Source organism: Geodermatophilus sp. SYSU D00703, assembly GCF_054050155.1.
Genome location: NZ_JBJGYU010000013.1, coordinates 1 through 55529, shown reverse-complemented (window position 1 = coordinate 55529; position 55529 = coordinate 1). Strand labels below are relative to the sequence as shown.

The following is a 55529-nucleotide window of genomic DNA, read 5'->3' as shown; positions in this document are numbered from 1 at the left end:
CTCCAGCAGCGCTGCCTGCAGTTCGTCCGCTGGGGCGCGGAGATGCGCTACTCCTACACCCGCGCGCTGTACGACACCTACGTCGCCCCCGACCTCGAGGGCACCCAGGCCTGACCGGCCGATCTCAGGACCGGGGTGCCGGCACCCGGCACCCCGGTCCGCGCGGTCGAGAGCGACCGCCCCCCGATCCCCCCGCACCGGCTCCGGAGCCGGTTCTCCCCGCACGTCCTCGACCGGAGGCCCCCGTGAGCCAGCCCGCGAGCCCCGTGACCACCACTCCTCCGCCCGCGTCGGACCGCTGGGTGCACGTCGCCGAGATGAAGGACCTGGCCCGCCGCAAGCGCAAGCAGGTGAGCGTCGGCGGTTGCCCCATCGCGCTGTTCCTCGTCGACGACGAGGTCTTCGCCATGGACGACGTCTGCGTCCACAAGGAGCGGTTCCTCACCAAGGGCACCGTCCTCAACGGCCAGGTCATCTGCCCGGGCCACCAGTGGCGCTTCGACCCGCGCACCGGCGCGGCCGAGGACCAGGACGGCCGCCAGGCCACCTACGCCGTACAGGTCACCGACGAGGGCGCCGTCCTCGTCGACCCCCAGCCCGTCACCCCCCGGCGCGAGAGCGCGCCCGACGCGTCCGCCTGAGGTGCACGCCATGACTGCCGAACAGACCCTGGTCATCGTCGGCGCAGGCCACGTCGCCGCCTCCGCCGCCAAGGCGCTGCGCCGCCGCGGCTTCGCCGGCCCCGTCGTCGTGCTCGGCGACGAGCCGGTCGGCCCGTACCAGCGCCCCCACCTGTCCAAGGAGCGGCTCGCCTCCGGGAGCGACGCCGGCCTGTGGCTGCTCGACCCCGCCTGGTGCGCGGAGAACGACGTCACGCTCCGGACCAGCACCCCCGTCGAGCGGATCTCCGCCGCCACCGGCGAGGTGCTGCTCGCCGATGGCGGCAGCGTCCCCGCCGGCTCCGTCCTGCTCGCCACCGGCGGCCGCCCGCGGCGCATCCCCGGCGTCGACGGCGACCGGGTGCACCACATCCGCACGCTGGCCGACAGCGACCGGCTGCGCGAGCGGCTCACCGCCGGACGCCGGGTCGGCGTCCTCGGCGGCGGCTTCCTCGGCACCGAGGTGGCCGCGGCGGCCCGCACCCGCGGCGCCGACGTCGTGGTCTTCGACCGCGACCCGGTGCTGCTGGCCCGCGCCATGGGCCTCGACATCGGCGCCGCGGTCACCGACCTGCACCGGCGGCGCGGGGTCGACCTCCGGCTGGGCGAGCCGATCTCCGCCGTCCGGCCCCGGGCCACCGGCGTCGACGTGCACTCCGCGCAGGGCATCGAGACCGTCGACGACCTGGTCGTCTGCATCGGGATCGAGCCCAACATCGACGTCGCCGTCCGCTCCGGCCTGGTCGTGAGCAACGGGGTGGAGGTCGACGCGCAGGGGCGCACCTCGGTCCCGACCGTCTTCGCCGCCGGTGACGTCGCGGCCCACGACCACCCCCGCTACGGGCGGGTGCGGGTCGAGCACGTCGACGTCGCCCAGCAGCAGGCCGCGGCGATCGCCAAGACCGTCGCCGGCAAGCCCGCCACGTTCGCCGACCCGCACTGGTTCTGGACCGACCAGTACGACGTGAACGTCCAGGGCCTGGGCCTGGGCGGTGTGCGGTCGGGCGACGTGCAGGTGACCCGCGGGGACCTGTCAGCCCTCGACGGCACCGTCGTCTGGCTGCGCGACGGGCTGCTCGTCGCCGCCGCCACCGTCGAGCGAGGCGAGGACATCTCGGTCGCCCGGGAGCTCATCGACCTGGAGATCCCGGTCGACGCCGCCCGGCTCGGCGACGAGTCGACCGAGCTCGAGGAGCTCCTGGAGTTCGAGGAGGCGGGGGTCTGATGACCGCTCGCAGAGTGTGCAACCTGCTGGACGGGGCCTGGGTCGAGTCGACCACCGGCCGGGTCCGGGAGCGCCGCGACCCCGCTGACGACCGTGAGGTGGTCAGCACCTTCCCCGAGTCCGACGCCAAGGACGCCGACGCCGCGGTGTCGGCGGTCGCGGCCGGCTGGCGCACCTGGGGCGACACCGCGCCCGAGCAGCGCGCCCGGGTGCTGGAGAACGCCGCCGCCGTCCTGGAGGGGCAGCGCGACTCGCTGGTCGAGGAGCTGGTCCGCGAGGAGGGCAAGACCCGCGCCGAGGCCACGATGGAGGTCAGCCGGACGCCGGCCAACCTGCGCTTCTACGCGGGCGAGGCGCTGCGCACGGCCGGCCTGACGCTGCCCACCGGCGACGGCAGCCTGGTGTTCACCTGGCGCGGGCCCGTCGGCGTGGTCGCCGCGATCACCCCGTGGAACTTCCCGCTCAACATCCCCTCCCGGAAGCTCGGTCCGGCGCTGGCCGCGGGCAACGGCGTCGTCTTCAAGCCCAGTGAGGTCACCCCGCTGCTCGGCCAGCGGCTGGTCGACGCCCTGCTCGAGGGCGGCCTGCCGGCCGGGGCGATCGCGGTCCTGCACGGCGGGGCCGAGGTGTCGAAGGCGCTGGTCGCCGACGAGCGGCTGGACGCGATCACCTTCACCGGCTCGACCGCGGTGGGGGAGTCGATCCACCGGGTGGTGCGGGCCGGCCAGCGCACGCAGCTGGAGATGGGCGGCAAGAACCCCGTCGTCGTCCTGGAGGACGCCGACCTCGACCGGGCCGCGACGCTGATCGCCAAGGGCGCGTTCGGCCTCTCGGGCCAGGCGTGCACCGGCACCAGCCGGGTGATCGTCCACGACGCCGTCCACGACGCCCTGCTGGAGAAGGTGGCCGCGAAGGCGGCCGGGCTCCGGCTGGGCCCCGGCCTGGCGCCGGGGGTCGACGTCGGCCCGCAGGCCACCGCCCGGCAGAAGGAGTCGGTCGTCGGCGCGATCCGGCGGGCGGTGGACGACGGCGCCCGGCTGGTCGTCGGCGGCCCCGGTGACCCGGCCGACGACGACCCCGCGCTCGCCCACGGGCACTTCGTGCGGCCCACGGTCTTCGCCGACGTCGACCCGGCCTCGGCGCTGGCGACCGAGGAGGTCTTCGGCCCCGTCCTGGCCTTCCTGCGGGTGGGGTCGATGGACGAGGCTGTCCGCGTGGCCGACGCCACGCGGTACGGGCTCTCGGCGGCCATCGTGACCGCCGACATCGGGCGGGCCCTGCGCTTCGCCCGCGAGGTCCCGGCCGGCCTCGTGAAGGTCAACCAGCCGACCACCGGCCAGGCGATGAACGCCCCGTTCGGGGGCCTCAAGGACAGCAGCACCCAGACCTCGAAGGAGCAGGCAGGAGCAGCGATGATGGCCTTCTACACGGTCGACAAGACCGTCTACCTGAGCGCATGACCGGCCCCGAGACCGCGCGGGGCGCGGTCACCGACGAGGAACTGTCCGCCGCCGGCAGCGAGTGCGAGTTCGTGCGCATCTGCCGCGCGGGCCAGGTGCCCAACGGCTACGTGCGCCGTTTCTACGCCGACACCGAGCACGGCCAGCTGGAGCTGGCCATCGCCCGGCTCGACGGCAAGGCGTACGCCACGTCCAACTACTGCACCCACCTCGACTGCCTGCTCAGCTCCGGCAAGCTGCAGGACGACGGCATCCGCTGCTCGTGCCACAACAGCGTGTTCGACCTCGAGAGCGGCGCACCGATCCAGCCGCCCGCCACCGAGCCGATCCGCACCTACCCGGTGCGCGAGGAGGACGGCCAGGTGCTGGTCGGCATCTCCGAGCGCGACGTGCTCGAGGGCGGGCCGCGCCGGCGCAAGCCGCCAGCGGTCGACTGATGCGCGCCTGGTCGCCGGCCGAGGAGGCCGGCCGTGGCCCCACGATCGCCGCGGGCGGCATGGTGACCAGCAGCTCCCCGATCGTCAGCCAGCTCGGCGCCGCCGTGCTGGCCGACGGCGGGAACGCCGTCGACGCCGCGCTGGCCATGACCGCGATGTCGTGGCTGGCGCTGCCCGGCCAGTGCGGCATCGGCGGTGACGCCTTCGCCGTCGTGCGCGAGCCGGACGGCCGGGTGTGGACGGTGAACGGCAGCGGCTACGGGCCGGACGGCGCTTCGGCCGAGGGCTACCTCGACCAGGGGCTCACCACGCTGCCGATGACCGGCGCCCGCGCCGTGGCCACGCCCGGCGCACTGGCCGCACTGGAGACGCTGCACGCGCGCAGCGGCACCCGTGAGCTCGCCGAGCTCTGGGCGCCGGTCGCCGCGGCTGCCCGGGCCGGGGTGCCCTGCACGGTCAAGAACCGGGCCGACATCGCCGAGCACGCCGGCGCCCTGTCGGCCGACCCCGGCCTGCGCCGCTGGCTGATGCCGGACGGCCGGGTGCCCGCCGTCGGCGACCGGCTGCCCGCGCCGGAGCTCGCCGACAGCATCGAGCGGCTGGCCCGCCGGCCCCTGGCGCTGTACGAGGGTGACCTCGCCGAGCAGGCGGTGGCCCTGCTCCGCGCCGGCGGTGCCCCGTTCTCCGGCGACGAGTGGGCCGCCGGCCGCGAGGCCCCGCCCGCCGACGCGATCAGCGCGCCCTACGGCGACCTGGTCGTGCACCAGACCCCGCCGCCGTCGCCGGGCTGGATGGTGCTGCAGCAGGCCGGGCTGCTCGACGGGCGGCTGACCGGGCTGCCCACCTGCGGCGCCGACGCGGTCCACCTGCTCGCGCTCGCGGCGCGGCGGGCGTTCCGCGACCGCTACGAGCGCTGCGGCTCCGACACCGACGCCTGGCGTGCCCTGCTGACCGCCGCCACGCTCGAGCGGGCCCGCGGCGAGCTGGCCGGCGAGCCGCTGGTCGCCGGCGGGGTCGGGATGGCCGGGGACACCACCAGCTGCGTCGCGGTCGACGCCGAGGGCCGGGCGGTCAGCGCCATCTCCTCGCTGGCCTTCACCTTCGGCGCCCGGATCTCGATCCCGGGCACGGGCATCGCCCTGAACAACCGGCTCGGCCGCGGCGCCTACCTGGTGCCCGGCCACCCCAACGCGCTCGCGCCGCGGCGCAAGCCGCTGCACACGCTCAACGCGTGGGTGCTCACCGACCGCGCCGGCCGGCTGCGGCACGCCGGCAACACCCCTGGCGGTGACGGCCAGGTCCAGTGGAACACGCAGGTCATCTCGCACCTGGTCGACGGCGGCCTGGACCCGCAGACCGCGGTCGCCGCGCCGCGCTTCACCGTCCACCCCGGCAGCGACGCGGACGCCGTCGGCAGCCCCGAGACGCTGCAGGTGGAGAGCCGGCTCGGCAGCGACGTCATCGGCGAGCTGGCCGCCAGCGGGCACGACGTCCGCGACGTCGGCCCCTGGGGTGGCGGCGGCAGCGCCCTGGTCGTCTCGGTGGACGCCGAGCGGGGCGTGCTCGCCGGCGGTGCCGACCCGCGGCAGGACGGGGTGGCACTCGGTGTCTGAGCAGAGGACCGCCGTCCCGCCGCAGGGCGCCTACGTGCCGGCCGTCGTCCACGCCGGCCTGGTGTGGACGGCGGGCATGACGCCGCGGCGCGACGGGCAGCTCGTCGTCCGCGGCGTCGTCGGCCGCGACGTGGACCTGGCCACCGCGCGCGAGGCCGCCGGCCTGGCCGCGGGCAACACGCTCACCGCGGTCGCCGAGGCGCTCGGCGGCCTCGACGCCGTCGCCCGGTGCGTGAAGATGACCGTCTTCATCGCCGCGGTCGACGGCTTCACCGAGCACGCCGCCGTGGCCGACGGCGCCTCGGCGGTGCTGCGGGAGCGGCTGGGGGAGCGGGGCGTCGTGGCCCGCAGCGCGATCGGCGTCCGGACGCTGCCGTCGGGCGCGCCGGTCGAGGTCGAGCTCGTCGCCGCCGTCGGCTGACCCGACCACGACAGCGAGATCCCGTGATCTCGCACGCCACGGGGCCGTGGACGTGCGAGATCACGGGATCTCGACGGGTCACACCAGCGCGGAGTCGTTCGCCACGTGGTCGGCGAAGGCCTGCAGCGCCGCCGCCCCGACCGCCTTGTCCTGCTCGCCGTTGCCGCCGCTGACACCGACGGCGCCGACGATCTGGCCCTCGTACACGATCGGGAACCCACCCACGAAGATGGCGAACTTGCCCGGGAGCATGTGCGAGATGCCGAAGGCCTCGTTGCCCGGCAGGGCGGGGCCGTTCGGCGGCTCGTTGAACAGGTGCGTGGCGCGCTCGTGGCCGGCGGCGGTGAAGGCCTTGGCGATGGAGATCTCCACGCCGGTCAGCCGGGCGCCGGGCAGCCGGTGCAGGGCGATGACGTTGCCGCCGTCGTCGCACACGCAGATCGTCTGCTTGACGCCGATCTCCTCCGCCTTGGCCCGGGCGGCCGCCAGCATCGGCAGTGCGTCGTCGAGGGTGATCCGGAAGACCTGGTGCACGGGGCTCTCCTCCTCCGGCCGAGGCCGGGTCGTCGGCTGCCGTTCCTCGCCCGGGCGAGGACGGCGGATGCGGTCAGCCTCCGGGCTGGACGAGGGGCCGGGCAATGGTGAGACTGCCGTACGACTCGGGGATAGGGTTGTGCACTCTGACCGAAGGAGCGCGCCATGCCGCACGCCCACTCCGACGACGCGCTGACACTCGCGCGGCTGCTCCAGGAGCCCGCGCTGCGACGTGCCCGCATCCACGCCGGGCGGGCCGGGGCGGTCACCCGGGTGGAGTGGGTCGCGCCCTGGGCGGTGACCGGGTCGCAGGAGGAGTCCCTGACCGGGGTGCTCGTGCACGCGCACGCCTCCGAGCTGGCCCGCGACGGGGTGTCGGTCGCCGACGCCGCGGCCGCGCTGGCGCAGCGGGGCGCCGCGGCGCTGCTCGTCGACGGCCACCAGCCCGACGCCGCCGACGCCGACGCCGCCGGCCGGCTGCCGCTGGCCACGATGCCCGACACCGTCGCCTTCGCCGTCCTCAACCGGTTGGTCGCCGACCTGACCCTGGCGCGGGAGACGCACGTGCTGCGCTACGGGCTCACCGTGCACCGGGCGCTGGCCGAGCTGCTCTACCGCGGAGCCGAGCTGCCGGCGCTGTGCAGCCAGATGTCGCGGATGTCGCAGCGGCCGGTCGCGGTGTTCGACAAGCAGGGCGCCCTGGCGGCGCTGGAGCAGCGGCAGCCCCGCGTCGTCGAGCCCGCCGACCTGGTGGCGGCGTTCACCGAGCAGGCCGAGGCGCTGGGCACGGTGGGGGAGCCCGACGAGCTGCACCCGCGGTTCGCCGAGATCACGCTGGCCGGCCGGCACCTGTCCTGCGTGCTCACGCCCATCGTGCTCGGCGGCCGGCACGACGGCTGGGTGCTCCTGCTCGAGGAGAGCGACGACCCGCACCCGCACGACCTGGCCGAGCACCGCGTCCTCGTCGAGCAGGCCGCCCCGATCATCGGCACCGAGATGCTCCGGCTGCGCAGCGTGCAGCGGGCCAAGGAGCAGGCCCGCGGCGACTTCGTGCACGGGTTGCTGCACGGCCGCTTCGCGACGGTCGAGGACATCAGCGCCCGCGCGGCGCACTACGCCTTCCCCGTCCGGTCGTGGTTCGGCGTCGTCGTCGCCTCGGGCCTGCCCACGCCCGCGGACGCCGACTCGCCGGCCCGGCTGCAGTCGATCGCCACCCAGGCCGCCCGGCTGCTGCCCGAGCAGGAGCGGCACACGCAGGCGGCGATGGTCGGCGACGTGCTCGTGGTGGTCCGGGAGGCCGCCCGCCGCGGCACGATGGGCACCCCCGACAACGCCCTCGCCGCGGTGAGCGAGTACGCCACGGCCCTGCACCGCTACCTCAGCCGCCGCAAGGACCAGGGGAGCCGGCCGGTCCGTGTCGCCTACGGCCGCCCGGTGGTCGGCGCGCTCGCGATCCCCGAGAGCTACCGCGAGGCCCGCATGGCGCACGGGCTGCAGAACCGTCTGCAGCTGGCCGAGGTGTGCGGCTTCCAGGAGCTGCGGGTGCACGCCGTCCTGGAGGACGTCGCGGCCAGCCAGGTCGGGGCGCGTTTCGCCTCCGACGTCCTCTCGCCGCTGCGCGACCCCGGCGCCGCCGACCTGGAGGACGCCGTCCTGGCCTACGTGGCCTCCGGCGGCAACGTGAACGCGGCCGCGCGGGACCTGCACATCCACCGCAACACGATGCTCTACAAGCTCGACCGGGCCTCGCGGCTGCTCGGCATGGACCTGCGCCAGGCCGAGAACCAGTTCACCGTCTGGCTGGCGCACACCCTCGACATGCTGGCGAGCACCGGGCGCGAGGTGGACCGGCTGGTCAGCCCGGTCTGACGGCCGCTGAGTTCGCGGGCGGTGCGGTGTCTGTACGGATGTGACCCCGCTGCCTGCCCTCTCTGCCGCCGCCGTGGACGAGGCGGTCTCCGCCGAACGGCTCCGCCTCGCCGACACCGTCGCCGAGCTGACCGACCGGCAGTGGTCCACGCCGTCGCTGTGCGCCGCCTGGACCGTGCGCGACGTCGTCGCCCACCTCACCGTCACGACGCGGATCACCGTGCCGCAGGTGCTGCGTGCAGCGGTGCGGGCGCGCTTGAGCTTCGACCGGATGGAGATCCAGCTCGCGGCGGCGCGCGCCGCGGCGTACGGCACCGCCGAGCTGGTCGCCCAGCTGCGGGAGAGCGCCGCCTCCTCCCGGCGCATGCCCGGCAGCGGGCCGATGGACCCGCTCATGGACCTCGTCGTCCACGCCCAGGACATCGCCCGGCCCCTGGACCGGCGCCACGTCACCCCGCCGGAGGTGGTGGCCGCCTGCCTCGCCTACGTCGCCAGGAACCGGTTCATGGGCGGGCCGCGGCGACTCGCGGGCGTGCGGCTGGTCTCGACCGACACCGGGTGGACCCTGGGCGAGGGCGCCGAGCTGCGCGGGCCCGACGTCGACCTGCTCCTGGTGGCGGCGGGGCGACCCGCCGGCCTCGTCGGCCTCGACGGCCCCGGCACCGCGGTGGTGGCCGAGCGCCTGGGCTGAACCGGGGCGCCCGTGTGCACCCTGCACAAACCGAGAGGTGAGCGCTGGGCATCGTGCCGGTGAACAGGGGTTGCCGGGCCGCTAGCTTTCGGCGGACGACCACCGCTCCCGGTGATCGCGTCCCATCCGCTGTTCGGCCCGGTCGTCCCGTCCGTCGTGCACCGCGGGCGACTGAGCCCCGTGCACGAACTCGGAGGCCTTCGTTGACTGCGGCGCACTGGGTGTACCTGGCAGGTGTGGCATCGCTGATCGTGGTGATGCTGCTGCGGAAGAACGTGATCGTCCCCGCGGTCATCGCCACGTTCGTGACGACGTGGCTGTACACCGGGGACTTCCTCAACGGCCTCGGCTCGGTGTTCAGCGCGAGCATGGTGGCGACCACCGAACTGCTGAACATCTTCCTCGTGCTCACGGTCGTGACCGCGCTCCTGGGCGCGCTGCGCGCGATCGGCGCCGACCGGCGGATGATCGCGCCGCTGGCCAGGCTCATGAAGAACGGCCCGATCTCCTACATCACCCTCTTCGTCGCCACCTACCTGCTCTCGCTGGTGTTCTGGCCGACGCCGACCCTCGCACTCCTCGCGGCGATCCTGCTGCCCGCGGCGATCGCGGCCGGGCTCTCCCCGCTGGGCGCCGCGATGGCGATCGCCATCGCGGGGCAGGGGATGGCGCTCGCCTCCGACTACGTCATCGGCGTCGCCCCGAGCCTGTCCGCCAGTGGTGCCGGTGTCCCCGCCGGCGCGATCGCCGACCGGGCGCTGGTGCTGAGCTGGGTCGTCGGCGTCGTGGCCATCACCATGACCTACTTCCTGCACGTCCGGAACGGCTCGCTCGCCGCCCTCCTGCCCGGCTCCCGCGGGCGGGCCACGCGTCGCGACGCCGTCGCCCTGCTGCCGGCGCGGGAGGTGGACCCGAGCGAGGTCCCGGTGATCGTGGGCACGGCCCTCACCACCAAGGGCGAGCCGCTGCGCGTGCGGACCACCTCGGCCACGGACACGGCGTCCGGCGACGGCTCGGGGCCGGGGAGCGGTGGCGGCAACGGCTCCGGTCCCGCCGGCAGCACCGGCAACGGGCACGGCCCCGCCCTCGGCAACGGACACGGGCCCGCGCTCGGCACCGGACACGGCCCCGTCGTCGGGAACGGCTCCGTCGTCGGGAGCGGTCACGTCCCCGCTGACGACGCCGGCGCCCTCGACCCACCCGTGCGGGCGCGGCGGGCCCGGGGGTTCGCGATCGCCGTCCCCCTGGCGTTCGCCGCCCTGGTCGTCTACATGCTGCTCGGCAAGGTCACCGACCTGGTCCCCGAGGTGGAGGCCGGCTGGGGCGCCGCGCTGGTCGGCGGCCTGGCCCTGGTCCTCATGCTGGCGGTGACGATCTCCTCGGGCAGCAACGGCCTGGAACGGGCGGGGGAGCACTTCGTCGACGGCCTCGTGTTCGCCTTCAAGGCCATGGGCGTGGTGATCCCCGTGGCCGGTTTCGTGCTCGTCGGCATCTCCGACTTCGCCGGGCGGATCATGCTCCTGCCCGAGGACGCCGAGGCGCCGGGCTTCCTGTTCGACGCCATCTCCAGCGGGGAGCGGTTCATCCCGGACAACCCCGTGGTCGTCATGTTCGCGATGCTGCTGGCCGGCATGCTGATCGGCCTCGACGGCTCCGGCTGGGCGGGCCTGCCGTTCACCGGGTCCATGGCCGACGCGTTCGCCTCCTCGACCGGCGGGGACACCGCGACCCTCGCGGCCATCGCGCAGAACGCCGCGGGCTGGACCGGTGGCGGCACGCTGCTCATCTGGTCCTCGCTGATCGCCGTCGCCGGTCTCACGGGGGTCCCGGTCACCACGCTCGCCCGCAAGCTGTTCGTGCCGGTCGTCACGGGGCTGGTCCTCAGCGTCGTGGTGGCGGCGGTGATCTGGTGAGCCGGGCGACCGTCCGGGGCCTCGCCGGGGACGTCCGTGCCGGCCTCGCGTCGCCGGCGGAGGTGCTCGACGACGCGCTGGCCCGCATGCACGCCGTGGACCCGGTCGTCCGCGCCTTCGTGTCGGTCGACGAGGAGCGGGTGCGGGCGGAGGTCGCGGAGCTGACCCGGGAGGCGGCGCAGGGCCGGTTCCGGGGGCCGCTGCACGGCGTGCCGGTCGCGGTCAAGGACCTCATCGACGTGCGCGGTCACCCGACCCGGTGCGGCTCCCTGGTGACCGACGACCGGCCGGCCGGTGACGACGCCCCGGCGGTGCGGCGGCTGCGGGCGGCGGGCGCGCTCGTCCTCGGCAAGACGGCCACCCACGAGTTCGCGCACGGGGTCACCACGCCGCCGACCCGGAACCCGTGGGACGTCTCGCGCATCCCCGGCGGCTCGAGCGGTGGCTCGGCCGCGGCGGTGGCCTCGGGGCAGGTCCCGGCCGCGCTGGGCAGTGACACCGGGGGGTCCATCCGGGTCCCCGCGGCCCTCTGCGGGGTCTCCGGGCTCCGCCCCCGGCCGGCGGACGTGCCGGTGGCGGGCTGCGTCCCGTTCTCCCCGAAGCTGGACACCTGCGGACCGATCGCCGGGGACGCCGAGGACCTCGCCCTCCTCTTCGCCGTGCTGGCGGGGACCCCTTGCCCGGTCGACGCGCCGGTCGAGGGCCTGCGCCTCGGCACGGTCGCGGACGAGGCGCTGGGGGACGTCGACGCCGAGGTCCTCGCCGCGGTCGAGGCCGCGGTGGCCGTGCTGCAGGCCGACGGCGCCGTCCCCGTCCCGGTGACCGTCCCGCCCTTCGCCGCGTGGAGCGCGGCCCGCACCGTGTACGTGCTGGCGGACTTCCTCGACGTGCACCGGTCCGCGGGCTGGTACCCGGGGCGCCGGGAACGCTACGGCGAGGAGGTGGCCAGCTACCTGAGCCTGGCCGAGCGGATCACGCCGCGGGAGAGGGCCGCCGCCGTCCGCGACCTGGGCCGCCTGGAGCCGGCACTGCGGTCCGGCCTCGAGGACGTCGACGTGCTGGTCCTGCCCACGACGGCGATCCCGGCGCCGACCGTCGAGGAGACCGCCTTCCGGGCCGGCGACACCGGGCGCGCACCGGTGGTGGGGACGCTCATGCGGCTGTGCGGGCCGTTCAGCTGGTGCGGGCTGGCCGCCGTCAGCGTCCCGTGCGGGTTCACCGCGGGCGGCCTGCCGATCGGGCTGCAGGTGGTCGGCCGCGACGTCCCGACGGTGCTCGGCGTGGCCGCCCGGTACCAGGCGCGCACCGACCACCACCTGAGGGTCCCGCCGGTGGGTCCCCGTGTCGTGGGGGCGGTCGGCGGCTGACCGGCGCGGTCAGCGGCCGCCGTCCTCGACCAGGCCGGCCAGGCGGTCCAGGGACAGCCGCCAGCCGGTCTCGTTGTCGGCCGGCGGGACGCCGTCGGGCAGCCCGTCGTGCACCGCGACGAGGTCGGTGCCGCCGTCGGCGTCGGCGAGGGTGATCGTGATCGTCATCTCGCCGCGCAGGGCGGGGTCGTCGGTCTCGAACTCGTCGACCTCCACGACCAGCTCGTCGGGCACCAGCCGGGCGAACCGGCCGCGGTAGGTGTCGGTGTGCGCGGTCGTCTTCCCGGCCGGCCCGGGCTCGTCGTAGGTCAGCGAGATGCGGAACGTGCCGTCCTCGGCGCCGGTGAACTCGTGCACCTGCGCGGTCATCCCGGGCGGGACCTTCCAGCGGGCGACGGCGTCGCCGTCGACGAGGGCGCGGTAGACCGCCGCGCGCGGTGCCCGGATGTGCCGGGCGACCCGGGTCGAGCTCACGGCGGTCAGCCTCCCGCCGCCGGCGGCACGGCGCCGTCCGGGGACACGCCGTCCCACAGCTCGTCGAAGGCGATGCTGTCGTAGAAGGCCGTGCCGTCGACCACCGCGCCGTCGCGCAGGGTGAGGAACCAGGCGTAGGTGTTGCGGTAGGGAGTCCCGGCCGTGGTGGTGCCCTCGCCGTCCCACACGACGACGACCGTGTCCCCGTCGGCGTGGATCCGGCGGACGCGGACCGGGCGGAAGGGCGCATCCGGCCGGAAGCGGGCGGCGAAGGGACGCAGCACCTCGTCGGTGAACTCCCGGGCGCTGCCGTACGTCCCTGCCGCCTTGGACCGGCCGACGATCTCCCACGTCATCCCCTCGGTGAACAGGCGCGACACGTGCCCGTCCCCGCGCGACCACGCCGCGAAGGCCTCGGCCACGACCTCCCGGTTGCTCCCCACCCGGCGGACCTCCTCGACAGCGCTGAGCGAACGGCCGGCGACCGCACCGCCATCCTCCTGCGCGGTGGCCCCGCACGGGGTCCCCCCGGACGTCTCAGGGACGGGGGTTGGTCCGCGTCCAGCCGCGCTCGTCCCGCCGGGCACCCAGGGCCGCCCGGCAGCGGCGGCACACCGCCTGCACTTCCTCCGCGTGCCGGCCCGACTCGGGCTGGACGTCGGCCCAGCTGACGTGCGGGAAGCGGCCCAGCCGGGACCTGCTCAGCGACAGCCCGCAGACGGTCTCGTTGCGCCCGCGCTCCCACGCGTGGACCTCCCCGGCCGGATAGCGGATGCCGTCGTCGGGGTCGGTCCACCGGCCCGCCGCCGCGACCGCCGCGTTGCGCACTCCCATGAGCGTGCCCATACCCGTCGTGCCGCTCCGATCCCCGGACGGGCCAGGAGCGGTGGGAGCTGTGATCCCCGTCACAGGAGTCACCCGCTTGCGGTGGCCGGCGCGGGGCATGGCAGAGGGCGGTCCCCGGGTCCGGACGGTCGACCCCGGGCCGGCCGGCATCGGCCTGGTCGCCGGCCGGGAGCGGATCCAGTACGGAACGCGGGTGGCTGCCTCGGCGCCGCTCTCAAAGAACGGAAGGCAGTTCTCAGTCATGGCCGAGTCGGAGCAGACCCCCCGGAGCGAGACCGCCCGCGACACCGCCGTGGACGCCGGCAGGGGCGACGACCGCGCGACGCAGGGCCGGAGCGATCGGGTGGGGTCGCGGGCGAGGCCGGCCGGCCGGGCCCCCAGGGTCCGGCCGGGACCCGGTGAGCGCGGCGAGCCGGGCCCCCGGGGTCCGGCCGGTCCTCCCGGTGAGCGCGGCGAGCAGGGAGAGCAGGGCCCGCCCGGGCTTCGCGGCGAGGCCGGCTCGCCGGGCCCGGCCGGTGAGCAGGGCCCGCCCGGTGAGCAGGGCCCACCCGGTGCCCAGGGACCGCAGGGGGAGCCGGGCCCGCCCGGTGAGCAGGGGCCGCAGGGGGAGCCGGGCGAACGCGGCGTGCCCGGCCCGCCCGGCGTGCCCGGCCCGCAGGGCGTGCAGGGTCCGCCCGGCGTGCAAGGTCCGCCCGGCGTGCCGGGGCCGCAGGGCCCGGCCGGTCCGCCGGGGTTCTACCCGCCCACCCCCGCTGAGCTCGCCACCAAGGTCAAGCGGGCGGCACTGGACGTCACCCTGCGCGCCCTGGTCGACCCGCGGGTCGGCGTTCGCTACCTCGCGACGCTCACCTCGCGGGTGGTGAAGCTGCAGGGTGGGCTGTTCCTGCGCGCGATCGTCGACACCGACGCCGCGACCCCGGCCCAGCCGTCGCCCGGCCGGTCCGACGCTCTCTCCACCGCCTAGCGGGACCGCCTCAGCCGGTGGCGAGCTCCGGATCCGGACGGCCGGCAGGGCGGTCGGGCAGCTCCCGGCCGGCGAAGCTGAGCGCCAGCCCGAGCACGGCCACACCCGCGCACCCGGCGAACAACCAGCCCAGGCCGTCGGGGTAGGCCGCCGCGACGCCGGCCGCCCCGACCGAGGCGCCGACGAAGCGCATCATGTTGAACAGCCCGAGCCCGGCGCCCTTCTGGCCGGCGGGGGAGCGGGTGGCCCCTGACAGCGACGGCGTCTGCACCAGCGCGACCCCGAGCCCGGCGACCACGAGGACGGCCGCGACCGGCAGCACCGCCGTCGACGCCGTCCCCAGGAGCACGCCGAGGGTGACCGAGACGCCGAGCAGCACGGCCAGGCCGCTGCGCAGCACCGGTCGCGGCCCGATCCAGTCGGCCAGCAGGCCGACCAGCGGCGCCGACGCGGCCCAGACGACGGGCAGGAGGAAGACCAGCAGGCCGGTGGCGGTGCCGGACAGCCCCGCGACGCCGGTCAGGTGCAGCGGCACCGCGACGAGCACGGAGAACAGCGTCACCTGCTGCACGAAGACGCCGGTGGCGCTGCGCAGCCAGCGGATCTCCACCAGCAGCCGCGGGTCGATGAACGGCCGGCGGCGGCGCAGCCCCGAGACGACGAAGCCGGCCAGCGCCAGGACGCCGAGCGCCAGCGCGCCCAGCGCCACCCACAGCGGCACGCCGTCCTGCGGCGCCACGGTCACGGCGGCCATCAGCGCGGCCACCCCGAGGGTCAGCGAGCCGACGCCGAGCGCGTCGATCGGGGCGCGCTGCCCGGCGTCCCGGGGGACGACGCAGGCGGCGAGGATCAGGACGCCGACGGTGACCGGCACCAGCAGCCAGAAGATCCACCGCCAGCCGAGGGCGTCGGCGAGCAGGCCGCCGATCGGCGGCCCGACGGCCTGGCCGATGCCGTTGGCCGCGCCCCACGCGCCCATGACGCGGTTGCGGCGGCTGGCCGGCCAGCACCGGGCGAGCGTGCCCATGACCGCGGTCGGGACCGCGGCGCACCCGAGCCCCTGCAGGCCGCGGCTGACCACCAGCCACGGCAGGGAGGGGGCGAGCGCGGCGCCGACCGTGCCGACCAGCAGGATCGACAGCGCCAGGACCAGCGTGCGGCGCCGGCCCAGCCGGTCGCTGATCCAGCCGGTGACCGGCATGGCGACGGCCAGCACGAGCACCGACGCCGAGGCGACGAGGACACCCTGGGTGACCGGTGCCCCGAGGTCGGTGGTGATCTGCCGCAGCGGGACGTTGACGATGTTGTTGCTGACCGTGCCGAGGAAGGTGGCGCCCAGCAGCGCGGCGAGCAGCCACCCGGCCCGCGGGAGCGTGCCCTCGGCGACCTCGGCCGCTGCGTACCGTCGGTCCTGGGTCGCGCTACCGGTCACAGACGTCCTCCACGTTCACCCGTGGGGAACAGCCTGCCAACCTGCACACGACGTCACCACGGCACGGTGCACATTCGGAGGTGGGGCGAGTGTGCACATCGTTCATGGACGGCGCCGGGCCCGTCGGGGAGCTTTTCCCACCATCACATTGGGCTCACCCCTAGGGGCGTCGATGCATCTCACAGCAGCGCACTGGGTCTTCCTGGCGGGGGTCGTCGTCATCCTCGCCACGATGATCATGCGCAAGAACATCGTGGTACCCGCCGTGGTCGCCACGTTCCTGACCGCGCTGGTGTACACGGGGAGTCTCGCAACCGGTCTCTCGTCGGTCTTCAACGCCAGCCTGGTCGCGGCGACGAGCCTGTTCAGCATCTTCCTGATCATCGCCATGGTCACCGCGATGCTGCGGTCCCTGGAGGGGCTGGGCGCCGACCGGAAGATGGTCGCGCCGTTCCGGAAGGTCATGCGCAACGGCCACCTGGCCTTCTGGACGCTGGTGATCGTCACGTACTTCATCTCGCTGTTCTTCTGGCCGACCCCGGCGGTGCCGCTCATCGGCGCCGTCCTCGTGCCGGTGGCGATCCGGGCCGGCCTGCGCCCGCTGGCGGCCGGCTTCACCGTCGCCGTCGCCGGTCAGGGCATGGCGCTCTCGTCCGACTACGTCATCCGCGTGGCGCCGGGCCTGTCGGCCACCGCGGCCAACGCGGACCCGAACGTCGTCGCCGACCGGGCGTTCGTCCTCTCGCTGATCGTCGGTGGGATCGCGCTGGCCATCGGCTACGCCATGGAGCTGCGCAAGATGCGCCGGCCCAGCGACGAGTGGCTCGAGGACTGGGAGGTCGCCGCCGACCGCAAGTCGGCCGTGGCCGACGCCGAGGAGATCATCGACGAGGACCCGCAGGCGCGGGACGGCGGCGTCGCGGCCGGCGGGGGCGCTGATGGCGGCAGGGGTCGCGGCGGCCCCGGTGGGGGCGGTACGCCCGTCCCGGTCGAGGAGCGGGAGCTGGTCGGCGCGGGGGGTCACTCGGCGGTCCCGCTCAACCCGGCCGGGGAGCCGCGGATCGTCGGGCACGGCGTCGCGCTGCGGGGTACCCCCGCCGGCGAGCCCGTCCCGGCCGAGGCGCACACCGTGCAGCCGGTCGACAAGCCCGGGGCCTCGCGGTTCTTCGCGGTCTTCGTCCCCGTGGCCTACCTGGCGCTGATCGTCTACCTGGTGGTCGCCAGCGTCTCGGACTCGGTGCCGGACCTGCAGGGCGGTGACGCGGCCGCGCTCGTCGGCGGCATCGCGCTGCTGACCGTGTTCGGCGCGGCGTTCGCCCGCGACAAGAACACGTTCATGGAGACCTCGGCCGAGCACATCGTCGACGGCCTGGTGTTCGCCTTCAAGGCCATGGGCGTCGTCCTGCCGATCGCCGGGTTCTTCTTCCTCGGCAACGGCGAGTTCTCCGCCCAGATCATGAGCCTGGGCGAGGGCGCCACGGGGCCGGCGTTCCTGTACGACCTGGTCGTCGCCGGGCAGGACCAGCTCCCGGCCAGCGGGATGGTCACCGCCTTCGGCATCCTGCTCGTCGGCCTCATCGCCGGTCTGGAGGGCTCGGGCTTCTCCGGCCTGCCGCTCACCGGGTCACTGGCCGGCTCGCTGGCCGAGGGCGCCGGTGTCAGCAGCCCGACGCTCGCGGCCATCGGCCAGATGGGCAACATCTGGTCCGGCGGCGGCACGCTGGTCGCCTGGTCCTCGCTGCTCGCGGTCGCGGGCTTCGTCCGGGTCCCCGCGGTGGAACTGGCCCGCCGGTGCTTCCTGCCGGTCATGGCCGGCCTGGTGGTCGCGACCGTCCTCGGGGTGCTGGTCTTCGGATAGCGGCCCGGACCCACGGCAGCCCCGGACCCGAGCTCGGGTCCGGGGCTGCCGTGGGGCTGCCGTGGGTCTGCGCGTCAGACCTCCAGGTGGCGCGGGGAGGTGCTGAAGACCTGCTGCCACACCTGCTGCGCGGTGTGCACCAGCAGGACGGCGGCGACGACCGGGCCGACGACCTTCCAGACCACGGAGGCGTCGAAGGCGAAGGGCAGCACACCGAGGACGGCGGCGACGACCGCGGTGGTGCGGAGGAGGCGGGCGAGCGGTTGCTGCATGACGTCAGTGTTACTACGGCGTTCCGTTCGGCCGCTCGGGAAGAGGCCTGCTCACGGCGCGGATGAGAGCACTCTCACGGTGAAGTCGGCGACAGTTCGGCCAGCAGGGCCCGGACGCGCGCCCCGATCTCGTCCCGGATCGGCCGGACGGCGTCGACCCCCTTGCCCGCCGGGTCCTCGAGCTGCCAGTCCAGGTAGCGCTTCCCGGGGAAGACGGGGCAGACGTCGCCGCAGCCCATCGTGATGACGACGTCCGAGGCCTCGACCGCGTCCGCGGTGAGGACCTTCGGGCGCTGGCCGGTGATGTCGATGCCGACCTCGGCCATGGCCGCGACGGCGGCGGGGTTGACCTGCTCGGCGGGCAGCGAGCCCGCCGAGCGCACCTCCACCGCGTCGCCGGCCAGGTGTCGCAGCCAGCCGGCGGCCATCTGGGAGCGGCCGGCGTTGTGCACGCAGACGAACAGGACGGACGGCTGGTCGGACACGGAGTACCTCTCGGGAGCGGGTGGTCAGGCCGACGGATCGGCAGAGGTGAGTTCCGCGAACAGGTCGCGGACGCGCCGGTCGAGGTCGTCCCGGATGGCCCGCACCTCGGCGAGCGGCAGTCCGGCCGGGTCGCGGACCGGCCAGTCGACGTAGCGCGTACCCGGGTACACCGGGCAGGCGTCGCCGCACCCCATGGTCACGACCACGTCGGCGGCGCGGACGACGTCGTCGGTGAGCGGCTTGGGGAACGCGTCGACCAGGTCGACGCCGACCTCGGCCATCGCCGTGACGACGGTGTCGTCGATGGAGGACGACGGCTGCGAACCCGCCGACCGCGCGTGCACCCGGCCGCCACCGTGCTGCGCCATGAGGCCGGCGGTCATCTGGGAGCGCCCGGCGTTGTGCACGCAGACGAAGAGGACCTCGCAGACGTCGCGCTCGACGGCGCCCCTGGCCTGTGCGAGCGCGGTGAGCCGGTCGGTCGCGAAGCGCTCGGTCAGCACCGTCAGGTGCGCGCCGACGGTGGCGGTGGCCGCCAGGGCGACGAAGGACTCGTGCACGTAGCGGTCGATCGTCTCCCGGCCGAACACGCCGGTGAACCGACCGGCCAGCCGATCGGCGAGCTGCGTCAGCCTCGCCTCCGCGGAGACCAGGCCGCGCATGCCCTTCAGGTGGGTGGTCATGCGGTCGTCCTCTCGGGTCGGGTGGGGTCGTCGGCGGGGAAGCGGCGGGCCGCCCACAGCGCGACGTGGACCAGCGCGACCAGGACCGGCACCTCGATGAGCGGGCCCACCACCCCCGCGAGCGCCTGGCCGGAGGTGACGCCGAACGTGCCGATGGCCACGGCGATGGCCAGCTCGAAGTTGTTCCCGGCCGCGGTGAAGGCCAGCGTCGCGGTCTTGGCGTAGCCCAGCCGGAGCCGCATCCCGAGCAGGAAGGAGCCGCCGAAGACCGCCGCGAAGTAGGCCATCAGCGGCAGCGCGATGCGAGCGACGTCCCACGGGCGGGAGGTGATGGCCTCGCCCTGCAGCGCGAACAGCACCACGACGGTGAACAGCAGGCCGTACAGCGCGACCGGGCCGATCCGCGGCAGGAAGCTGCCCTCGTACCAGGCGCGGCCCCGGGCGCGCTCGCCGATCGTGCGGGTGAGGAAGCCGGCGAGCAGCGGGACGCCGAGGAAGACCAGGACGCTGAGCACGATCGCCCCGACGCTGAACTCCGCCGACGTGGTCGGCAGGCCGAGCCAGCCGGGCAGCACCTGCAGGTAGAACCAGCCGAGCGCGGCGAAGGCGGCGATCTGGAAGACCGAGTTGAGGGCGACGAGCACGGCGGCGGCCTCGCGGTCGCCGCAGGCCAGGTCGTTCCAGATCAGCACCATCGCGATGCAGCGGGCCAGCCCGACGACGACCAGTCCGGTGCGGTACTCGGGCAGGTCGGGCAGCAGCAACCAGGCCAGGGCGAACATCAGCGCCGGCGCGACGAGCCAGTTGAGCACCAGGCTGGCGGCCATCAGCCGCCGGTCGCCGGTGACCCGGTCGAGCTCGGTGTACCGGACCCTGGCCAGCACCGGGTACATCATCAGGACCAGCCCGACGGCGATCGGCAGGCTGACGTTGCCGACCTCCACCGCCGACAGCGCGTCGTCCAGGCCCGGCAGCCAGTGGCCGAGCAGCAGGCCGGCGGCCATCGCCACGACGATCCAGACCGGCAGGAACCGGTCGAGGGTGGACAACCGCTGCAGGACCGGCGCCTCCGGCGGTGCGACCGTAGTCTCGCGGACGGCGTCGCTCACGCCGGGACCGCCGCGGTGTCGAACAGGCCGGCGACGGCGGCCAGCGCCTCGCGGCGGACGGCGTAGTAGACCCAGACCCCCCGCTTCTCGCGGTCCAGCAGCCCGGCCGTGTGCAGGACCTTGAGGTGGTGGCTGATCGTCGCCTGAGTCAGGTCGAAGGCGTCGTTGAGGTCGCAGACGCAGGCCTCGCCGTCGGTGCTGGACGCGATCAGGCTGACCAGCCGCAACCGCACCGGGTCGGCCAGCGCCTTCAGCAGCGGAACGACCCGCTCGGCCTGCTCGGCGGACATCGCGGTGCCGGTCAGCGGCGTGCAGCACGCGAGGCCGGGGTCGCTCATCGGGGTCTCCTCCGGTCGGGACATCGGCGTCCATCGTAGCGACATCCATCGTATTGACAATCATCGATGTCTGGTGTCACCTGGGGGAGACATCGACAAGCGTCGATGTCCCGACCCCGAGGAGGCTGTCCCATGTCCCGCGTCCAGCTCGCCCTGCGCGTCGCCGACCTCGACGCCGCCGTCGACTTCTACTCCCGCCTGCTCGACGCCACCCCGGCCAAGCGCCGCCCGGGCTACGCCAACTTCGCGATCGCCGAGCCCCCGCTGAAGCTGGTCCTGCTGGAGGGCGCGGCCGGCGAGCCCACCCGCATGGACCACCTCGGCGTCGAGGTCGCCTCGACCGCGGAGGTCTCGGCGGCCACGTCCCGGCTGGCCGGGGCGGGCCTGGCTCCGAGCGTCGAGGGCGAGACGACCTGCTGCTACGCCGTCCAGGACAAGGTCTGGGTGACCGGCCCCGGAGGTGAGCCGTGGGAGGTCTACACGGTCACCGGGGACCACCGGCCCGACCTGGAGGGACGGACGGAGCGGGAGCTCTCCGTCGTCGGCGGCGACGACGACTGCTGCGTCCCGGGCGAGGACGGGAGCTGCGTCGCGACCTGCTGCTGAGGCGCCGCCGGCGGGAGGTCCGTGGCAGGGTCGCGCCGTGGAACTCGACGAGGTCGCCGACGAGCTCTACGAGGTGCCGCCCGACGAGTTCACCGCCCTCCGCAAGCAGCGCCAGGACGACGCGCGGGCCGCCGGGAACCGGACGCTGGCCAAGGAGATCGGCGCCCTCCCCAAGCCGTCGCTGGCCGCCTGGGTGTGCAACCTGCTGGTCCGGGCGCACCGGGCGGAGATCGAGTCCCTCGTCGAGCTCGGCGGCCTGCTGCGCGCGGCGCAGGAGGACCTCGCCGGCGACCAGCTCAGGGCGCTCAACCGCCAGCGCTCCCAGCTGCTCGCCGCCCTCGTCCGGCAGGCCGCCGGGCTCGCCCGAGAACAGGGGCACCGGGTGAGCACCTCGGTCGAGGCCCAGGTGGAGGACACGCTGCGCGCGGCGCTCGCCGACCCGGAGGCGGGCGAGGCGCTGCTGACCGGGCGGCTGCCCACGCCGATGTCCTACAGCGGGATGGGCACCACGGGCGTCCGGCCGGCGCTCCGGCTGGTGCCCCCGCCGCGCGCGGACCGGGCGGAGAAGCCGGCCCGACCCCGCAGAGCCGACGCCGCGGAGCGCCGGCGGCAGCGCGAGGAGGAGGCCCGGCGCCGCGAGGAGGAGGCCCGCCGGGCGGAGGAGGAGCGGCGCCGGCGCGAGCTCGAGCAGGCCCGCCGCGCGGCGGAGGAGGCCACCGCGGTCGCCGCGGAGTCCCGGGCCGCGGCCGAGGAGGAGCGGCGGCGCGTCGACGACCTCGACGCCCGGCGCGCGGACCTCCAGGCACGCGTCCAGGAGCTGGCCGACGAGCTGGCCCGCGCCGAGCGGGAGGCCGCCGAGACCGCCGAGGAGCTCAAGCGGGCCGAGCGGCACCGCCGCACCGCCGAGCGCCAGGCCGGCGAGGCCGCCGCGGCCAGGGACCGGGCGCTGGCCGACCTGGCCGAGCTGGAGGCGCGCGGCTGAGCAGGCCCTTGCCCGGCCCCCGGCCCGGGTCGAGACTGCGCGCACCCCGCCCCGACGACCCTGCACCTGACGACACGGAGGCAGCCGTGAGCGAGACCGAGGGATCCCCGACCGAGGGCACCGCGCCCGACTCCTCCCGGAGCGGCGCGGACGTCGCCGACGCCATCCGGGTGGCCGAGGCGGGCCGTTCCGTGCAGGAGGTGCACGACCGCCCGGGCGAGACGTCCCCGCGCGAGGCCCCGGTCGAGCGTCACGAGGGGGACCCGGAGATGACCGAGGGGCAGGTCGTCCTCGGCGAGGGCACCGCGGGCGGCGACACCGGTTCCGGGCCGGCCGCGCCGGAGGGGGTCTCCGGCGGCGCGCAGTCGGTCCAGGGCGGCCGGGCCTCCGACCGGGTCGCGGCGGATCCGGACGCCTGAGAAAGGACCCCGTCCTCCTCCCCGCTCGCAGGCTCGCGGCAAGCCTCGGGACGGGGCCAGGAGCCATGGGGGACCCCGTCCTCCTCCCCGCTCGCAGGCTCGCGGCAAGCCTCGGGACGGGGCCAGGAGCCATGGGGGACCCCGTCCTCCTCCCCGCTTGCAGGCTCGCGGCGAGCCTCGGGACGGGGCCAGGAGCCATGGGGGACCCCGTCCTCCCGCTGACGGCGCTCAGGCGTCCTGGCTCCACAGCTCGACCCGCACCGTGGGGCGCGCCCGGTCGCGCGGAGCCGGCCGGGCCAGCAGCGCGCTGGTGGCGTCCGGCGTGGTGAGGAACCGCTGCAGCGCCGTCGCGGCCGACGTCGCCCGGCCCGCGCCGGGCACCCCGGCCCACCACATCCCGGTCACCGGCGTGCCCTCGAGCGGCAGCCGCACCAGCCGCCCGGCCCGCAGGTCGGCACGGACGGCGTGCGCGACGGCGAGCACCATCCCGTCGCCGGCCCGGGCGGCGTCCAGGGCGTCGGCCTCGCTGGGCAGCCGCTGCAGGAGGGCCGCCGGCCCCGACCGCTCGGCCCAGCGGTGTTCCTCGGTGCCCGGCTCGATCCCCGCCGGGCCGGCCAGCCAGGCGTGCCGGCGCAGCTCGGCCGCGGCGACCCGGTGGCGGCCGGCCAGGGGGTGCCCCGGCGCGGCGACCAGCACCCGCTGGTAGCGCAGGAACGGCACCGCGTCGAGCGCCTGCCCGGGCGCGGGTACCGGCCGGACGCCGAGCACGATGTCGGCCTCGTCCTCGGCCAGCGCCGCGGCGGTGCGGGCGGCCGGCCCGACCGCGAGGTCGACCTCCGTGCGCGGGACCCGCCGGGTGAAGGCGGCCACGAGCGGCCCGGCCACGTGCTCGGCACACGCGGCGGTCGCCAGCGCGCGCAGCCGCCCGGACGTCGACGCCTGGGCCACCTCCCGCCGGGCGCGGTCGGCCATCCGGACCAGCTCCCGGGCCCGGACGGCCAGCGCCCTCCCGCCGGCGGTCAGCTCGATGCCGCCGCCGGTGCGGTGGAACAGCGGGTCGCCGAGGTCGGTCCGCAGGGCCGCGACCGCCGCGGAGACCGCGGGTTCGCTCACCCCCAGTGCGGCCGCGGCGGCGCGCAGCGACCCGAGCTCCGCGACGAGCGCGAAGGCCCGGAGCTGGGTGAACGTCATGGCCGCCGCCGTCCTAAGGGATCGGTTATCGCGATCTTGACAGCGCTGTGGCACAGGTCACAAGATCCCTCGCCGCCAGGGGTCCCAGCGGGAGGACCCCACGGGAAGGAGTCCCCGTGCAGGTACCGGCCCCGTTCGACTACGTGCGCGCCACCAGCGTCGCCGACGCCCTGGAGCTGCTCGAGCGCCACGGCCCCGAGTCCCGGGTGCTCGCCGGCGGGCACAGCCTGCTGCCGATGATGAAGCTGCGCCTGGCCCGGCCCGAGTGGCTGGTCGACATCAACGACCTCACCGAGCTCGACCACGTCACCCGGGACGGCGACTGGCTGCGGGTGGGCGCGCTCACCCGGCACGCCACGTTGCTGGACTCGGCGCTGGTCGGGGAGCTGTTCCCGATCGTGCACGACGCCGAGCGGGTCATCGCCGACCCCGTCGTCCGCAACCGGGGCACGATCGGCGGCTCGCTCGGCCAGGCCGACCCGGCCGAGGACCTCACCACGGTCTGCGACGTGCTGCGCGCCCAGGTGGTCATCGCAGGGCGGGGCGGCGAGCGGGTCATCGGCATCGAGGACCTCCACCGCGGCCCCTACGAGACCGCCTGCGAGCAGACGGAGCTGATCACCGAGCTCCGGTTCCCGATCCGCCCGCGGGCCGGGAGCGCCTACGAGAAGGTCGAGCGCCGGGTGGGCGACTGGGCGGTGGCCGCCGCGGGCGCCCAGCTGGTGATCGCCGACGACGGCACGATCGCCGACGCCGCCATCGGGCTGACCGCGCTGGGCCTGGAGGGGTGCGCCACCGGCGCCGCCGAGGCGCTGCTCGGCGTCCGCCCCAGCGAGGAGGTGTTCGCCGAGGCCGGCCGCCGCGCCGCCGCGGCCAGCTCCCCGGTCGAGGACCAGCGCGGCCCGGTCGACTACAAGCGCCACCTCGCCGACGAGCTCACCCGCCGGGTGCTGCGCGCGGCCGCCGAACGCGCCGGGGCCGGCGCGCTGACCACCGCCGTCCAGGGAGGCTGACGATGCAGGTCACGATGACGGTCAACGGGGCCGAGGTGACCCGGGACGTCGAACCCCGGCTGCTGCTGGTGCACTTCCTGCGCGAGACGCTCGGGCTCACCGGCACGCACTGGGGCTGCGACACCAGCAACTGCGGCACCTGCGTCGTCCTGGTCGACGGCGTCCCGGTCAAGTCGTGCACCGCGCTGGCCGTCATGACCGCCGGGCACGAGGTGCGCACCGTCGAGGGGCTGGCCGACGGCGCCACGCTCGACCCGGTGCAGCAGGGCTTCATGGAGGAGCACGGCCTCCAGTGCGGCTTCTGCACCCCCGGGATGCTGCTGACCGCCCGCGCGCTGCTCGACCGGGACCCCGATCCCGACGAGGGGACCATCCGCGAGGCCATCTCCGGCCAGATCTGCCGGTGCACCGGCTACGCGACGATCGTCCGTTCCGTGCGCTGGGCCGCGGAGCACGCGGCCGGCGCGTCCGCCCCCGAGGAGCCGAGCGAGGTGCCGGCATGACGACCGTGCAGGAGCGCTCGGCGCTGCCGCAGGAGCGCGAGCCGAACCCGGCGATGACCGCGGCCGACCGGCCCATCGGCTACGGCCGGGTGCAGCGCAAGGAGGACCCCCGCTTCATCCGCGGCCGCGGGCGCTACGTCGACGACATCGTGCTGCCCGGGATGCTGCACGGCGCGATCCTGCGCTCGCCGCTGGCCCACGCCCGGGTCGTCTCGATCGACACCACCGAGGCGCTGGCCCACCCCAAGGTGCACGCGGTCGTCACCGGCCGCGACCTGGAGGGCATGAACCTCGCCTGGGCGCCGACCCTGTCCTCCGACGTCCAGGCGGTGCTGGCCACCGACAAGGTGCGGTTCCAGGGCCAGGAGGTCGCCTTCGTCGTCGCCGAGGACCGCTACGCGGCCCGCGACGCCCTCGAGCTCATCGACGTCGAGTACGAGGAGCTGCCGCCGCTCGTCGACGCCCGCCGGGCGCTGGACCCCGACGCGCCGGTCATCCGGGACGACCTGGCCGGCCGCACCGACAACCACGTCTTCGACTGGGAGGCCGGTGACCGTGCCGCGACCGATGCGGTGTTCGCCTCCGCCGAGGTCGTGGTCAGCCAGGAGGTCGTCTACCCCCGGGTGCACCCCGCGCCGATGGAGACCTGCGGGGCGGTCGCCGACTACGACCCGGTCGACGGCAAGCTCACGCTCTACGAGACCAGCCAGGCGCCGCACGCCCACCGCACGCTGTTCGCGATGGTGGCCGGCATCCCGGAGCACAAGATCCGGGTGGTGTCGCCGGACATCGGCGGCGGCTTCGGCAACAAGGTCGGGATCTACCCCGGCTACATCCTCGCCGTCGTCGGCTCGATCGTGACCGGCCGGCCGGTGAAGTGGGTCGAGGACCGCTCCGAGAACCTCATGAGCACCTCGTTCGCGCGCGACTACATCATGCGCGGCGAGGTCGCCGCGACGCGGGACGGGAGGATCCTCGCCGTCCGCACGAACGTGCTGGCCGACCACGGGGCGTTCAACGCCACCGCCCAGCCGACCAAGTACCCGGCCGGCTTCTTCTCCATCTTCACCGGCAGCTACGACCTGCAGGCCGCGCACTGCTCGGTCACCGGCGTCTACACCAACAAGGCGCCGGGCGGGGTGGCCTACGCCTGCTCGTTCCGCGTCACCGAGGCGGTGTACCTGGTCGAGCGGATGGTCGACGTCCTCGCCGCCGAGCTGGAGATGGACCCGGTGGAGCTGCGGCTGCGCAACTTCATCCGGCCCGAGCAGTTCCCGTACGCGAACAAGACCGGCTGGGTGTACGACTCCGGCGACTACGAGCCGGCCATGCGCATGGCCCTGGAGCTCGCCGGCTACGAGGAGCTGCGCCGCGAGCAGGCGGAGAAGCGGGCCCGCGGCGAGCTCATGGGCATCGGCGTCTCCTTCTTCACCGAGACGGTGGGCGCCGGCCCCCGCAAGCACATGGACATCCTCGGCCTGGGCATGGCCGACGGCGCCGAGGTGCGGGTGCACCCCACCGGCAAGGCCGTCGTCCGGCTGTCGGTGCAGACCCAGGGGCAGGGCCACGAGACGACGTTCGCGCAGATCGTCGCCGAGGAGCTCGGCATCCCGCCGGAGGACATCGAGGTCGTCCACGGCGACACCGACCAGACGCCGTTCGGCCTGGGCACCTACGGCAGCCGCTCGACGCCGGTCAGCGGGGGAGCGGTGGCCCTGGCCGCGCGGAAGGTCCGGGACAAGGCGCGGGCGATCGCCGCGGCCATGCTCGAGGCCCGGCCGGAGGACCTGGAATGGGAGAAGGGCCGCTTCTTCGTGACGGGTGACCCGGGCGTCGGGAAGACGATGACCGAGATCGCGCTCGGCGCGCACGGCACCGTCGAGCTGCCCGACGGCGTCGACGGCAACCTCGACGCCGAGGTCACCTACGACCCGCCCAACCTCACCTTCCCGTTCGGCGCCTACGTCTGCGTGGTGGACGTCGACCCGGGCACCGGCAAGGTGGACGTCCGGACGTTCACCGCCGTGGACGACTGCGGCACCCGGATCAACCCGATGATCGTCGAGGGGCAGATCCACGGCGGGCTCGCCGACGGTGTCGGGATGGCGCTCATGGAGTTCATCGGCTTCGACGAGCAGGGCAACTGCCTCGGCGGGTCGTTCATGGACTACCTGATCCCCACCGCGATGGAGGTGCCGGACTGGGCGACCGGCTACACCGTCACGCCGTCCCCGCACCACCCGATCGGTGCCAAGGGGATCGGGGAGTCGGCGACGGTCGGGTCGCCACCGGCCGTGGTCAACGCCGTCGTCGACGCGCTCGCCCCGTTCGGCGTCCGGCACGTGGACATGCCGTGCACCCCGGCCCGCGTCTGGGCGGCGATGCAGGGCCGGCCGACCCCGCCGATCTGAGAAAGGACCCCGCTGCCCCCCCACCGCTCGCAGGCTCGCGGCGGGCCCCTGCAGCGAGGCCGCGCCCACGAATCCCATTCGCCCCGCGTGAGGAGAGCAATGACCGTCGCTGAGCGGGCGGCCGAGCTGGTCCGCAGCCGGGTGCCGTTCGTGCACGCCACCGTCGTGCGCGCGCAGCGGCCGGCCAGCGCGCACGCCGGGGACACCGCGCTGATCCGCTCCGACGGGGTGATCGACGGCTTCGTCGGCGGCACCTGCGCGGAGTCCTCGGTGCGCGAGTACGGGCTGATGACGCTGTCGACCAACGAGCCGCTGCTGCTGCGGATCGTCTCCGGAGCGCAAGCCGGCCCGGCCGAGGACGGTGCGGTCACCGTCGCCAACCCGTGCCTGTCGGGCGGCTCGGTGGAGATCTTCCTCGAGCCGCGGGTGCCGGCGCCGCGGGTCCTCGTCGTCGGGGACAGCCCGGTCGCCGAGGCGCTCGCGGCCCTCGGCGGTCCGCTCGGGTTCGCCGTCGAGCTGACCTCGGGCGAGGACGCCGCACCGGCGGCGGACGACGCCGCGCTGGTCGTGGCCTCGCACGGCCGCGGGGAGGCGCCGGCGCTGACCGCGGCGCTGCGGCTCGGCGTCCCGTACGTCGGGCTGGTCGCCAGCCGGGTCCGCGGCGCGGCGGTGCTGGCGTCGCTCGACGTGACCGACGAGCAGCGGTCCCGGGTGCGCACCCCGGCCGGGCTCGACCTCGGGGCCCGGACGGCGGCGGAGATCGCGCTGTCGGTCTGGGCGCAGGTGGTCGCCGAGCGGCGCACCGCCGGGCGCAGCGGCCCGCCGCCCGTGGCCCCGGCGGCACCGGCCCGCGCCGTCGACCCCGTGTGCGGGATGAGCGTCGCCGCGGTCGAGGCGACCCCGCACGCGACCGTCGACGGGACGACGACCTGGTTCTTCTGCTGCGACGGTTGCCGCGCCGCCTTCCTCGCCGACCCGGCCCGGTATGCCCCCGCCCCCTGACGCCGCCGCGTCGGGCCTTTGTGGCCACAAAGGCCGCCCGTCGGGCGGCCGGAGTGGCCACGAGGGCCGCGCGGAGGCGCGGGCGGGAGCGGAGGAGGAGGTCCGGGAGCGGGTGCCGGACGTCGCCGCGCTGACCGCGGCCCTCGACGAGGTCGACTACCTCGCCGACCCGGGCCTGGCCACCGCGCTGTTCCTCGGCGTCCGGCTGCCGCAGCCGCTGCTGCTCGAGGGCGAACCGGGGGTCGGCAAGACCGAGGCGGCCAAGGCCCTCGCCCGGGTGCTCGACACCCCGCTCTACCGGCTGCAGTGCTTCGAGGGGATCGACGCGGCCGAGGCGCTCTACGAGTGGAACCACCCGCGCCAGCTGCTCGGCATCCGGCTGGCCGAGGCGTCGGGGGCGCCGCTGGCCGAGGACGACCTGTTCGGGCCGGAGTACCTGCTCCGGCGGCCGCTGCTCCAGGCGATCGAGCACCCCGGGCCCCGGCCGGCGGTGCTGCTGCTCGACGAGATCGACCGTGCCGACGCGGAGTTCGAGGCGTTCACCCTCGAGGTGCTGGCCGAGGCGGCGGTGACCGTGCCGGAGCTGGGCACCGTCCGGGCGGCGCACCCGCCGGTCGTCGTCCTCACGTCGAACCGGACCCGCGACCTGCACGACGCGCTCACCCGGCGCTGCCTCTACCACTGGATCGACTTCCCGTCCCCGGAGCGGGTCGCCGAGATCGTGCGCCGGCGCGTGCCGGGCAGCAGCGAGCCGCTGGCCGTCTCCGCCGCCGCGGCGGTGGGCCGGCTGCGCTCGCTGGACCTGGTCAAGCCCCCGGGCATCGCCGAGGTCGTCGACTGGGTGGCCGCGCTCGACGTGCTGGGGATCTCCCGGCTGGAGCCGGCCGCGGTGGAGGCGACCTGGGGCTCGGTGCTCAAGAACCGCGACGACCAGGAGCTCGCCCGCGGGCGGGGTGCGGCCTGGCTGGCCGGTGCCTGACCTGCCGCCGGTCGCGCCCGGTCCGCTCGCCGTCGGACTGACCACCGCGCTGCACGAGGCTGGGTTGCCCACCACGCCCGAGCGGGCCGCGGGGCTGGCGCGGGCGCTGCAGCTGGTGCCGCCGGTCGACCGCGCCGCGCTGTACTGGACCTGCCGGGTCGCGCTGGTGACCGACCGGGCCCAGCTGCCGCTGTTCGACGCGGTGTTCTCCGCCGTCTTCGAGGGCCGCCTCGACCCCGCCGACTCCCGCGGGGACCCGACCGCGCCGCCGCCCGTGGGGGCCGAGCCGCGGGTGCGGCCGGCCCCGCCCGACCGCCGTCCGCCCGCCGAGGGGCCGACAGGTGCCGGGGTCGCGCTCCCCGGGGACGGCACGGGCGGCGAGCGGGACGTCGTCCTCGCCACAGCCTCGCCCGAGGAGCGGCTGCGGCACACGTCCTTCGCCGAGCTCACGTCCGACGAGCTGGCCGGGGTGCGCGACCTGGTCCGCCGGCTGGTGCTCAGCACCCCCGAGCGGCGCAGCCGGCGCACCCGGCCGACCCGGCGTCGCGCCGACCGGCTAGACCTGCGGCGCACGGTGCGGGCCGCGCAGCGCGCCGGCGGCGACCCGGTGCGGCTGGTGCACGCCGCCCGCCGGACGCAGCCGCGGCGGCTGGTGCTCCTGTGCGACGTCTCCGGGTCGATGGAGCCCTACACCCGCGTCTACCTCTCGCTGCTGCAGGGCGCGGTGGCCGGGGCGCGGGCGGAGGCGTTCGTCTTCTCCACCCGGCTGACCCGGCTCACCCGGCAGCTCGCGGTCCGCGACCCGGACCAGGCGCTGGCCCGGGCCGGTGCCACCGACTCGGACTGGGCCGGCGGCACCCGGCTGGCCGCGGGCATCGGCGACTTCGTGGCCGCGCACGGCCGCCGAGGGATGGCCCGCGGGGCAGTCGTCGTCGTCCTCTCCGACGGCTGGGCCACCGACGACCCCGCCGACGTCGCCGAGGCGATGCGGCGGCTGCGCCGGCTGGTCTCCCGGATCGTCTGGGTGAACCCGCGCAAGGCCGCGCCCGGCTACGCGCCGCTGGTCGGCGGGATGGCCGCGGCGCTGCCCCTGTGCGACGCGTTCGTGAGCGGGCACAGCCTGGCCGCGCTGGAGGAGGTCGTCGCCGCCGTCCGCGACGACCCGCCCCGGTGATCACGGCGCCGTGGCCACGCCGGGTGCCGGCGCAGTGGTCTCAGCGCCATGATCACGGCGGTCAGCCCATCGTCTTCTGGCCGTCGAGGGACTCCCGCAGGATGTCGGCGTGCCCGGCGTGCTGGGCGGTCTCGGCGATGATGTGCAGGAACACCCGACGGGCCGACCGGCGCGCACCGGGCTCGAACCACGGCGCCTCGGGCAGCGGGTGCGAGGCGTCCAGGTCGGGCAGCGTGCGCACCAGCTCGTCGGTGCGGCGGGCCACCTCCTCGTAGCGGGCGAGGACGCCCTCCAGCGTCTCGTCCGGGCCCATCCGGAACTCCTCGGCCCACCTCGCCATCTGCTCGGGGTCGTCCGGGCCGGGCATCGAGTCCGGGCCCTCGAGGACGAACCGCACCCAGCCGGCCTCCTGCGAGGCCACGTGCTTGACCAGGCCGCCCAGGGTGAGCTCGCTGGCCGTCGTCCGCTGCCGGGCCTGCTCGTCGGTGAGGCCCTGCACGGTGAACCGCAGGAAGTGCCGGTGCGCGGCCAGTGCCTCCAGCAGGTCCGCCCGCTCGCCGGTCACGGTGCTCGTCGTGCTGGTCATCGTCGTCCTCCTCGTCGGTGGAACCGGTCGAGGTCCACGCTAGAGAACGCAAGTGCCACATGATGACCTCAATGGCAGGAGGATCGGAGACGTGACCGACCCCGGTGGGCGCACCCTCCGACTGCTCTCGCTGCTGCAGCAGCGCCGGTACTGGGCCGGCGCCGACCTGGCCGACCGGCTGGGCGTCTCGATCCGCACCCTCCGCCGGGACGTCGACCGGCTGCGCGACCTCGGGTACCCGGTCGAGGCCCAGCGCGGGGTGGACGGCGGCTACCAGCTCGCGCCGGGCGCGGCCCTGCCGCCGCTGGTCCTGGACGACGAGGAGGCGGTCGCGCTGACGGTCGGACTGCAGGCCGCGGCGCAGAGCGCGGTCGCGGGGACGGCGGAGTCGTCGGTGCGGGTGCTGGCCAAGGTGGTGCAGGTCATGCCGCCGCGGCTGCGCCGCCGGGTGGAGGCGCTGCGCGCGGTCACCGAGCCGGCGCCGTGGCCCGGCAGCCGGGACGTCGTCGAGCCGCTGACCCTGACCGCCGTCGCCCAAGCCTGCCGCGACACCGAGCGACTGGCCTTCGCGTACACCGCCGCCGACGGGACGGCGACCGAGCGGGAGGTCGACCCGCACCGCCTGGTCGCCCTCGGCCGCCGCTGGTACCTCGTCGCCTACGACCTCACCCGCGGGGACTGGCGCAGCTTCCGCCTCGACCGCATGGACCGGCCGCGGTCCACCGGCGCGCGGTTCGCCCCGCGGCGGCTCCCGGCCGAGGACGCCGTGGCCTTCGTCCGGGCCGGGCTCGGGGCGCCGACCGGGACGCGGACGGTGGAGGCGGTGGTCGAGGCGCCGGCGGGGCGGGTGCGGCAGCGCCTCGGCCGGTGGGCCACCGTCGAGGCGGACGGCGCCGAGCGCAGCCGCGTGCGGATGGAGACCGACTCGATGGACTGGCCGGCGTTCGCCCTCGGCTCGCTCGGCGCCGAGTTCACCGTGCTCTCCCCGCCGGAGTTCGTCGACGTGCTGCGCGACTGGGCGGACCGCTTCACGCGGGCCGGAACCGTCGTACCCCCGGCCTAGCGTGCGGGTCATCAGGAGAGGTACCCGCTCTCGGAGGTCACGATGACCCGCACCGTCACCAGCATCGACACCCTCGACCTGGAGATCGCCGTCGCCTACATCGCGCTCGGCGTGGCCCGCAGCGCATGGGCGCACTGCCCGTCCGGGGAGAACGACCGGCGCGTGGCCGAGGCGGTGGCCGCGGTCGACGCGCTGCTCGACGAGCGCCTCGACGCCGCGGCCTGAGCGCATGGCCCTGCACTGCCGGGCGGCCCGCCATAGCGTCGGGCCATGACCCAGAGCGCCCCCCGCATCGCCCTCGTCACCGGCTCGGACTCCGGCATCGGGAAGGCGACCGCCGTCGCCCTCGCGGAGACCGGCTGCGACGTCGGGATCACCTGGCACCGCGACCGCGAGGGAGCCGAGTCCACCGCCGACGAGGTCCGCGCGCTCGGCCGGCGGGCCGAGGTCCGGCAGCTGGACCTGACCCGCCTGCCGGAGGCCGCAGACGTGGTCGACGACCTGGCCGAGGCGCTGGGCGGGGTCGACGTCCTGGTCAACGACGCCGGCACCGGCCACATGAGCACGATCCTCGACACCGGCTTCGCCACCTGGCGGGAGGTGCTGGCCACCGACCTCGACGGCGCGTTCCTGTGCCTGCAGAAGGCGGCGCGGCGCATGGTGGCCGCCGGCCGCGGCGGCCGGATCGTCAACGTCACCAGCGTCCACGAGCACCAGCCCCGCGTGGGTGCGGCGGCCTACTGCGCGGCCAAGGGCGGCCTGGGGCTGCTCACCCGCGTCGCCGCGATCGAGCTGGCCGAGCACGGCATCACGGTGAACGCCGTCGCTCCCGGCGAGATCGCCACGCCGATGACCGGCCAGGAGGACGAGGACCCGACCGCGCCGGGGCACGAGCGGCCCGGCGTCCCGCTGCGCCGTCCCGGGGACGCCCGTGAGGTGGCCGCGGTCGTGGCGTTCCTCGCCTCCCCGGCGGCCGCCTACGTCACCGGCGCGTCCTGGCCGGTGGACGGCGGCATGCTGCAGATGGGCCCGATGGCGGGGTCCCACCTCGAGTCCGACGACTGGCGCCGCCCGTGATCGGTCGCGGGCCACATCTCGATTGCGTTGCGGTGCCGCGCGGGGTCTCGGAGCCGACCTGGGCGCAGCGGTAGACGTGGGCGGACTCGACGGCCGAACCGAGGATGGTGCCCGCCATGCGATCCGCCCGACTCCGCACCAGCGCGCTCCTCGCAGCGATGACCGTGGCCCTCGCCGCCTGTGGCGGTGGCGGGGACGAGGGGACCGGAGGCGGCTCCGGTGGAGGGGGCGAGGCCCCCCGCATCGCCGCCGTCTTCTCCGGCACCACGACCGACGCCGACTACACCTTCCTCGGGCTCGAGGCCCTCCAGGCCGCCGAGGAGCAGCACGGTGCGGAGACCACCTACTCCGAGAGCGTCCAGGTGCCCGACGCCGAGCGGGTGCTGCGGGAGTACGTGGCCGACGGCTACACCGTCATCTGGACCCACGGCAGCCAGTTCTACGACGCCACCGTCGCGGTCGCCCAGGAGGCGCCGGACGTCGTGTTCATCGCCGAGCAGGACACCCAGCCGGCCGAGGTCCCGGACAACGTGTGGGTGCTCGACCGCAACTTCCACCTGGCCTTCTACCCACTGGGCGTGCTCGCCTCGGCGGCGAGCCAGAGCGGCCGGATCGCGTACCTGGGCGGGGTGACCCTGCCCTTCTCCTACTCGGAGGTGCACGCCGTCGAGCAGGCGCTCGCCGACACCGGCTCCTCGGCGACGCTCACCCCGGTCTGGACGGGCGACTTCAACGACCCCACCCGCGCCCAGCAGTTCACCAGCCAGTTGCTCGCCGACGGCAACGACGTCGTCCTCACCTCGCTCAACCTCGGCGCGGTCGGCGCCTTCGAGGGCGTGGCCGACGCGCCGGCCGGCGTGCTGATGACGGCGAAGTACACCGACAAGTCCAACCTCGCGCCGGAGCACTACCTGACCTCGGTGCTCTACGACTTCTCCGTGGTGGTCGACGAGATCCTCACCTCCGTGGCGGACGGCGACACCGGCGGCTACCTCGGGATGAGCTACGAGCAGGGCATCTCCCTGCAGGCCCCGACCAACGTCGACCAGGCCGTCGTCGACCAGGTGGACCAGGTGGTCGAGCAGCTGCGGTCCGGCGAGGTCGAGGTCGAGCGCGACGTCACGCCGGTCGAGTGAGCACGACGGCCGTCCCCCAGCCGGCCCCGGGGCCCGACCCGGGGCCGGCCCGGCCGCTGACCATGGCCGGGGTCAGCAAGTCCTTCGGGCCGGTGCGCGCTCTGGATGACGCCGACTTCGAGCTGGCCGCCGCCGAGGTGCACGGGCTGGTCGGGGGCAACGGCGCCGGCAAGACGACGCTGATGAACGTCCTCTACGGCCTCTACCGGCCCGATGCCGGCGAGATCCGGGTGGACGGCCGCGAGGTGCACGTCCGCTCGCCCCGGGACGCGATCGAGCTCGGGATCGGCATGGTGCACCAGCACCTGCTGCAGGTGTCGACCTACTCGGTGGTCGAGAACGTCGTGCTGGGCACCAGCGGGTCCTCGGGCGGCCTGCGCAACGCCGCGCGGCGGATCACCGAGCTCTCCGACCGGTTCGGCCTCGCCGTCGACCCGCGCGCCCGGACCGACCGGCTCTCGGTGGGCGCCCGGCAGCGGGTCGAGATCCTCAAGGTGCTCTACCGCGGCGCGCGGATCCTCGTCCTCGACGAGCCGACGACGAACCTCACCCCGCAGGAGGTCGACGGACTGTTCGCCTCGCTGCGCGGCATCGTCGCCGAGGGCACCAGCGTCGTGTTCATCTCGCACAAGGTCCGCGAGGTCCTGGCGATCTGCGACCGCATCTCGGTCATGCGCGACGGCCGCCGGATCACCACCGTGGAGCGGGCGGCGACCGACGCGACCGGGCTCGCCTCGCTCATGGTGGGGGAGCTGGCCGCCGAGCCGACCTCGGAGGTCGCCGCCGCGCTCGGCGTCGGCGCGGTCGGCGAGACGGCGCCGGAGGAGCCGACCGCGCCCGGGGAGGCGGCGGCGGAGGTGGAGACCGCGGCGGGGGAGGGGACCGCGCCCACGGTCCGGTCCGCGGCCGCGGGGATCGCGTCCCGGGAGGCCCGGCTGGCCGTCGCGGGCCTGGTGGTGCACAACGACCACGGCGTCCCGGCCCTGCACGGGCTGGACCTGGCCGTGGCGGCCGGCGAGGTCCTCGGGGTCGCCGGAGTGGCGGGCAACGGCCAGGTGGAGCTCGCCGAGGCGCTGGCCGGAGTGCGGGAGGTGCGGGCGGGCAGCGTCCGCGTCGACGGATCCGAGCTGGCCGGGCAGCAGACCCGCCGCTGGCTGTCGGCCGGCGTCGCCTACGTGCCCGAGGACCGGCACCGCGACGGCATCCTCGGCGCGGCCTCGGTGACCGAGAACCTGCTCCTCGGCGCGCAGCACGACGCCGCGTACCACCGGGCCGGCCTGCTGGACTGGCGGCGGGTCCGCGAGCACGCCCGCGCGACGATCGACCGCTACACGATCAAGACGCCGGGGCCCGACGCGCCGGCCGGCAACCTGTCCGGCGGCAACATCCAGCGCCTGGTGCTGGCCCGCGCCTTCGACCGGGAGCCGTCGGTCCTGGTGCTGCAGAACCCCACCCGCGGCCTCGACCTGCGGTCCACCCGGTTCGTCTACGACCGCGTGCACGAGGCCCGCGACCGCGGATGCGCGGTCGTCCTCGTGTCCGAGGACCTCGACGAGCTGAGCCTGCTGGCCGACCGGGTGGTCGTGCTCTACTCCGGCACGTTCGTCGGGGAGCGCGGTCGCGGCCACTACGACGTCTACGAGCTCGGCCGGCTGATGGCCGGCGTCCGGGAGTCCGCATGAGCGCCCCCGTCCTCAGCGAACCGGAGGTGGCGGCGCCGTCCGGCTCCCGGGTCGGCGTCCGGCTGCTGCGCGGACTGCTGCCCTACGTCCTCGCGCTGGTGCTGGCCTTCGTCGTCTCGGGGATCGTGATCGCGGCACTCGGCTACGACCCGTTCCAGGCGTTCCGGACGATCCTCACCACGTCGTTCCGGACGCCCTTCGGGTTCACCGAGACGCTGACGAAGTGGGTGCCGCTGACCCTGCTGGCGCTGGGGTTCACCATCCCGCTGGCCGTGGGCCGGTTCAACATCGGCGGCGAGGGCCAGCTGCTCGTCGGTGCGACGGCGGCGGCCGGGGTGGGCATCGTCTACGCGGACCTCCCCGCCGCCGCGCTGCTGCCTCTGGTGGTCGTCGCCGGCGTCCTCGCGGGGGCGGTCTGGGCGGGGATCGCGGCGCTGCTCATGGGCCGGTTCCGGGTCAACGAGATCCTCAGCACGGTCCTGCTCAACTTCGTCTCGTTCCAGGTCCTCGACTACGCCGCGACGGAGGTGTGGCCGGACCCCGCGGCCGGCGTCGCGGCCACCCAGCGGGTCGGCGAGGGCGCGCAGCTGCCCGAGCTCGGCGGGCCGCCCGGTGTGCACGCCGGGATCGTGCTGGCCGCCCTGGTGGCGCTGGCCACGATCGTGGTGACCCGCCGCACCGCGGCCGGCTTCGAGCTGCGGGCCTCGGGCGTCAACCCCCGGGCGGCCGCGATCAACGGCATCCGGGTGGAGCGGATCGCGGTGCTCGCGCTCGTCGTGGGCGGCGCGCTGGGCGGGCTCGCCGGCGCGCTCGAGGTCGGCGGGGTGCACGCGCGGGCCATCGAGGGCATGCAGTCCAACTTCCTGCTGCTGGGCATCATCGTCGGCCTGATCGCCCGCGGCAGCGCCCTGTGGGTCCCGGTGGTCGCCTTCGGCATCGCGATCCTCGAGGTCGGCGCCAGCTCGATGCAGCGCACCGTCGGCGTGCCGGCGGAGATGGTGCTGATCATCGAGGCGCTGATCCTGATCTTCCTGCTGCTCTCCGACGTGATCGCGGCGCGGCTGGCGAGGAGGGTGGCATGACCGAGTTCGCGGCCCTGGCCCAGCTCACGGTGATCGCGATGGTGCCGTACCTGCTGGCCTCGCTCGGCACGATGCTCGGCGGGCTGGCCGGCGTCTTCAGCGTGTCGCAGGAGGGCGTCATGCTGCTCGGCGCCGCCGTGGGCTTCCTCGTCAGCTACGGAACGGGCAGCAACACGCTCGGCGTGCTGCTCGCGGCCGGGATCGGCGCGGTGTTCGGCCTGGCCCTGGGGTGGGCGACCACGGCCCTGCGGCTGGACCAGTTCGTCGTGGGCCTGGCGCTGTTCTTCGCCGCGACCGGCCTGGCCGGGTTGCTGTACCGCGTCGTCGTCGGGCAGGCGGCCACCACACCCCGGGTCGACACGCTGCCCCGGCTGGAGATCCCGCTGCTCAGCGACATCCCGGTCCTGGGCGTGGCGCTGTTCTCCCACAACCTGCTCGTGTACCTCGCCCTGCTCCTGGCCGCGGGCCTGTGGTTCTTCCTCTACCGCACGCGGGCGGGGCTGGACCTGCGCTCGGTGGGCGAGAACCCCAAGGCCGCGGACAGCCTCGGCATCCGCGTGGCCGGCGCCCGCCTCTGGACGACGACCGTCGGCGGTGCGCTGATGGCGGTCGCCGGTGCCTTCCTGCCGCTGGTCTACACCGGCACCTACACCGACACCATCGTCGGCGGCCGGGGGTGGCTGGCGATCGCGCTGACGTTCTTCGGCGGGTGGCGGCCGCAGTTCATCGCGCTGGGCGCGCTGTTCTTCGCCGCGATGGACGTCATCGCGCTGCGGGCCGAGGTGTCCGGCATCGACGTCCCCAGCCAGGTGCTGCTCGTCGTGCCCTACGTCGCGACCCTGCTGGTGATGGTCTTCGCGTTCCGGTGGGCGCGCGTGCCGGAGTTCCTCGGCCGGAACTACGACCGCGAGTCCCGCACCGGCTGAACGGCGGCCCCCTGCCCCCGCCGCGAGCTCGCGAACGCTGGGGGCAGGGGGTCCTTCACCCGGCGAGCAGGTCGAGCAACTGCCGGCGGTCGGGCCCGGGCGTCGGTGGGGGTGCGCCGTCCGCCGCGGCCTCGATCCGCTCGCGCACCCCCGGGCGGGCCAGCACGTCGGCGGGCCGGGCCAGGCAGGTGACCGTCTCGATCAGGGCGCGGAAGATGTCGGCGTCGTGCATCGCCGCGGCCAGGAACCGGGCCTGCGCCGGGTCGGGCGGCGGGGGCTCGGCGCCGGACCGGATGGCCTCCATCTCGGCGAGACGCGCCCGGTCGGCGGTGAGCTGGTCGCGGTAGAAGGGCGCCACCTCGCGCTCGGTGGCGTCGTGGAACTCACGGGCCAGCCGGCCGGGGGCGTCGAGGTGCTCGGCGACCACCCGCCGCAGCAGCTGCGCGTGGACGGCGCCGATCGAGATGCCCCGCCCCGCCGAGGGGTTGGTGCACGCCCACGCGTCCCCGACCGGGACGAACCCGGTGACGACCGGCTCCCCGTCGACGACGAACCGGTGCGCGCAGTCCAGCACGCCCGCCATCGCCAGCACGTCGGTGATCGGCCGGCCGTCCAGCCAGTGCGCCTGCAGCGGGCAGGCGGCCACCACCCGGGTGAACACCTCGGGATCGCGCACCGCCTTGAGGGCCGTGTCCGCGCTGGGCCCGAAGACGGTCACCGACCAGGTGTCGTTGTCGCCGATCAGGGTCAGGATCGAGAAGCTGCCGATGGGGGCCAGCGCGCGGCCGCGCTGCCGCGGCTGTCGGCCGGTGAAGTACCGCGTGTAGTAGACGAACCCGCTGTCCTCGCGGTTCACCTCCGGCGGCCGGGCGTGCAGGCCGGCCAGCCAGTCGCCGCTGCGCGTGCGCCGGCCGGTCGCGTCCACGACCAGGTCGGCCGGGATCTCCTCGCCGGTCGCCGTCCGCACGCCGCGCACGTGCGGGACGCCGGGCAGCGCCGACGGCCCGGGGAGCAGCGCCGCCACACGGACGCCGCTGCGCACCGTCGAACCGGGCACCTCCGCGGCCGCGGCGGCGACCACGGACTCGGTCACCGGCCGGCGCCCGGTGACGAAGCGGATGCGGTCGTCGTCGGGACGGGGGGAGCGGTCGGAGACGGACGGCGGCATCGCCTGGAGGTAGTCCACCCACGTGCACCCGGCCGCGACCAGCCGGTCGGTGAGCCCTGGGAGCTCGGCGTCGGCGACCTCGCGGAAGCGGGCGAAGAGGTTGTGCGGCTGCCGGAACTGCGCGACCCCCGTGCGCCGCCACGACGCCCAGGCCTCGGTCGCCGTCGTCGGCGCGCCGTCCGGATCGGCCTCCAGCACGGTGACCTCGTGCCCGTCCCGCGCCAGCATCATCGCGGCGGACAGCCCGATGACCCCGCCGCCGCACACCACGACCGACCCCATGGCGACCTCCCCTGACCGACGCGGCCACCCTGCGCCCGAGGCGGGGCCGCGGAAAGGGGCAGACGGCCCGCGTCCGGCCCCCCCTGCAGGGGCCCGCCGCGAGCCTGCGAGTGGTGGGGGGAGGGGGCCTTCTTCACGCGACGGCGCGGGCGCGACTCCGCGCCGCGGTCCGCTCCTCGCTCGCCGGCGCTCGCTGCGATGCTCCCGCGGCTGTCGTCACGCGGTGCGGCGGTTCCGGCGGCGGCGCTTGTCCCGGTACAGCTCGGCGTCGGCGCGCACGACCAGGTCGGTGAGCCCGTCGCCGGGCCGGGCGGTGGCGGTCCCCGCCGACCAGGACGCCGCGTGGCTGGCCCGCAGCCGGGTCAGCAGCTCCCCGGCGTGGGACGCGTCGGTGTTGGGCAGGCACAGGACGAACTCGTCACCGCCGTGGCGGCCGAGCAGGTCGGCCATCCGCAGCTCGGAGCTCCACGCCCGGGCCAGGGACTGCAGGAGGGCGTCGCCGGCGCCGTGGCCCTCCTGGTCGTTGACGGCCTTGAACCCGTCGAGGTCGATGACCGCCACGGTCAGGGGCTCGCCGGTGCGCTGGGCGTGGGCGAGGCTGCGGGCCGCGTCGGCCTCCCAGGCGCGCCGGTTGGCCAGCCCGGTGAGCGGGTCGGTGCCGGCGGCGCGGTGCAGCTGGCCGGCGATGCGGACCTGCGCCTCGGCGACGGCCACGACGGTCACCGTCATGGTCAGCCACGGCACGGCGAACCCCGACGGCGTCGCGGCGACCGCGCCGGCGGTGGTCGCCGCGACCAGGTACGCGACCTGCAGGCGGGCGGCGCGGGAGCCGAGGTAGTGGGCGCAGAACAGGCCGGCCGCGACCATGCACGGGCCGAGGCCGACGATGCCGACGGCGGTGGCCGACCGCCACGCGAGGACGGCGACCAGCGTCGACACCAGCGCGACCGCGGCGTGCACCGACCGGTCGCCGAGCCGGGCCCGGCGCCACCACAGCAGCGCTCCACCGACGAGGCCGACGGCGGCCAGCACCCAGGTGAGTCCCACGGGGGTGTCCGGCGACATCGGGTTGAGCGCCCCGACGACGCAGAGGGCCCCGCTGACCGCGTACAGCAACGCCAGCAGCGCGATGCCCGTCGGCCGGTCCCCGCCCACCTGTGCCCCCGTCGTGTCCGCGTCGATCGCGGACAGCATCGACCGGGCCGATGACGCTCTGGAGTGGAGCGGAACGGCCCGCCCCCCATCGGGGGAGGCGCTCACCCGCCGGTCAGCTCCGTGGGCACCGTGATGACGTCGACCATCGCGCCCCGCCGGTACACGGTCACCGGCAGGGACCGGCCGATCGCCTCGTCGAACAGCAACCGCTGCAGGCTCTGCGCCTCGGCGACCGGCCGCCGTCCGGCCTCGAGCACCAGGTCCCCGGCCTTGAGCCCGGCCCGGTCGGCCGGCGAGCCCGGGACGACGTCGACGACCCGCAGTCCCCGCCGGCGACCGGTGCGCTCCGCCAGGGGTGCCGGCAGGGGAGCGGGGGTGCTCACCAGCCCCAGGAACGCGCGGCGCACCCGGCCGTCCTCGGTCAGCGCGGCGACGATCCGCCGGGTCGTGTCGTTGATCGGCACCGCCAGCCCCAGCCCCCAGCCGGCGACGGCGGTGTTGATGCCGACGACCCGGCCGGCGGAGTCGGCCAGCGCCCCGCCGGAGTTGCCCGGGTTGAGCGCCGCGTCGGTCTGGATGACGTCCTCGACCACCCGTGCCGTCCGGCCGTCGCGGGTGGGCAGGGAGCGGCCCAGTCCACTGACCACGCCGGCGGTGACCGAGCCGGCCAGGCCCAGCGGGTTGCCCACCGCGACGACCAGCTGGCCCACGCGGAGCCCGGCGGCGTCCCCGAGCTCCGCCGGCGGGGGCGTCGCCGAGTGCGCACGGACGACCGCGAGGTCCGACAGGGGGTCGGCACCCACGACGTCGACGTCGGCCTCGCTGCCGTCGCTGAAGACGGCGCGGCCGCGGCGGGCCCGGCCGACGACGTGCGCGTTGGTCAGCATCAGCCCGTCGCCGGGGACGACGACCGCTGAGCCCGCACCCCCGCTGGTGACCTGCAGCGCGGCCACGTGCGGGGTCAGCTCGGCCGCGACGGCGGTGACGACGCGGGAGTAGGCGTCCAGCGCGACGCCGTCCGTGGAGCCCTCGGCGGACGAGCTCGGGAGCAGGCTCATGGCAGACCTCCTCGATTACACGCTTACAGGCACCAGTGAACCCCTCCCGGCGCCGCTGTGGCGGGCGTCATGCCGTGGGCGAACACCGCCCCGATACTGGGCCGATGACGGTCTCGGCGGCCGACCGCAGGGCGGCGGCGGCACGGTCCTGGGCTGCACTGCGGCCGCGGGTGGCGAAGGAGGCGGTCGCCGCGCTCGGGGAGGCCGAGGGCGACGCCTTCCTCGCCCGCGCCGACCTCGCCGTGTTCGACGTCGGGGAGCCGCTCGCGGAGCTCTACGGGGACGCCGCCGACGACCTGTACGAGCGGGCGCTGCGCGTCGTCCTGGCCGCCGCGGCCGAGCGACCCGAGCAGCTGCGGCGCACCGACCGCCGCCGGGAGATCGACCCGGGGTGGTTCCAGCGGGCGCGGGTGCAGGGCTACGTCTGCTACGTCGACCGCTTCTGCGGCACCCTCGACCGGCTGCCCGACCACCTCGACCACCTCGCCGAGCTGGGCACCACCTACCTGCACCTCATGCCGCTGCTGCGACCCCGACCCGGTGAGAACGACGGCGGGTACGCGGTGGCCGACTACCGCGCCGTGGACCCCCGGCTGGGCACGATGGCCGACCTGGAGCGGGTCGCCGCCGCGCTGCACGAGCGGGACATGGGCCTGTGCATCGACCTCGTGCTCAACCACACCGCGCGGGAGCACCCCTGGGCCCAGGGCTGGCTGGCCGGCGACCCCGACCGCGCCGGCTTCTACACCGCCTTCCCCGACCGCACGCTGCCCGACGCCTACGACGCGACCATCCCGGAGGTCTTCCCGGACCGGGCGCCGGGGTCGTTCAGCTGGGTGCCCGAGGCCTGCGGCGGTGCGGGCGGCTGGGTCTGGACGACGTTCTGGCCCTACCAGTGGGACCTCGACTACTCGAACCCCGAGGTCGCCCTGGCGATGCTCGGCGAGATCACCTGGCTGGCCAACCGCGGGGTCGACGTCTTCCGCATGGACGCCGTCCCGTTCATGTGGAAGCGGCTGGGCACCTCGTGCCAGAACCTGCCGGAGACCCACTCGCTGCTGCAGCTGCTGCACGCGCTGACCCGGCTGGCCGCCCCCGGCGTCGTCTTCAAGGCCGAGGCGATCGTGTCGCCCGACGACCTGGTGCCCTACCTCGGTGGGCACGACCGCTTCCGGCCCGAGTGCGAGCTGGCCTACCACAACTCGCTCATGGTGCTGCTGTGGAGCAGCCTCGCCACCCGGGACGTCCGGCTGGCCCGGGCCGCGCTGGGCCGGATGCGGCCGATCCCGCCCAGCTCCACCTGGGTCACCTACGTGCGCGGCCACGACGACATCGGCTGGGCGGTGACCGACGAGGACGCCGCGGCCGCCGGCCTCGACGGGTTCGCCCACCGGCGGTTCCTCAACGACTTCTACTCCGGCCGGTTTCCCGGCTCCTTCGCCCGCGGGGCGCTGTTCCAGGAGAACGAGGTCACCGGCGACGCGCGGATCTCCGGCTCCGCAGCCTCGCTGTGCGGCATCGAGCAGGCCCTGGCCGACGGGGACGACGAGGCCCTGGAGGCCGGGATCCGGCGGCTGGTGCTGCTGTACTCGGTGGTCTACGGCTTCGGCGGGATCCCGCTGCTGTACATGGGCGACGAGCTGGCCCTGCGCAACGACACCGGCTACCTCGCCGACCCCGAGCGGGCACCGGACAACCGCTGGATGCACCGGCCGCCGATGGACTGGGCCGCCGCGGCCCGCCGGGGCGACCCCACCACGCTCGAGGGCCGGGTGTTCGCGCGGATCCGGCGGCTGGGGGAGGTGCGCCGGTCGGTCCTGGCGCTGCGCGGCGGTGTCGAGTCGGTGCTCCTGGACGCCGGCAGCGACGCGGTGCTGGCCTGGTCGCGGCGGCACCCGCGCAGCGGCACCTTCGTGGGGCTGGCCAACGTCAGCCCCGAGCCGCAGGAGGTGGACGCCGACACCGTCACCGGCTTCGGCACCTTCCCGCTGGTGCACGGCAGCGACGGCCCCCTCGACGTCCGCGACGGCCGCCTGGTCGTCCCCGGCCTCGGCTTCGCCTGGTTCGCCGAGCCGTGACCGGACCCGCCGGCTCGCCGCCGTCCCCGGCGGCCGGGGACACGCTGGGCGTGGAGGAGGAGTTCCACCTCGTCGACCCGGCGACCCTCGCGCTGACCCCGGCGCCGGAGGTCGCCGCCGCGGCCCTCGCCGGCACCGCGGGCGCGCACGTCCACGCCGAGATCGCGACGACCCAGCTGGAGACGGCGACCGGCGTGTGCACGACCCTCGCCGAGCTGCGCGCCGCGCTGGTCACCACGCGCACCGAGGTCGCGGCTGCGGCGGCCCGCGGTGGGCTGGCGGTCCTGGCCGCCTCCACGCACCCGTTCGGCTCCTGGCGCGACCAGCCGATCACGCCCGACCGGCGGTACGACGAGATGGTGGCCCGCTGGGCGGTCCTCGCCCGCCAGCAGGACATCTGCGGCTGCCACGTGCACGTCGGCGTCCCGGACCTGGAGACGGCCGTGGCCGTGATGGACCGCGCGCGGCCCTACCTGCCGGTGCTGCTGGCCATGACCGGCAGCTCGCCGTTCCACGACGGCGACGACACCGGATACGACAGCTTCCGCACGCCGTGGTGGTCGCGCTGGCCCAACGCCGGGCCGCCCGAGCACCTCGGCAGCGCGGACCGCTACCGCGCGGTCGTCGACGCCCTGGTGCGCGGGGGCGTCATCAGCGACGCCCGGCACCTCTACTGGGACCTGCGCCCCTCGACCCGCTATCCCACGGTCGAGTTCCGGCTCGCCGACGTGTGCACCGCGCTCGACGACGCCGTCCTGCACGCCGCCCTCGCCCGCTCGCTCGTGCGCGTGCTCGCCGGCCGGACCGAGCGCGGCGAGCCGGTGCCCGAGGTGCGGCCCGAGCTGCTGCGCGCGGCCCGCTGGCGGGCGGCGAAGGACGGCCTCGGCGGGGAGCTCTACGACCCGGTCCGCGGTGAGCCGGTGCCGGCGCGGACCGCCGTCGACCGGCTGCTCGCCGAGCTCGCCGACGACCTCCGGGTCCACGACGAGGAGGACGAGGTCGCGCGGCTGCTGGTCCGGCTGGAGCGGCGGGGGACCTCGGCGGCCCGGCAGCGGCGGACCTGGCAGGCGACCGGGGACCTGCGGGCGGTGGCCGCGGAGCTGGTCAGGGACAGCGCGGTCGGCGACGGCTGACGCGTGGCCTGCGACGACCCGGGTAGGGGAGGGCCATGACGGAACCGCGCCCCCTCGCCCTCGTGACCGGAGCCTCCAGCGGGATCGGCCTCGAACTGGCCCGCCAGTTCGCCGGCGCCGGCTTCGACCTCGTCGTCAACGCCGAGGACGCCGAGCTGACCCCCGCGGCCGCGCAGCTCCGGGAGTCCGGGACGACGGTCCAGGAGGTCCGGGCCGACCTGCGCACCATCGCCGGCGTGGAGGCCGTCTGGGCCGCCGTCCAGGCCACCGGGCGCCCGCTGGCCGCCGCCGCGCTCAACGCCGGCGTCGGGCAGGGCGGCCCCTTCGTCGAGAACGAGCTCGAGAAGGAGCTCGCGATCATCGACCTGAACGTCACCTCGACGGTGCGGCTGGCCAAGCTCGTGCTGCGCGACATGGTGGCCCGCAACGAGGGCCGGGTGCTGTTCACCTCGTCGATCGCCTCGACGATGCCCGGGTCGTTCCAGGCGGTCTACAACGCGTCGAAGTCGTTCATCCAGTCCTTCGCCGAGGCGCTGGTGGAGGAGCTCGAGGACAGCGCGGTCACCGTCACCTCGCTGATGCCCGGGCCCACCGACACCGAGTTCTTCGACCGCGCCGAGATGGAGGACACCAAGGTCGGCGCCGGGACGAAGGACGATCCGGCGCAGGTCGCGAAGCAGGGGTTCGAAGCGCTGATGAAGGGCGAGGACAAGGTCGTCGCCGGGTCGCTGAAGACCAAGGCCCAGGCGCTGGCCAACGACGTCCTCCCCGACCGGCTCAAGAGCAAGGCGCACCGGCAGATGGCCGAACCCGGGAGCGCGGAGTGACGTCGTGACCGAGGGAGTCCGCGACCTCGCCCTCCCGCTGCGGGACCCGGTCGACCTCGACCCGCTGCTGGAGCGGGTCGGGGACGCCCGGATCGTGGCGACGGGCGAGGCCAGCGAGGGCCACGTGCCGGCCCTCGCCCACGTGGTCTGATGCAGGACCCCCCGTCCCCCCACCCCTCGCAGGCTCGCGGCGGGACCCTGCGGGGGGCCGTACGGCCGGCCGCGGACGGCCGCCTGCAGAGCCGGCCGTCGGCCACGGTCCCCGGGCGGTCGTTCCCCGCGGGAGTGGTCCCGCTCGGCCTGGACGCGCGGGCCGAGGCCCTGCTGGCGGTGCCGGACGGCGCGCCCGGCCCGCGGCCCCTGCTGGTGTTCTGCCACGGCGCCGGGGGCACCGCGGCCCAGGGTCTCGCGGCGGTCGGCGACGTCGCCGCGCGGCGGGGCGTGCTCGTGCTGGCGACCACGTCGGTGGGCCGCACGTGGGACCTCCTCGCCGGGGGACTGGGCCGGGACGTCGCGCTGCTCGACGCCGCGCTCGAGCGGGTCTTCGCCGCTGTGCCGGTGAGCCGGGTCGCCGTCGGCGGGTTCTCCGACGGCGCGTCCTACGCGCTGTCCCTCGGGCTGGCCAACGGGGACCTCGTCGACGCCGTCCTGGCCTTCTCGCCGGGCTTCGTCGCGGCGCCCGGGCACGAGGGGCGACCGCGCGTCTGGATCTCCCACGGGACCGCCGACCGCGTGCTGCCGGTCGACCCGTGCGGCCGGCGGGTGTCCCGGATGCTGGTCGACGCCGGCTACGACGTCACCTACGAGGAGTTCGACGGCGGCCACGTGGTGACCCCCGACCTGGTCGCCGCCGCGCTCGGCCACTGGCTGGACGGCGCTCGCTGACCTGCGGCCCCGTCCCGGGTGCCGCCCCGAGCCTGCGAGGGGTGGGGAGGACGGGGTCCTTCCTCAGGCGGACCGGCGCTCGGTGACGTCCTCGTCGGCCGCGACGTCGTTCTTGGGGCCGCCGGTCTTCGACACCGAGAAGCCCGGCCCCAGGTGCTCCAGTGCCAGCCGGCCGTAGACCTGCTGCTGGGTGGCGACCCGCTCGGCCCGGCCGCGGCCCAGGAAGCTCACCATCCAGTGCAGCACCGTGGTGAGCCGGTTCTTGAACCCGACGATGTACATCAGGTGCACGACCAGCCACAGCACCCACGCGGTGAAGCCCTCGAACTTGAACTTCGAGATGTCGGCGACCGCGGAGAACCGGGAGATGGTCGCCATCGAGCCCTTGTCCGTGTACTGGAACGGGCCCCGGGGCTCGCGACCGGAGAGCTTGCGCTTGATCTGGTCGGCGGCGTACCGGCCACCCTGGATGGCGACCTGCGCGACGCCGGGCAGCTTGTCCAGGCTCATCATGTCGCCGACGACGTGCACCTCGGGGTGCCCGGGCAGGGTCAGGTCCGGCTGCACCGCGACCCGGCCGGCGCGGTCGACGTCGGCGCCGGACTGCTCGCCGAGCATCCGGCCCAGCGGGGAGGCCTGGACGCCGGCGGCCCAGATCTTGGTGGCCGCCTGGATGCGCCGGGCCTGCCCGTCGGCGTCCTTGACCTCGAGGCCGTCGGCGTCGACGTTGGTGACCATCGCGCCCAGCTGCACCTCGACGCCGATCCGGTTGAGCTGACGGCGCGCGCGGTCACCGAGCTTCTCCCCGAACGACGGCAGGACCGCGGGCGCGGCGTCGAGCAGGATGACCCGCGCCTGCGTCGGGTCGATGGAGCGGAAGTCGCGGTGCAGCGTGCGGTGGGCCAGCTCGGCGATCTGCCCGGCCATCTCCACCCCGGTGGGGCCGGCGCCGACCACCACGAAGGTGAGCAGCCGGTCGACCTCGGCCGGGTCGGTGGCCAGCTCCGCCAGCTCGAACGCCCCGAAGATCCGCCCGCGCAGCTCCAGGGCGTCGTCGATGCTCTTCATGCCGGGGGCGAACTCGGCGAACCGGTCGTTGCCGAAGTACGACTGCCCGGCACCGGCGGCGACGATCAGCTCGTCGTAGGGGTGCACGGTCCGGCGGCCGAGGATCGTCGAGGTGACGGTGCGGCCCGTCAGGTCGATGTCGGTGACCTCGCCGAGCACCACCCGGGCGTTCCTCTGGCCGCGCAGGATCTCGCGGGTGGGCGGGGCGATCTCGCCCTCGCTGAGGATGCCGGTGGCCACCTGGTAGAGCAGCGGCTGGAACAGGTGGTGGCTGGTCTTGCCGATGATGGTGACGTCGACCGGCGCCTTCCTCAGCGCCTGGGCGGCGAACAGCCCGCCGAACCCCGAGCCGATGATGACGACCCTGGGACGGCCGGACGGGGGGGTGCCGACGGGGTCAGTCACAGGTGATGTCGTCATGACGAATGAGTCTCCCATCCCGGCGTCTCGGAACCGTGTGCGGCCCCGAGGGAGGCAGGCCACAGTCTGGCCCTACCCGCCGAGCGGCGCCTCACGCGGGCGAGAGGTAGACCGTTCGACGTGGTGGTCCCCGCAGTCCGGCCGGTGCTCGTCCCCGGGCTGGGCCTCGACGCCCGCTCCTCCGCGCGGCTGCGCCGGCTGCTCCCCGGCGACGTCGTCGTCCTGCCCGGCATGGGCTGCGCCGCGCCGGTCCCGCCGCTGGAGGAGCTGGCGGCGCGGCTGCGGGACGTGCTCGGACCCGGGCCGGTGCTGCTGGTCGGTCACTCGCAGAGCTGCCAGGTGGTGGCCGCCGCCGCGGCCGACCCGCGGGTGGCGGGGCTCGTGCTGCTCGGGCCCACCACCGACCCCCGGCTGCGGGCGTTCCCGGCGCTGGCCCGGCGCTGGCTCGGGACGGCGCTGCGCGAGCCGTGGTGGCAGCTGCCGCTGGTCCTCGCCCAGTGGGTGCACACCGGTCAACGGGCCATGCGTGAGCTGTGGCGGGCGGCCGCGCCGGACCGGATCGACGTCCGGCTGCGCGGGGTCCGGGTGCCGGTGACCGTCGTCCGCGGCACGCGTGACCGGCTCTGCCCGCGCGACTGGGCCGGCACCGTGGCCGCGGCCGCACCGCTCGGCCGGCTGGTCGAGGTGCGCGGCGCGGCGCACATGACCGTGCAGACCCACCCGCGAGAGGTGGCGGCCGTGCTCAGGGAGGCGTCAGCCTCCGGCGGCGTCCGGGTCGGGTGACGGCCCGGCCGGCTCCCCCTGCGCCATCGGCCGCGGCGCGGGCCGCCCGGTGAGCCGGCCGGCGACCGGTGCCGTGTGCTGCGCGACCCACGTGCCGGCCGCCACCGCCACCGCCACCGGCCACTCGATGGCGCCGAGCGCACCGGCGGCCGCGACGCCGCCGTAGAACACGGCCTTCTGGAGGGTGCCGCCCGGCTGTGTCGGCGCGGACGCCGCGGTCGGTGCGGGTGTCGCGCTCGCCGTCGCAGGGCCGCCGGGCTGGGGGCCGATCGTGATGGTGACGAGCGGCAGCCGAACGGTGATGGTGCGCGGCACCTGGACCTGGGGAGCCGTCTCGCCGGCCCTCGGCTCGGGCACCGCCGCGCGGCCGGTCGCCCCTGGCTGCTCCCGCACCGTGGTGCTCCGCGGTTGCCTGGTCTCGGTCATCCCGGTTCCTCCCGGCGTCCGGGTCGGCCGCCGGCGGGGCCCGCGTGCTCCGTCCCGGCGGCGCGGCGTGGAGGGGCCATGCCTACTCGCCGACCGGGGCCCGGGCAACCGTCCCGGCCACCCGCGGCCGGAGCGTCAGGCCGCGGCGGTGCCGAACACGCGCTCGACGCCCGCGACCAGCAGGGCGATGAGAGCGGCCACGACCGCCTCGGGTAGCACGGCGAGCAGGAGCTCGGACACGGGGCTCCTCGGGTCGTGCCGGGTCGGACCCGCCGGGTGACGTCGGGGAGCCCGGAGGGGTCGTGTCGGTGGACACCCGGCCACGGGCGGACGACGGGTCGCGAGGGAGGCCGCGGCTGCGGACACCGGGAGGGCGTGCCCGTCCGTGTCACCATGGCCACATGGCGCACACCTCTGCCTCCGCCGGAGCGCTGCTGCGTCACGTGCGCGCCGGCCGGGCGCACAGCCGCGCCGACCTCGTCGCGCTCACCGGTGCGTCGCGGAACACGGTCAGCGCCCGGGTCGACCAGCTGATCGCGGCCAACCTCCTCGAGGAGGGCGGGCGCGGCTGGAGCACGGGCGGGCGGCCACCGACCCTCCTGCAGTTCAACAGCCGCGCCGGGTGCGTGCTCGCCGTCGACCTCGGCGTCACCAGCGTGGACGTCGCGGTCACCGACCTGTCCGCGGAGGTCCTCGCCACCGCCGGTCACGAGATCGACGTCGCCGAGGGGCCCGGGCCCGTGCTCGCCGAGGTCGACCGGCTGGCGGAGAAGGTGCTCGCCGAGGCCGGGTTGACGCCGGCCGACGTGTGCGCCGTCGGCGTGGGCGTGCCCGGCCCGGTGGAGCACTCGACCGGACGGCCGTCCCACCCACCGATCATGCCGGGCTGGCACGACCACCCGATCCCCAGCGCCTTCGGTCGGTACCGGTGCCCGGTCTTCGTCGACAACGACGTCAACGTCATGGCCCTCGGCGAGATGGGCGTCGGCGGGTCCGACCAGGACGTGCTCGTCGTCAAGGTCGGCACCGGCATCGGCTGCGGCGTCGTCGTCGAGGGCCGGGTCTACCGCGGCGCGCAGGGCAGCGCCGGGGACATCGGGCACATCCACGTCGCCCAGCCCGACGGGCGCACCGTCGTCTGCCGCTGCGGCCAGGAGAACTGCCTCGAGGCGATCGCCGGCGGCGGGGCGCTTCTGCGTGACGCCGTCGCGGCGGGGCTGCCGGTGACCACGACGCGGCAGCTCGTCGAGCTGGCGGCCCAGGGCAACGGCCCCGCGCTGGAGCTGGTCCGCGACGCCGGCCGGACCATCGGCACCGTGCTCGCGGCGCTGGTCAACTTCTTCAACCCGCACCGCATCGTGGTGACCGGCGGCGTGGCCCGGGCCGGCGTACCGCTGCTCGCCGGCATCCGCGAGGCCGTCTACCGCCGGTCGATGCCGCTGGCCGCCCGCGCGCTGGAGATCACGGTCAGCGAGGCCCCGGACCTGTCGGGCCGGATCGGCGCGGCACTGATGGCGATCGAGGGCTATCTCGACGAGGACTCCGTCCAGGCCCTGGCGCGCTAGGGCCCTCCGGCACCGCCGCGCACCCGCGGGCGTGTCGCGCACCCTCTGCCGTCGGCCCGCACCGGCGGAACGTCTCGGTTCGGCAACACCGCGGAAACACCGCGGAGGTGGCATTGACCACACCGGCGCCCGGACATATGTTGCCCCCTGAACCGACTAATGATCAGTGCTGAGCAAAAGTCCGGGTGGTGACGCCGTGTCCTCGGTCCCTCCTCCACACTCCGTCGGGAGCCGGTCGTGACCGCCCCGCTGCTGGAGATGCAGGGCATCGTCAAGAGCTTCCCGGGGGTCCGGGCGCTCGACGGCGTCGACCTCGACGTCCGTGCGGGGGAGGTGCACTGCCTCCTCGGCCAGAACGGCGCCGGCAAGTCGACGTTGATCAAGGTCCTGGCCGGCGCGCACCAGCCCGACGCCGGGCGCATCGCCTGGCGGGGCGATCAAGTCGACCTGGCCACGCCCCAGGCCGCCATGGCGCTGGGCATCGCCACCATCTACCAGGAGCTGGACCTGGTGGCCGGGCTGACCGTCGCCGACAACGTCTTCCTGGGGCGGGAGTTCTCCCGGCTGGGCATCACCCGCCCCGCCGAGGCCAACCGGGCCGCCAGTGCTCTGCTCACCCGGCTGGGCCACCCGGAGATCCGGCCGACCGCGGAGGTCGGGTCGCTGTCGGCCGCCGCGCAGCAGATGGTCAGCATCGCCCGGGCGCTGTCCCAGGACGCGAAGCTGATCATCATGGACGAGCCCTCCGCCGTCCTCGACAACGAGGAGGTGGAGCGCCTCTTCGCGGTCATCCGCGACCTGCAGGCCTCCGACGTCGCCGTCGTCTACATCTCCCACCGGCTCGAGGAGATCCGCGCGATCGGCGACCGGATCACCGTGCTCAAGGACGGCCGCACGGTCGCCACCGGCCTCCCGGCCCGCGAGACGCCGACCCGTGACGTCATCACGCTGATGACCGGCCGGACCATCGAGTACGTCTTCCCGGAGCGGGCGGCGCGGCCGCGCACGGACGAGGCCCCGCTGCTCGAGGTCGAGGGGCTCGGCCTGCGCGACTCGTTCGACGACGTGTCCTTCACCGTCCGCCCCGGCGAGATCGTGGGCCTGGCCGGCCTGGTCGGCTCCGGCCGGTCGGAGATCCTCGAGACCGTCTTCGGTGCCCGGCACGCCACCGCCGGCACCGTCCGGGTGGGCGGTCGCCGGCTGCGCCCCGGGGACGTGGGCGGCGCGGTGGCCGCGGGGGTGGGGCTGGCCCCGGAGGAGCGCAAGAGCCAGGCCCTGCTGCTCGGCGAGTCGGTCTACCGCAACATCAGCATCTCCAGCCTGGCCCGCTTCGCCCGCGCCGGCTTCCTGTCCGGGGCGTCGGAGAAGGACGCCGCCCGGCAGCAGGTCGAGTCGCTGGACGTGCGGCCCGCCGACGTCGACCGCGAGGTCCGCACCCTGTCCGGCGGCAACCAGCAGAAGGTCGTCCTGGCCCGCTGGCTGCTGCGCGACTGCCGGGTGCTGCTGCTCGACGAGCCCACCCGCGGCGTGGACGTCGGCGCCCGGTCGGAGATCTACGCGCTGGTGCGCGACCTGGCCGACCGCGGCGTCGCGGTCGTCGTGGTCTCCAGCGAGATCCCGGAGGTCCTCGGGATGGCCGACCGCGTCCTCGTCGTCGCGGAGGGCCGGGTGCTCGCCGAGGAACCGGCCGACGCGCTCGACGAGCACCGCGTGCTCGACCTGGTCATGGAGGGGATCGGCCACCGGGGCGCCCCCCTTCCCGGAACAACCCAGCACGAAGGGGACGTGGCATGAGCGGGAGCACCACCGCGACGACGGGGGGAGCGGCCGGCGCGGCCGCGGGCCCGGCGGCGCGCGGCCGGAACGGCGGGGGACCGGGCTTCATGTCCGGCCCGGTCGGCCGCAACCTCGGTCTGGTCGTCGCGCTGGTGATCCTGTGCATCGTCGGCGTGATCACCGCCGGCGACCGGTTCGCCAGCGTCGACAACGTGCTGACGATCCTGCGGCTGGCCGCCGTCATCGGCGTGGTCAGCATCGGGATGACGTTCGTGATCATCGGTGGCGGCATCGACCTGTCGGTCGGCGCGCTGGTCGCCCTGGCCTCGGTCTGGGCCACCACGCTGGCCACCCAGCAGATGGCCGAGGACGTCCACTGGATCGTCATGGTCTTCACCGCGATCGTCGTCGCCTCGGTCGCCGGGCTGATCAACGGCGTGGTGATCGCCTACGGCAAGCTGGCGGCCTTCATCGCGACCCTGGCCATGCTCGCCGCGGCCCGCGGGCTGGCGGAGATCATCGCCAACCGGCGGACGCAGATCATCCAGGACCGCGCCTTCCTCGACTTCTTCGCCGGCAGCATCCTCGGCGTCCCGACGCTGGTGATCATCTTCGCGCTGGTCGCGATCGCGGGCTGGGTGCTGCTCAACCGCACCACGTTCGGCCGGCGCACCTTCGCCGTCGGCGGCAACGCCGAGGCCGCGCGGCTGGCCGGCATCCGCGTGCAGCGGCACACGGTCAAGCTGTACGTCCTGTCCGGCATCACCTGCGGGATCGCCGCGGTCATGATCATGGCCCGGACGACGACCGGCAGCTCCACGCACGGCACCCTCTACGAGCTCGACGCGATCGCCGCGGTGGTCATCGGCGGCACGCTGCTCATCGGCGGCCGCGGCACCATCGTCGGCACCGTCCTGGGCGTGCTGATCTTCACCACGCTCGGCAACGTCTTCACGCTGAACAACCTCTCCAGCTCGGCGCAGGCGGTCGCCCGCGGCGTGATCATCGTGCTCGCCGTCCTGCTGCAGCAGCGCCTGGCCACCGGCGGCTTCAGCTTCCGCCGCCCGACCGCGGGCAGACCCGCGGCCGGCACCCCGGCCGTGGCGGGAGCGCCGTCCGGCACGGCGTCCGGCGGGACCACGGCGGACGGCGGTCCCGGCGGGACCGGCCCCGGCGCGGCACCGGACCGCCCCTCGACGTGACCGGTGCGCCGCGGGGGCGCGCACCGGTCCGCACCACCCCACCGGGCTCCCGGCCCGTTGGGCGCACCAGCACCCGACAGACCACCTGGCCACAGCAGCCAGGGAGGCCCATCCGAGGAGAGAACATGTCCGCAGCGAGGCAGCGTCCGTTCCGCCGCCTGTCCTACACCGCGATCGCCCTGGTCGGTGCCGGCGCCCTCGTGGCCGGCTGCACCAGCAACACCCCGGAGAGCTCCGGGGGAGAGGGCGGCAACAACGCCGCCAGCCCCAACGACGAGGCCGGCGAGACGGTCCGCATCGGCTTCTCCGCGCCGGCCGCCGACCACGGCTGGATGGCGGGCATCAGCCAGGCCGCGCAGGCCGAGGCCGAGCGTTACGAGGACGTCGAGCTGAGCATCGCCGAGGGCACCAACGACGTCAGCACCCAGATCAGCCAGGTGGAGACGTTCATCAACGAGGGCGTCGACGCCATCGTGCTGCTGCCCTTCGACGGCGCCGCTCTGACCCCCGTCGCGCTGCGGGCCATGGAGGCCGGCATCCCGGTCATCAACGTCGACCGCGAGTTCAACAGCCCGTTCGCCGCCCAGGGCACCGTCCTCGGCGACAACTACGGCATGGGTGTCTCGGCCGGCCAGTACATCTGCGAGCAGTTGGGCGACCAGCCCGACGCGGTCGTCGCGGAGATCGCCGGCATCGACTCGCTGCCGCTGACGCAGGACCGCAGCCAGGGCTTCGCCGACGCGCTGACCGAGTGCGGCCTCAACGTCGACAACCGGGTGGCGGCGGACTTCACCGTCGAGGGCGGCGAGGAGGCCGCGGCCAACCTGCTGCAGGCCGCGCCGCAGATCGACGCCATCTGGAACCACGACGACGACCAGGGTGTCGGCGTCCTGGCCGCCATCAACAACGCCGGCCGCAGCGAGTTCTTCATGGTCGGCGGCGCGGGCTCGGCGAACGCGATGCGCGAGATCCAGTCCGGCGACTCGGTGCTCCAGGCGACCGTCATCTACCCGCACACCCAGGCTGCGGACGGGATCGCGCTCGCCCGGCTCATCGCGCAGGGCAAGAGCCTGTCCGACCTCACGTCCCAGGGCGTGCCGCAGCGGATCGTGCTCGACGCCCCGGTCGTCACCGCTGAGAACGTCGACCAGTACATCGACGCCGCCTTCGAGTCCTGACCGCTGACGCGGGGTCGCCGGAGCCCGGTGCTCCGGCGACCC

Annotated in this window: 57 protein-coding genes (1 of these 57 running past the window's edge); 39 read left to right on the top strand and 18 right to left on the bottom strand. The window is 75.3% G+C overall.

The features are described from left to right. The 7 genes from ACI782_RS14275 to ACI782_RS14245 form a co-directional block, all read left to right on the top strand. Positions 1-114, top strand: the final stretch of a protein-coding gene (locus tag ACI782_RS14275; protein ID WP_456910261.1) for a TenA family transcriptional regulator. Its footprint begins 624 nt before the window's first position; 114 of the gene's 738 nt are visible here — the last part of the coding sequence; its start codon lies beyond the left edge, outside the window; the stop codon is at positions 112-114. Positions 115-245: 131 nt separating this feature from the next. Next, complete coding sequence (locus ACI782_RS14270) at positions 246-641, top strand: Rieske (2Fe-2S) protein (RefSeq protein WP_456910259.1); 396 nt, start codon at positions 246-248, stop codon at positions 639-641. Positions 642-651: 10 nt separating this feature from the next. Further along, a complete protein-coding gene (locus ACI782_RS14265; RefSeq protein ID WP_456910257.1) occupies positions 652-1884 on the top strand; it encodes an NAD(P)/FAD-dependent oxidoreductase in 1233 nt (410 codons plus the stop codon). Continuing rightward, positions 1884-3344 carry an aldehyde dehydrogenase family protein gene (locus ACI782_RS14260; protein ID WP_456910255.1) on the top strand — a complete coding sequence of 487 codons (1461 nt, stop codon included), beginning with the start codon at positions 1884-1886 and terminating at the stop codon, positions 3342-3344. The genes ACI782_RS14265 and ACI782_RS14260 overlap by 1 nt, the downstream gene beginning before the upstream one ends. Beyond that, on the top strand, positions 3341-3781 hold the full coding sequence (locus ACI782_RS14255; RefSeq protein WP_456910253.1) for a Rieske (2Fe-2S) protein: 441 nt from the start codon (positions 3341-3343) through the stop codon (positions 3779-3781). Before ACI782_RS14260 ends, ACI782_RS14255 begins: the two co-directional genes overlap by 4 nt. Then, a complete protein-coding gene (locus ACI782_RS14250) occupies positions 3781-5394 on the top strand; it encodes a gamma-glutamyltransferase family protein (RefSeq protein WP_456910251.1) in 1614 nt (537 codons plus the stop codon). Before ACI782_RS14255 ends, ACI782_RS14250 begins: the two co-directional genes overlap by 1 nt. Then, entirely contained in the window at positions 5387-5815 is a 429-nt protein-coding gene (locus ACI782_RS14245) for a RidA family protein (RefSeq protein WP_456910249.1), read from the top strand. Before ACI782_RS14250 ends, ACI782_RS14245 begins: the two co-directional genes overlap by 8 nt. A 78-nt stretch (positions 5816-5893) precedes the next feature. On the opposite strand, the gene ACI782_RS14240 is transcribed toward ACI782_RS14245, so the two are convergent. Then, positions 5894-6349: a GlcG/HbpS family heme-binding protein gene (locus ACI782_RS14240; protein ID WP_456910247.1), complete on the bottom strand. Its 456-nt coding sequence runs from the start codon at positions 6347-6349 to the stop codon at positions 5894-5896. A 165-nt stretch (positions 6350-6514) separates the two neighbouring features. Here ACI782_RS14240 and ACI782_RS14235 point away from each other — a divergent pair, with 165 nt between their 5' ends. The 4 genes from ACI782_RS14235 to ACI782_RS14220 all read left to right on the top strand — a co-directional run bounded on the left by ACI782_RS14235 (position 6515) and on the right by ACI782_RS14220 (position 12189). Beyond that, positions 6515-8218 (top strand): PucR family transcriptional regulator, encoded by a 1704-nt coding sequence (locus tag ACI782_RS14235; protein ID WP_456910245.1) that lies wholly within the window; start codon positions 6515-6517, stop codon positions 8216-8218. Positions 8219-8258: 40 nt separating this feature from the next. Then, the gene (locus tag ACI782_RS14230) at positions 8259-8909 is read left to right on the top strand and encodes a maleylpyruvate isomerase family mycothiol-dependent enzyme (RefSeq protein ID WP_456910243.1); all 651 of its coding nucleotides are present in this window, start codon (positions 8259-8261) and stop codon (positions 8907-8909) included. Between the two features lie 236 nt (positions 8910-9145). Continuing rightward, positions 9146-10822: a hypothetical protein gene (locus ACI782_RS14225; RefSeq protein ID WP_456910241.1), complete on the top strand. Its 1677-nt coding sequence runs from the start codon at positions 9146-9148 to the stop codon at positions 10820-10822. After that, entirely contained in the window at positions 10819-12189 is a 1371-nt protein-coding gene (locus ACI782_RS14220) for an amidase (RefSeq protein WP_456910239.1), read from the top strand. Before ACI782_RS14225 ends, ACI782_RS14220 begins: the two co-directional genes overlap by 4 nt. A gap of 9 nt (positions 12190-12198) precedes the next feature. Here the strand turns inward: ACI782_RS14220 and ACI782_RS14215 are convergent, their stop codons facing one another. From ACI782_RS14215 to ACI782_RS14200, 4 genes are all read right to left on the bottom strand, one after another. After that, positions 12199-12663: an SRPBCC family protein gene (locus tag ACI782_RS14215; RefSeq protein ID WP_456910237.1), complete on the bottom strand. Its 465-nt coding sequence runs from the start codon at positions 12661-12663 to the stop codon at positions 12199-12201. A 5-nt stretch (positions 12664-12668) separates the two neighbouring features. Continuing rightward, positions 12669-13106, bottom strand: coding sequence for a nuclear transport factor 2 family protein (locus tag ACI782_RS14210; protein WP_456910235.1), 438 nt, complete (start codon positions 13104-13106; stop codon positions 12669-12671). A 94-nt stretch (positions 13107-13200) separates the two neighbouring features. After that, a complete protein-coding gene (locus ACI782_RS14205; RefSeq protein WP_456910233.1) occupies positions 13201-13497 on the bottom strand; it encodes a hypothetical protein in 297 nt (98 codons plus the stop codon). Between the two features lie 247 nt (positions 13498-13744). Then, on the bottom strand, positions 13745-14194 hold the full coding sequence (locus ACI782_RS14200) for a hypothetical protein (protein ID WP_456910231.1): 450 nt from the start codon (positions 14192-14194) through the stop codon (positions 13745-13747). Positions 14195-14206: 12 nt separating this feature from the next. On the opposite strand from ACI782_RS14200, the gene ACI782_RS14195 reads away from it, so the two are divergent. Beyond that, positions 14207-14473: a hypothetical protein gene (locus tag ACI782_RS14195; protein WP_456910229.1), complete on the top strand. Its 267-nt coding sequence runs from the start codon at positions 14207-14209 to the stop codon at positions 14471-14473. Between the two features lie 10 nt (positions 14474-14483). On the opposite strand, the gene ACI782_RS14190 is transcribed toward ACI782_RS14195, so the two are convergent. Continuing rightward, complete coding sequence (locus tag ACI782_RS14190; RefSeq protein ID WP_456910227.1) at positions 14484-15905, bottom strand: MFS transporter; 1422 nt, start codon at positions 15903-15905, stop codon at positions 14484-14486. Between the two features lie 172 nt (positions 15906-16077). Here ACI782_RS14190 and ACI782_RS14185 point away from each other — a divergent pair, with 172 nt between their 5' ends. Then, the gene (locus tag ACI782_RS14185) at positions 16078-17763 is read left to right on the top strand and encodes a hypothetical protein (protein WP_456910225.1); all 1686 of its coding nucleotides are present in this window, start codon (positions 16078-16080) and stop codon (positions 17761-17763) included. A gap of 74 nt (positions 17764-17837) precedes the next feature. Here the strand turns inward: ACI782_RS14185 and ACI782_RS14180 are convergent, their stop codons facing one another. From ACI782_RS14180 to ACI782_RS14160, 5 genes are all read right to left on the bottom strand, one after another. After that, positions 17838-18035, bottom strand: a complete 198-nt coding sequence (locus ACI782_RS14180; RefSeq protein WP_456910223.1) for a hypothetical protein — start codon at positions 18033-18035, stop codon at positions 17838-17840. 74 nt (positions 18036-18109) lie between these two features. After that, complete coding sequence (locus tag ACI782_RS14175; RefSeq protein ID WP_456910221.1) at positions 18110-18520, bottom strand: arsenate reductase ArsC; 411 nt, start codon at positions 18518-18520, stop codon at positions 18110-18112. A gap of 24 nt (positions 18521-18544) precedes the next feature. Next, positions 18545-19204, bottom strand: coding sequence for an arsenate reductase/protein-tyrosine-phosphatase family protein (locus tag ACI782_RS14170; RefSeq protein ID WP_456910219.1), 660 nt, complete (start codon positions 19202-19204; stop codon positions 18545-18547). After that, complete coding sequence (gene arsB, locus ACI782_RS14165) at positions 19201-20313, bottom strand: ACR3 family arsenite efflux transporter (protein ID WP_456910217.1); 1113 nt, start codon at positions 20311-20313, stop codon at positions 19201-19203. Before arsB ends, ACI782_RS14170 begins: the two co-directional genes overlap by 4 nt. Further along, positions 20310-20651, bottom strand: coding sequence for a metalloregulator ArsR/SmtB family transcription factor (locus ACI782_RS14160; RefSeq protein WP_456910215.1), 342 nt, complete (start codon positions 20649-20651; stop codon positions 20310-20312). The genes arsB and ACI782_RS14160 overlap by 4 nt, the downstream gene beginning before the upstream one ends. Positions 20652-20783: 132 nt before the next feature. Between ACI782_RS14160 and ACI782_RS14155 the strand changes: the two genes are divergently transcribed. The 3 genes from ACI782_RS14155 to ACI782_RS14145 all read left to right on the top strand — a co-directional run bounded on the left by ACI782_RS14155 (position 20784) and on the right by ACI782_RS14145 (position 22658). Then, positions 20784-21257 (top strand): ArsI/CadI family heavy metal resistance metalloenzyme, encoded by a 474-nt coding sequence (locus ACI782_RS14155; protein ID WP_456910213.1) that lies wholly within the window; start codon positions 20784-20786, stop codon positions 21255-21257. A 37-nt stretch (positions 21258-21294) separates the two neighbouring features. Further along, entirely contained in the window at positions 21295-22239 is a 945-nt protein-coding gene (locus ACI782_RS14150) for a hypothetical protein (protein WP_456910211.1), read from the top strand. Between the two features lie 86 nt (positions 22240-22325). Beyond that, complete coding sequence (locus tag ACI782_RS14145; RefSeq protein WP_456910209.1) at positions 22326-22658, top strand: hypothetical protein; 333 nt, start codon at positions 22326-22328, stop codon at positions 22656-22658. A 228-nt stretch (positions 22659-22886) separates the two neighbouring features. Here the strand turns inward: ACI782_RS14145 and ACI782_RS14140 are convergent, their stop codons facing one another. Next, positions 22887-23849 (bottom strand): LysR family transcriptional regulator, encoded by a 963-nt coding sequence (locus ACI782_RS14140; protein ID WP_456910207.1) that lies wholly within the window; start codon positions 23847-23849, stop codon positions 22887-22889. A gap of 116 nt (positions 23850-23965) precedes the next feature. Here ACI782_RS14140 and ACI782_RS14135 point away from each other — a divergent pair, with 116 nt between their 5' ends. From ACI782_RS14135 to ACI782_RS14110, 6 genes are all read left to right on the top strand, one after another. Then, positions 23966-24862, top strand: coding sequence for an FAD binding domain-containing protein (locus ACI782_RS14135; protein ID WP_456910205.1), 897 nt, complete (start codon positions 23966-23968; stop codon positions 24860-24862). Positions 24863-24864: 2 nt separating this feature from the next. Then, positions 24865-25365 carry a (2Fe-2S)-binding protein gene (locus tag ACI782_RS14130; protein ID WP_456910203.1) on the top strand — a complete coding sequence of 167 codons (501 nt, stop codon included), beginning with the start codon at positions 24865-24867 and terminating at the stop codon, positions 25363-25365. Next, the gene (locus tag ACI782_RS14125; RefSeq protein ID WP_456910201.1) at positions 25362-27776 is read left to right on the top strand and encodes an aerobic carbon-monoxide dehydrogenase large subunit; all 2415 of its coding nucleotides are present in this window, start codon (positions 25362-25364) and stop codon (positions 27774-27776) included. Before ACI782_RS14130 ends, ACI782_RS14125 begins: the two co-directional genes overlap by 4 nt. 99 nt (positions 27777-27875) lie before the next feature. Then, positions 27876-28778 (top strand): XdhC family protein, encoded by a 903-nt coding sequence (locus ACI782_RS14120; protein ID WP_456910199.1) that lies wholly within the window; start codon positions 27876-27878, stop codon positions 28776-28778. A 112-nt stretch (positions 28779-28890) separates the two neighbouring features. Beyond that, positions 28891-29757 carry an AAA family ATPase gene (locus tag ACI782_RS14115; RefSeq protein WP_456910197.1) on the top strand — a complete coding sequence of 289 codons (867 nt, stop codon included), beginning with the start codon at positions 28891-28893 and terminating at the stop codon, positions 29755-29757. Next, positions 29750-30931: a vWA domain-containing protein gene (locus ACI782_RS14110; RefSeq protein WP_456910195.1), complete on the top strand. Its 1182-nt coding sequence runs from the start codon at positions 29750-29752 to the stop codon at positions 30929-30931. The genes ACI782_RS14115 and ACI782_RS14110 overlap by 8 nt, the downstream gene beginning before the upstream one ends. A gap of 61 nt (positions 30932-30992) precedes the next feature. On the opposite strand, the gene ACI782_RS14105 is transcribed toward ACI782_RS14110, so the two are convergent. Next, complete coding sequence (locus tag ACI782_RS14105; protein ID WP_456910193.1) at positions 30993-31517, bottom strand: DinB family protein; 525 nt, start codon at positions 31515-31517, stop codon at positions 30993-30995. Between the two features lie 91 nt (positions 31518-31608). Here ACI782_RS14105 and ACI782_RS14100 point away from each other — a divergent pair, with 91 nt between their 5' ends. The 7 genes from ACI782_RS14100 to ACI782_RS14070 all read left to right on the top strand — a co-directional run bounded on the left by ACI782_RS14100 (position 31609) and on the right by ACI782_RS14070 (position 38483). Further along, positions 31609-32580, top strand: a complete 972-nt coding sequence (locus ACI782_RS14100) for a helix-turn-helix transcriptional regulator (RefSeq protein WP_456910191.1) — start codon at positions 31609-31611, stop codon at positions 32578-32580. Between the two features lie 42 nt (positions 32581-32622). After that, positions 32623-32805 carry a hypothetical protein gene (locus ACI782_RS14095; RefSeq protein ID WP_456910189.1) on the top strand — a complete coding sequence of 61 codons (183 nt, stop codon included), beginning with the start codon at positions 32623-32625 and terminating at the stop codon, positions 32803-32805. 45 nt (positions 32806-32850) lie between these two features. Further along, positions 32851-33657 carry an SDR family oxidoreductase gene (locus ACI782_RS14090; RefSeq protein WP_456910187.1) on the top strand — a complete coding sequence of 269 codons (807 nt, stop codon included), beginning with the start codon at positions 32851-32853 and terminating at the stop codon, positions 33655-33657. Between the two features lie 116 nt (positions 33658-33773). Beyond that, positions 33774-34793 (top strand): BMP family protein, encoded by a 1020-nt coding sequence (locus ACI782_RS14085; RefSeq protein WP_456910185.1) that lies wholly within the window; start codon positions 33774-33776, stop codon positions 34791-34793. After that, positions 34790-36475: an ABC transporter ATP-binding protein gene (locus ACI782_RS14080; RefSeq protein ID WP_456910183.1), complete on the top strand. Its 1686-nt coding sequence runs from the start codon at positions 34790-34792 to the stop codon at positions 36473-36475. The genes ACI782_RS14085 and ACI782_RS14080 overlap by 4 nt, the downstream gene beginning before the upstream one ends. Continuing rightward, positions 36472-37557, top strand: a complete 1086-nt coding sequence (locus tag ACI782_RS14075; RefSeq protein ID WP_456910181.1) for an ABC transporter permease — start codon at positions 36472-36474, stop codon at positions 37555-37557. Before ACI782_RS14080 ends, ACI782_RS14075 begins: the two co-directional genes overlap by 4 nt. Then, the gene (locus ACI782_RS14070) at positions 37554-38483 is read left to right on the top strand and encodes an ABC transporter permease (protein WP_456910179.1); all 930 of its coding nucleotides are present in this window, start codon (positions 37554-37556) and stop codon (positions 38481-38483) included. The genes ACI782_RS14075 and ACI782_RS14070 overlap by 4 nt, the downstream gene beginning before the upstream one ends. A gap of 55 nt (positions 38484-38538) precedes the next feature. On the opposite strand, the gene ACI782_RS14065 is transcribed toward ACI782_RS14070, so the two are convergent. The 3 genes from ACI782_RS14065 to ACI782_RS14055 all read right to left on the bottom strand — a co-directional run bounded on the left by ACI782_RS14065 (position 38539) and on the right by ACI782_RS14055 (position 42146). Next, positions 38539-39933 (bottom strand): NAD(P)/FAD-dependent oxidoreductase, encoded by a 1395-nt coding sequence (locus ACI782_RS14065; protein ID WP_456910177.1) that lies wholly within the window; start codon positions 39931-39933, stop codon positions 38539-38541. 216 nt (positions 39934-40149) lie between these two features. After that, positions 40150-41127: a GGDEF domain-containing protein gene (locus ACI782_RS14060; RefSeq protein WP_456910175.1), complete on the bottom strand. Its 978-nt coding sequence runs from the start codon at positions 41125-41127 to the stop codon at positions 40150-40152. A gap of 62 nt (positions 41128-41189) precedes the next feature. After that, on the bottom strand, positions 41190-42146 hold the full coding sequence (locus ACI782_RS14055) for a S1C family serine protease (RefSeq protein WP_456910173.1): 957 nt from the start codon (positions 42144-42146) through the stop codon (positions 41190-41192). A 104-nt stretch (positions 42147-42250) separates the two neighbouring features. On the opposite strand from ACI782_RS14055, the gene ACI782_RS14050 reads away from it, so the two are divergent. From ACI782_RS14050 to ACI782_RS14030, 5 genes are all read left to right on the top strand, one after another. Next, positions 42251-44224 (top strand): alpha-amylase family protein, encoded by a 1974-nt coding sequence (locus ACI782_RS14050; protein WP_456910171.1) that lies wholly within the window; start codon positions 42251-42253, stop codon positions 44222-44224. Further along, on the top strand, positions 44221-45357 hold the full coding sequence (locus tag ACI782_RS14045; protein ID WP_456910169.1) for a carboxylate-amine ligase: 1137 nt from the start codon (positions 44221-44223) through the stop codon (positions 45355-45357). Before ACI782_RS14050 ends, ACI782_RS14045 begins: the two co-directional genes overlap by 4 nt. 35 nt (positions 45358-45392) lie before the next feature. Beyond that, positions 45393-46184, top strand: coding sequence for an SDR family NAD(P)-dependent oxidoreductase (locus tag ACI782_RS14040; RefSeq protein ID WP_456910167.1), 792 nt, complete (start codon positions 45393-45395; stop codon positions 46182-46184). A 4-nt stretch (positions 46185-46188) separates the two neighbouring features. Next, on the top strand, positions 46189-46335 hold the full coding sequence (locus ACI782_RS14035) for a hypothetical protein (RefSeq protein WP_456910165.1): 147 nt from the start codon (positions 46189-46191) through the stop codon (positions 46333-46335). Positions 46336-46469: 134 nt separating this feature from the next. Next, positions 46470-47069 (top strand): alpha/beta hydrolase, encoded by a 600-nt coding sequence (locus tag ACI782_RS14030; protein WP_456910163.1) that lies wholly within the window; start codon positions 46470-46472, stop codon positions 47067-47069. A 63-nt stretch (positions 47070-47132) separates the two neighbouring features. Here ACI782_RS14030 and ACI782_RS14025 read toward each other — a convergent pair whose 3' ends face one another. After that, entirely contained in the window at positions 47133-48542 is a 1410-nt protein-coding gene (locus tag ACI782_RS14025; protein WP_456910161.1) for an NAD(P)/FAD-dependent oxidoreductase, read from the bottom strand. 135 nt (positions 48543-48677) lie between these two features. On the opposite strand from ACI782_RS14025, the gene ACI782_RS14020 reads away from it, so the two are divergent. Further along, entirely contained in the window at positions 48678-49340 is a 663-nt protein-coding gene (locus ACI782_RS14020) for an alpha/beta fold hydrolase (protein WP_456910159.1), read from the top strand. Here the strand turns inward: ACI782_RS14020 and ACI782_RS14015 are convergent. Then, on the bottom strand, positions 49311-49766 hold the full coding sequence (locus ACI782_RS14015) for a hypothetical protein (RefSeq protein WP_456910157.1): 456 nt from the start codon (positions 49764-49766) through the stop codon (positions 49311-49313). The genes ACI782_RS14020 and ACI782_RS14015 overlap by 30 nt on opposite strands. A gap of 401 nt (positions 49767-50167) precedes the next feature. Between ACI782_RS14015 and ACI782_RS14010 the strand changes: the two genes are divergently transcribed. From ACI782_RS14010 to ACI782_RS13995, 4 genes are all read left to right on the top strand, one after another. Then, positions 50168-51331: an ROK family protein gene (locus tag ACI782_RS14010; RefSeq protein ID WP_456910155.1), complete on the top strand. Its 1164-nt coding sequence runs from the start codon at positions 50168-50170 to the stop codon at positions 51329-51331. 237 nt (positions 51332-51568) lie between these two features. After that, positions 51569-53125, top strand: a complete 1557-nt coding sequence (locus ACI782_RS14005) for a sugar ABC transporter ATP-binding protein (RefSeq protein WP_456910153.1) — start codon at positions 51569-51571, stop codon at positions 53123-53125. Further along, positions 53122-54309 (top strand): ABC transporter permease, encoded by a 1188-nt coding sequence (locus tag ACI782_RS14000; protein ID WP_456910151.1) that lies wholly within the window; start codon positions 53122-53124, stop codon positions 54307-54309. The genes ACI782_RS14005 and ACI782_RS14000 overlap by 4 nt, the downstream gene beginning before the upstream one ends. A gap of 125 nt (positions 54310-54434) precedes the next feature. Next, positions 54435-55487 carry a substrate-binding domain-containing protein gene (locus ACI782_RS13995; RefSeq protein WP_456910149.1) on the top strand — a complete coding sequence of 351 codons (1053 nt, stop codon included), beginning with the start codon at positions 54435-54437 and terminating at the stop codon, positions 55485-55487. Positions 55488-55529 lie beyond the last annotated feature (42 nt).

Excerpts from the sequence above, each read along its gene's own strand:
- ACI782_RS14265 (WP_456910257.1), top strand. The coding sequence starts at position 652 with ATGACTGCCGAACAGACCCTGGTCATCGTCGGCGCAGGCCACGTCGCC.
- ACI782_RS14260 (WP_456910255.1), top strand. The coding sequence starts at position 1,884 with ATGACCGCTCGCAGAGTGTGCAACCTGCTGGACGGGGCCTGGGTCGAG.
- ACI782_RS14255 (WP_456910253.1), top strand. The coding sequence starts at position 3,341 with ATGACCGGCCCCGAGACCGCGCGGGGCGCGGTCACCGACGAGGAACTG.
- ACI782_RS14250 (WP_456910251.1), top strand. The coding sequence starts at position 3,781 with ATGCGCGCCTGGTCGCCGGCCGAGGAGGCCGGCCGTGGCCCCACGATC.
- ACI782_RS14235 (WP_456910245.1), top strand. The coding sequence starts at position 6,515 with ATGCCGCACGCCCACTCCGACGACGCGCTGACACTCGCGCGGCTGCTC.
- ACI782_RS14205 (WP_456910233.1), bottom strand. The coding sequence starts at position 13,497 with ATGGGAGTGCGCAACGCGGCGGTCGCGGCGGCGGGCCGGTGGACCGAC.
- ACI782_RS14185 (WP_456910225.1), top strand. The coding sequence starts at position 16,078 with ATGCATCTCACAGCAGCGCACTGGGTCTTCCTGGCGGGGGTCGTCGTC.
- ACI782_RS14180 (WP_456910223.1), bottom strand. The coding sequence starts at position 18,035 with ATGCAGCAACCGCTCGCCCGCCTCCTCCGCACCACCGCGGTCGTCGCC.
- ACI782_RS14170 (WP_456910219.1), bottom strand. The coding sequence starts at position 19,204 with ATGACCACCCACCTGAAGGGCATGCGCGGCCTGGTCTCCGCGGAGGCG.
- ACI782_RS14160 (WP_456910215.1), bottom strand. The coding sequence starts at position 20,651 with ATGAGCGACCCCGGCCTCGCGTGCTGCACGCCGCTGACCGGCACCGCG.
- ACI782_RS14155 (WP_456910213.1), top strand. The coding sequence starts at position 20,784 with ATGTCCCGCGTCCAGCTCGCCCTGCGCGTCGCCGACCTCGACGCCGCC.
- ACI782_RS14140 (WP_456910207.1), bottom strand. The coding sequence starts at position 23,849 with ATGACGTTCACCCAGCTCCGGGCCTTCGCGCTCGTCGCGGAGCTCGGG.
- ACI782_RS14130 (WP_456910203.1), top strand. The coding sequence starts at position 24,865 with ATGCAGGTCACGATGACGGTCAACGGGGCCGAGGTGACCCGGGACGTC.
- ACI782_RS14125 (WP_456910201.1), top strand. The coding sequence starts at position 25,362 with ATGACGACCGTGCAGGAGCGCTCGGCGCTGCCGCAGGAGCGCGAGCCG.
- ACI782_RS14120 (WP_456910199.1), top strand. The coding sequence starts at position 27,876 with ATGACCGTCGCTGAGCGGGCGGCCGAGCTGGTCCGCAGCCGGGTGCCG.
- ACI782_RS14105 (WP_456910193.1), bottom strand. The coding sequence starts at position 31,517 with ATGACCAGCACGACGAGCACCGTGACCGGCGAGCGGGCGGACCTGCTG.
- ACI782_RS14095 (WP_456910189.1), top strand. The coding sequence starts at position 32,623 with ATGACCCGCACCGTCACCAGCATCGACACCCTCGACCTGGAGATCGCC.
- ACI782_RS14090 (WP_456910187.1), top strand. The coding sequence starts at position 32,851 with ATGACCCAGAGCGCCCCCCGCATCGCCCTCGTCACCGGCTCGGACTCC.
- ACI782_RS14085 (WP_456910185.1), top strand. The coding sequence starts at position 33,774 with ATGCGATCCGCCCGACTCCGCACCAGCGCGCTCCTCGCAGCGATGACC.
- ACI782_RS14075 (WP_456910181.1), top strand. The coding sequence starts at position 36,472 with ATGAGCGCCCCCGTCCTCAGCGAACCGGAGGTGGCGGCGCCGTCCGGC.
- ACI782_RS14070 (WP_456910179.1), top strand. The coding sequence starts at position 37,554 with ATGACCGAGTTCGCGGCCCTGGCCCAGCTCACGGTGATCGCGATGGTG.
- ACI782_RS14065 (WP_456910177.1), bottom strand. The coding sequence starts at position 39,933 with ATGGGGTCGGTCGTGGTGTGCGGCGGCGGGGTCATCGGGCTGTCCGCC.
- ACI782_RS14060 (WP_456910175.1), bottom strand. The coding sequence starts at position 41,127 with ATGCTGTCCGCGATCGACGCGGACACGACGGGGGCACAGGTGGGCGGG.
- ACI782_RS14055 (WP_456910173.1), bottom strand. The coding sequence starts at position 42,146 with ATGAGCCTGCTCCCGAGCTCGTCCGCCGAGGGCTCCACGGACGGCGTC.
- ACI782_RS14050 (WP_456910171.1), top strand. The coding sequence starts at position 42,251 with ATGACGGTCTCGGCGGCCGACCGCAGGGCGGCGGCGGCACGGTCCTGG.
- ACI782_RS14040 (WP_456910167.1), top strand. The coding sequence starts at position 45,393 with ATGACGGAACCGCGCCCCCTCGCCCTCGTGACCGGAGCCTCCAGCGGG.
- ACI782_RS14015 (WP_456910157.1), bottom strand. The coding sequence starts at position 49,766 with ATGACCGAGACCAGGCAACCGCGGAGCACCACGGTGCGGGAGCAGCCA.
- ACI782_RS14010 (WP_456910155.1), top strand. The coding sequence starts at position 50,168 with ATGGCGCACACCTCTGCCTCCGCCGGAGCGCTGCTGCGTCACGTGCGC.
- ACI782_RS14000 (WP_456910151.1), top strand. The coding sequence starts at position 53,122 with ATGAGCGGGAGCACCACCGCGACGACGGGGGGAGCGGCCGGCGCGGCC.
- ACI782_RS13995 (WP_456910149.1), top strand. The coding sequence starts at position 54,435 with ATGTCCGCAGCGAGGCAGCGTCCGTTCCGCCGCCTGTCCTACACCGCG.